The following is a 45172-nucleotide window of genomic DNA, read 5'->3' on the forward strand; positions in this document are numbered from 1 at the left end:
GACGAGCACGGCGGGGATCCCCGCGGCCTCGCAGTAGTTGCCGACCGCGGGCGTGGGGACGACGCCGAGGCGGTCGACGTCGCACCCGACCGCGGCGAGCCCGCTCGCGGCCGCGTTCGCGAACAGCTCGCCGGTGGTCCGCGTGTCGCGCGCGACGGCGACGCGGTCCGCGTCCCACACCGTCCCGGCCGCCTTCGCGATGTCGAGGACGAGCGCGGGCGTGAGGTACCGCAGCGCGACCCCGCGGATGCCGCTGGATCCGAACAGCTCCATGCGGGGCCATCCGCCGGCCGAGGGGAAAGCGGTTCCGAACCGGTCCGGCGCCGACGTGTCGACCGGGTGACTCCCGACTCGATCCGTCGCGACGCGTGCGGTTCATCCCGATGGCGCTCGTCGGTCCCGTATGGACCACACGCGACGCGACGCGCTCGTCGGAAGCGCGCTCGCTCTCTCGGTCGCGACGGCGGGCTGTCTCGACTTCGCCGCGGGCGAGGGGCCGCAGGGGCCCGACGGGACGCCGCCGACGCTGGACTGCGACGACGACGCGTTCGTCCGCCTCGATCGGCCGTTCGAGGGGTCGGTCACCGAGACGGTCGTCGAGACCGACGCGACCACGCTGGAGCTCTCCACCGAGGGGACGACCGAGACGTACGGGCAGTCCCTTCGGCTCATCCTCCGGAACACCGGCGACGACCCGGCGCCCACGCTCGGCGAGTTCGCGTACTCGATCCAGCGCGAGACGGGCGACGGGTGGCTCGACGTCCGCGGGTCGACGACCGGCGAAGCGGTCGAACTGCCCCGAACCGAGGTGTCCCTCGACGCCGGTTCGACGTACTCCTGGGACCTCACGCTGACGGAGGCGGGTATCGCCGACGCGGTCGACGGCCTCGATCTGACCGTCTGTCCGCCGCTGGGGCCGGGGATCTATCGGTTCGTCTACTGGGGGGTCGTCGGCGCGCCGCCGATCGGCGCGGAGTTCGAACTGGTCGGGTGAGGCCGGCTCGCCGTCGGTCGGTCCCGGACCGCACCGCGGCACCCGGTTCAGAACGGCTGCCAGTCGGAGGGTTTGCCGACCCGGCCGCGGACGCGAAACTCTCGCTCGTCGTCGTCGACGCGGGTCTCGACGACGACTTCGAACGGCTCGTGGAGGGTGTGGACGACCTGTTCGTCGTGGGCGGTCGAGCCGACGACGCCGACGAACGGCCACCCCTCCCCGGAGGTCTGGGAGGTCATCACCCGGGTGAACCGGTAGATTCGCTCGGGGTCCCAGTACATCAGCAGCTGGGACAGCGAGTAAACGCCGACGGCGCGGTCGCGGCCGGCCGAGGACTCGACGACGTCGGTGAACTTGATCCCGATATCCGTGAGGTTACCCGCGCTGGCGACGTACTTCGTCGTCGGCGTGTCGTCGCGCTTGTCGCCCTGCTCGTGGGTGACGCAGTCGATGACGACTACGTCGTCGCCGTCGTTTCCCGTGAGCTGCTCGTAGTCGCTGCGGACCTTCTCCGCGGTCCGCCCCGTCGAGATGACGACCGGTCCGTCCGACCACGCCGCGAGCAGCCGGTTGAACAGGTCGTACTTCCCGCTCATCGGGGGACCGCTGATGAGGACGCTGTCGGCACCGCGGACAGCGTCGGGAAGCGCGGTCATGGTGAAAACGTGAGTGAGTGTCGGGTAAAACCCTTCGGAGCGATCACTTTCGGAGCATGGAGGGGAGGTCGAGCGACGACGGCGGCCCCTCCCGCGGCCCCTCGGTGAGTGTCAGTTCGCGTATCGCACCGGGGAGCGCGGCCGGAACCGGCGACTCGCGCGGCGCCCCGGCGCCGTCGACGAGCGACCGCCAGACCGCCTCGTCGTCGGGGTCGTCCCGCTCGGCCTTCGCCTCCAGCGCCTTCGTCCGCCCCTCGTCGTACGCCAACTCGACGATGCTCCGGTCGTAGCTCCCCGGGAACGCCTCCAGCACCCGGTCCAGTTCCCCCGGGCGCGGGCTGTCGACCCCGGCCGCCACGCCCAGCGCGAAGGCGCGCTCGACGGCCTCCTCTCGGGAGAGATCGTCCCACTCCGTGTCGAACGTGCGGTCGTACATCACTGGGTCACCGTCGCCGCCGAACCGACTCGCAGTCCGCCGTCGGTGAACTCCACGTCCTGGATGTCGGTGTCGACGTCCGTCCCCCGCATCTTCAGCACCTGGACCCCGCGGCGCATCCCCCCGTCCTCGAGGTAGTTGTGCATGAAGACGACGCCGTGCGCCAGGTAGTGCTCCTCCGAGTAGGCGCTCGGATCGGTCATCTCGGAGATCAGGAGCGTCGTGGCGTCGGTCCGCTTCAGCGAGGAGAGCAGCTGGATCATCGTGTCCTCGTCGTCGTCCAAGAGGAACCGCAGCAGCATCGTCGAGTCGAAGACGACCCGGTCGATGTCGCGGGAGTTGATGAACCCCGTGAGGCGGTTGGTGACGCCGGAGCGGTCGCGGCGGTCGCCGGGGAGCCCGAAGAAGCGCCGGCCGTCCGACGAGAAGGAGTCGAGGAAGGTGACGCGGTCGGAGTCGAGCGCGCGGTCGAACCCGAAGTCGTAGCCGCTCATGTCCTCGCGGATACCCTCTTTGGTCTCGTGCATGCTGATGTAGAGGATATCCTCTCCGTTCCGGGCGCCCTGGGCCGCGAACTGTGAGCAGAAGGTCGTTTTGCCGCTCCCGGGCGGACCGCTGACAACGTACAGGCGGTCCGCGGGGAACCCGCCGTCGACGATGGCGTCGAACCCGGGGACGCCGCTTGAGACGCGCATACGTACGGAACCCATCGGGCGGCTGATAAGCGTTGGCGCCCGGTTCTCACGGGTGAGAACCGATCGCCCGCCGCGGGTCCGGCGTCCCCTCCGCTGCGCGACCGAACGCGGGTCGACCGCCGCGTCCCGCCTACGCCTCCGCGCCCTCGACGTCGTCGAGGTCGGCGGCGAGCGCGTCGTCGACGTCCGGCGAGACCCACACCACGAACCGGTCGTCGGACTTGACGATGCCGCGGACGCCCTCGTCCTCGACGGTGGTGCTCTGGTCGACGTCCTCGGGCGAGACGTCGCGGACCTGGAACACCTCGTCGACCATCCAGCCGACCGTGCCGCCCTCGTCGATCTCGGCGTCGTCGAAGACGACGATCCGCTCTCGGGGCCCCGCCTCGTCGATGTCGAACAGCGTCTTCGGGTCGACGATCGTCGTCGTCCGGCCGCGTAAGTCCATCACGCCCTCGACGTGGTCGGGCGAGTTGGGGATCCGCGTGAGCTCGCCCGCGTCGACGATCTCGTCGATGACGCCGATGTCCAGACAGTACGTCCCGTCGCCCAGACCGAACTCCAACACCTTCGTCGGTTCGGCCTCCGCCGCTGTTGCTGCCATGCCCGTAGGTGTGGCGAACCGACAGATAATCGTGTCCCCTGAATTATCAGGGGTGATTACTGGGTCCGTGGATTTATGCTGATTCTGGGCCCGCTCTGGAACATGAGCAGGACGACGGATCGGCGCGGCGGTCGGGACGGGTCGCCGCGGGTGGTGGTCGTCGACGACTCCCCGTTCATGCGGGGGCTGATAAGCGACCTCCTGAGCGACGCCGGGGTCGCGGTCGTCGGCGAGGCGGGGGACGGGGAGGAGGCGCTCTCGGTGGTCGCCGAGACGCGTCCCGACGTCGTGACGATGGACGTCGAGATGCCCGGGATGGGCGGGCTCGAGGCCGTCGAGCGGCTGATGGAGGAGACCCCGACGCCGGTGTTGATGCTGTCGGCACACACCGACGAGGGGGCGGAGGTCACCTTCGAGGCGCTCGACCGCGGCGCGGTCGACTTCTTCGCGAAGCCCGGCGGCGAGGTGTCGACCGGCGTCTCGCGGGAGTCGGAGCGGCTCGTCGAGGCGGTGCGCTCGGTCGCGGACGCGGACCTCGACGCCGCGACCCGCGAGCGCGACGACCCGCATTCGGCGGCGTCGCGCTCCGCGAGCGCCGGCTCCGAGGTCGACGCCGCCGAGATCGACGGGCCGCTGACGGTCGTGATCGCGGCCTCGACCGGCGGTCCGAACGCGGTCGAGCGCGTGCTGTCGGCGTTACCGATGGCCGACTGCCGCGTGGTGGTCGTCCAGCACATGCCGGAGGCGTTCACCTCGCGGTTCGCGGACCGGCTCGACGCCGCCTCCGCGTACGACGTGCGCGAGGCCAGCGACGGCGCGCGGATCGGCGCCGGCGAGGTGCTCGTCGCCCGCGGCGGGAGCCACACCCTCATCGACAGCTACCGGGCAGGCCGGCTCCGGGTCAGGCTCGACGAGGACGACGACTCCCACACGGTCACCCCCGCGGCCGACGTGACGATGCGGTCCGCGGCCGAGGTCATAGACGACCCGCTCGTCGGCGTCGTGTTGACCGGGATGGGATCCGACGCCGCGGAGGGCATCCGCGCGATGGCCGACGCCGGGGCGCGCACGCTGGCGCAGAGCGAGGACACCTGCGTCATCTACGGGATGCCGAAGCGCGCGGTCGAGACCGGCGGGGTCGACGCCGTGTACGACCTCGACGACGTCGCCGGCGCGATAGTGGGGGGTGAGGCCTGATGGACTCCCACCGCGCCGCGTTCGTCGCCGAGGCCGAAGACGGGATCACCGACCTCAACAACGCCCTGCTGGCCCTGGAGGCCGACCCCGAGGACGCCGAGGCGATGGACGACGTGTTCCGCGTCGCCCACACCCTGAAGGGGAACGCCGCGGCGATGGGGTACGAGGACGTCTCCGACTTCGGGCACGCCCTGGAGGACCTGCTGGACGCGGTCCGGCAGGGCGACCGCGAGGTGAACCCCGAACTGATGGACCTCCTCTTCGAGGGGGTCGACACCGTCGAGGCGATGGTCGACGAAATCGCCGAGACCGGCGAGGTGTCGACCGACCCCTCCGACCTGGAGTCGCGGCTGCGCGAGATGGAGGAGCACGGCACCGTCGGCGGCGGAGACGGAGGCGACTCGGCGGACGACGCCGTCGACACCGCCGAGGAGTCCGGCGACGACGCCGCAGACGCGGGCGACGACGCCGCAGACGCGGGCGACGACGCCGCAGACGCGGGCGAGGACGACGTCGACGTCTCGGTCCCCGAGCCGCCCGCGGCGGCGGCCGACCTCCCCGACCCGGTCGCGTACGCGGACGTGACGATCGGCGACGCCCAGATGGCGGGCGTCGACGCGGCGCTCGTCCTCCAGGCGCTCGACGAGCAGTTCGACGGGCACGCGACCGACCCCGACCCGGAGGCGCTGGAGGACGGCGAGTACGACGAGGGGTTCGACGCCTTCGTCGGCGGCGCCGATCCCGAAGTCGTCGGCGAGGGGCTCCGGGCGCTCACGCAGGTCGAGGCGGTGACGGCGGTCGCTGTCGGCGGCGCGGACGACGCGGCCGCGGCGGACGAAGCCGCGGCGGACGAAGCCGCGGACGCGGCGACGGAGGGGCCGGCCGACGATGCTGAAGCGGCAGGCGACGCGGACGCGGAGCCCGACGACGCGGACGCGGAACCCGACGACGCGGACGCGACGGACGGCGACGAGTTCGAGCCCGCCGAGCCGGAGACCGCCGACGCGGCGTCCGCCGACTCCGCGGACGACGGTACCGACCCGGAACCCGAGGCCGACGCCGAGACCGACGACGCCGGCTCGGAGTCCGGCGGCTCGAACGGGTCGTCCGGCGGTTCGGACTCCAAGTCCGGCGACGAGATCAAGTCGATCCGCGTCGACGTCGACCAGGTCGACGAGCTGTACGGGCTCGTCGAGCAGCTGGTGACAAGCCGGATCAAGCTCCGCCGGGAGATCGAGGGAACGGACGCGGAGTCGGACGCCTTAGACGAGCTCGACAAGCTCGCATCCAGCCTCCAGGACACGGCGATGGACATGCGGCTCATCCCGTTCTCGCAGGTGTCGGACTCGTTCCCGCGGCTCGTCCGCGACATCTCGCGGGACCTCGACAAGCGGATCGACTTCGAGATCGAGGGCGACGACGTCGAGCTCGACCGCACGATCCTCACGGAGATGCGCGACCCGCTCGTGCACGTCCTGCGGAACGCGGTCGACCACGGGATCGAGCCGCCCGCGGAGCGCGAGGCCGCCGGGAAGGACCCGACCGGCCACGTGGAGCTCACGGCCGAGCGCGAGCGCGACCACGTGATCATCGAGGTCTCGGACGACGGCGGCGGACTCGACCCCGACCAGCTCCGCGACAAGGCGGTCGACGAGGGGGTCAAGAGCCGCGAGGCGGTCGAGGCGATGGAGGACGACGAGGTCTACGACCTCGTCTTCCACCCCGGCTTCTCCACCGCGGAGGAGGTGACGGACGTCTCCGGCCGCGGCGTCGGGATGGACGTGGTCCGCACGACCGCGCGCGACCTCGACGGCTCCGTCTCGATCGAGAGCGAGCCGGGCGAGGGGAGCACGGTCCGCTTCCGGCTGCCGGTCACCGTCGCCATCGTGAAGGTGATGTTCGTCGACGTGGGCGGCACGGAGTACGGCATCCCGATCAAGTCGATCGCGGAGGTCGCGCGCGCCGACGATGTCGAGGAGGTCCACGGCGACGAGGTCGTCAGACACGAGGACGACCTCTATCCGGTCGTCCGGCTGAACGAGCGCCTCGGCGAGATCGACTCGACGGCGGCCGCGGACGCCGCGGCCGCGGCGTCCGCGAACGAGACCCCGGCGGCCGACGGCGGCGTCGCGGCCGACGAGCCGGGTGACGACGGGTTCGTCCCGGCGGATCCGACGACCGAGTCCGACGGCGAGCCGACGGACGACGGCATGCTCGTCCGGATCCGCGAGGAGACGCGGCAGGTCGCGCTCCACTGCGACGCGGTGTTGGACCAGGAGGAGGTGGTCGTCAAACCCCTCGACGGCCCGCTCTCGGGGACGCCGGGACTCAGCGGCACGGCGGTCCTCGGCGACGGGGACGTCGTGGCCGTGCTCGACGTGGTGAGCCTATGAGCGGATCGGTAGACGACGAGACGGCGTTCGAGGGCGTCCTCCGGCAGATCGACGACACCGTCCCGTTCGAGCCGGGGTACTACAACGAGTCGTACCTCGACCGCCGGATCACGGCGCGGATGCGCCGGCGCGACACCGAGTCGCACGCCGAGTACGAGCGCATCCTCCGCGAGGACGCCGACGAGCGGCAGGCGCTGATGGACGCGCTCACGATCAACGTCACGGAGTTCTTCCGCAACCCGGAGATGTGGGACGTGCTCCGAGACGTGTTGCGCGAGCGGACCGCCGATCAGCGGCGCGTCCGGGTGTGGTCGGCGCCGTCGGCGGACGGTCGCGAGCCGTACTCGGTCGCGATGTTGGCCTGCGACGACCCCGAAATCGACGAGTCGCGCGTCGAAGTGCTCGGCTCCGACATCAGCGAGGAGGCGCTCGACGACGCCCGCGAGGGCGTCTACCATACGACGCGGACGACCGACATCGCGGAGGAGCTGGAGCCCCTCTCCGATCCCGACCGCTACGTCGAACGCGACGAGGACGCGTTCCAGGTGCGCCCCGCGGTCAAGCGGCTCGTCGAGTTCGAGACGCACGACCTGATCCGCGACGGCGCCCGCGACCCCTTCGACGTGGTGTTGTGCCGGAACCTGCTGATCTACATCGACGTCGACCACAAGGCGGCCCTGTTCGACACGCTGGAGGCGTCGCTCGCGGACGACGGCGTCCTCGTCTTGGGGATGACCGAGAGCGTCCCTCCGGACCGAAGCGACCGCTACGAACCGATCGACAAGCGACGGCGGGTGTTCGGGAGGCGCTGATGTCGCTGTACCAGCACGCACGGGACGGGAACGCGGAGCGCCTCCGAGACGCCCTCGACAGCGACAGCGCGGCCGTCCGGCGGCGCGCGGCGGAGTTCCTCGGCGAGATCGGCGCGGAGAGCGACCAGCCGACGATCGACGGGCTGCTCCGGGCGGCGACGACGGACGACGACCCCGAGGTCCGCGGGGCGGCGGTCGACGCGCTCGACGAGGTCGGCGAGGCGGCGCTCGAACAGCTCCTCGAGGAGCTCACCGGGGGCGGCGGCGACGCCGAGGCCGAGTGGGTCACCGCGCGCAAGTTCGCGCGCGCGCTCGAGGCCGACCGCCCGGAACTTCGGATGGCCGCCGCGAACGCGCTCGGGCGGCTCGACGACGCGAGCGGCCTCCAGCCGCTGGTCGGCGCGCTCGACGACCCGGACGCCCGCGTCCGGCTGCGGGCGGCGCAGGCCTGCGGGACCTTCGCGGACGCCCGGGCGGTCCCCGGCCTGCGCGAGCGGCTCGAGGACGAGGACCCGCGCGTGCGGCGCGCCGCCGCGAACGCGCTGGGAACGATCGGGACGGACGAGGCGCTGTCGCCGCTCCTGAAGCTGCTCGACGACGGCGACGAGTCGATCCGCCGGATCGCGGCCGGCGCGCTCGGCAAGGCGGGCACCCCGGAGCCGGTCGAACCCCTCGCCCGCGCCCTCGGCGACGAGAGCGCGGTCGTCCGGAACGCGGCGGTGTACTCGGTGATCGAACTGCTCTCGAACGTGCCGACCGGGCAGAGCCACGCGGTCCGCGATCAGGTGGTCTCGGAGCTGAGGGCGGCCGACGACGCGACCGTCGTCGAGCCGCTCGTCGAGATCCTCACCGAGGGCCAGCAGTCCCGCCAGCGCCGGAACGCGGCGTGGATCCTCGGTCGGGTGGCCGACCCGGACACGGCGACCGCGGTGGAGGCGCTCGCGGACGCGCTCGCGGACGACGACCCGCAGACCGCGCAGTTCGCGGCGACGAGCCTCAAGAGCCTCGGGGGCCCGGTCGTCGAGGACCGCCTGCTCGACAAGCTGGGCCCCGAACACCCGGAAGAGGCCCGGGCGAAGGCGGTGTTCGTCCTCGGACAGATCGGCGGGCAGGAGACGCTCACCCGCCTCGAGGAGTACGCCGACGACGACAGTCAGGCCGTCAGAAAGCGCGTGTTCTCGGCCGTTTCGAAGCTGCGCGCCGGAGGTCCGTAAATGTCCCAGAAAGACAGCGAGTACAAGATCACCGACACGCAGGCGAAGTTCGCGGTCGCGGTCCGCGAGGGCCGGAAGGTGAGCGACGTGTCGTGGACCCCCGGGCGCGTCCTGCTCTCGAACCGGCGGCTGATACTCGCCGGCAACGACGGGAAACGGACCGTCCCGCTGTCGAAGCTGGAACGGCTCGGCGGCCGCCACGACGCGAACCAGACGGTCGCGCGCGTCTCGAACTACGTGAGCTTCGACCTGGGCGAGCAGGTGTTACTCGTGGCCGCGTCCGACCACGAGCCGTTCGAGCGCGACGTCTACCGCGCGCTGCTCGACCAGAAGACCGTGATGGTGAAACACCCCGCCATCGAGGGGGGCGTCGTCACGGACACCGAGTGGGAGCAGGCCCGCGTGAAGATCGACGAGAACGGGCTCAACGCGGCCCTGGAGCGCGGCGCGTTCGTGGAGTTCGACCTCGACGACATCAGCGGCCTCGACGCGGCGAAGCGCACCGTCAACGGCGAGAAGAAGCCCGTGATCGAGGTGTCACACACCGACGACGAGGGGACGAGCATCGAGACGCACGTCGCGGGCGACCCGAACCGGATGCGGTTCGTCGAGTCGTGGCTCCGCAAGGGCGAGGAGCGCAGTTCGACGAACGTCGACCTCTCCAGCCGCGACCGAGAGGTGTTGATGGCGCTGTACTCCGGCGTCTCGCCGTTCGAAATCCCCGCGTTCCTCGGGATGGACGTCGACGACGTCGAGGAGACGTTCGAGCGGCTGGTCGAGCTCGAGGTGGTCGAGGAGGTCCGGATCCGCCGGGAGGTCGCACTCAACTCCCGCGGTCGCAACATCGCCAGCGAGGCGATGAACGAGCAGTAGCGGAGCGATTTGCCCCTTCGAGCTGACGGCGGATCCCCGTCGGCGCGTCGAACCACGCTTAAGTCGGTGCCGCGCCGAGTCGCTCCATGAGCCACGAGGCGGTTCTCTTCGACCTCGACAACACGCTGTACCCGTACGCCCCGTGTAACGAGGCGGGTAAGCGGGCCGCGCTCGACGCCCTCCGCGAGCGGGGGTACGAGCTGGACCGCGCGGCGTTCGACGACCTGTACGCGACCGGCCGACGGGAGACGAAGCGCGAGACCGGCGGCACCGCGGCCTCTCACTCCAGGCACGTCTACTTCAAGCGCGGGCTGTACCGGCACGCCGGTGACCCCGACCCCGCGGGCGCGCTGGCGGCCGGCGACGCCTACTGGAACGGCTACCTCGCGGCGATGTCGCTCTGCGACGGCGCCGAGGACCTCCTCGACGCCCTCGACGCGGCGGGGACCGACGTCGCGGTCGTGACGAACCTCACGACGCGGGTCCAGCTGCGGAAGCTCGTGCGCCTCGGGATCGACGATCGGATCGACCTCCTCGTCACCTCCGAGGAGGTGGGCCGCGAGAAGCCGAGCGCGCTCCCGTTCACGGCCGCGCTCGCCGCGTTCGACTGCCCGCCGAGCGAGGCGCTGGCCGTCGGCGACAACGCCGAGACGGACGTCGCCGGCGCGAACGCCGTCGGGCTCGACTCGGCGCTGTTCGTCGCCGACGGCGAGGCGCCCCCCGAGGGGGAACTCGACGGCGACCGGCGCCCGGACCACCGGCTCGACGCGCTCGCCGACCTGACTGAGGTGGCGGCGTGACCCGCGACGGCTCGGGCGGCGGGTCCGGATCCGCGGGCGACTCCGACCCGGACGCGAACCCGGACCTCCTGCGCGAGGCGCGCGAGGCGGTCGTCGAGTACGCGCCCGCCCTCGCGGACCTGACGCCCGGCCGGACCGGGAACCTGAGCGTCCGCGACGGCGACGCCGTGGCGGTCACGCCCACGGGCGTCCCGTACGACTCCTTCGACGCCGCCGACGTGCCCGTGGTCTCCTCGGAGGGCGAGCGGCTGGCCGGGCGGATGGCGCCGTCGAGCGAGGTGCCGATGCACGCGGGGATCTACGAGCACGACCGGCCGGGCGCGATCGTCCACACCCACTCGCCGTGGGCGACGACGATGGCGACGCTCCACCGGAAGTTGCCGCCGATCCACTACATGATCGCCGCCGTGGGCCGCGAGGTCCCCCTGGCGGACTACGCGCCGTACGGCACGGAGGAGCTGGCCGCGAACGTCGTCGCCGCGATGGCCGAGGCCGACTCCGACGCCGCGATCCTCGCGAACCACGGGCTCGTCGTCACCGGCCCCGACGTCGAGACGGCGGTCGAGAACACCCGCCACGTCGAGGACATCTGCCGGCTCTACCTGCGCGCGTCCGCCGTCGGCGAGCCGCACGTCCTCACCGACGAGCAGATGGCGACGGTGGAGGAGCGGTTCGAGAGCTACGGGCAACAGCCGGACGCGGAGTAGTCGCCTGACGCGGAGTAGTCGCCTGACGCGGAGTAGTCGCCTGACGCGGAGTAGTCGCCTGACGCGGAGTAGTCACCTGACGCGGAGTCGGCCGGCCCGACGCCGAGCGGGGCCGACCGCTCCGGCAGTCGGCCGGTTTTATAAATACACGGGCGGCTACCGGATCGGTATGACAGACACGGAGCCGTCGCCGCCGGTCCGCGAGATCGCCGAGTCGATCGCGACGATGGAGATCCGCGGCGCGGCCACCATCGCCTCTGCGGCCGCCGAGGCGCTCGCGGCACAGGCGGAGGCGGCGGCCGAGGCGGACGCGACCGGGAGCGACCCCGCGGCGTTCCGCGCGTCGATGCGCGCCGCGGCCCGGACGCTCCGCGAGACGCGCCCGACCGCGGTGTCGCTGCCGAACGCCCTCCGGTACGTCCTCCAGCGGATGGAGGGCGATTCGGTCGACGCGCTCCGCCGGAGCGTCGTCGACGCGAGCGAGGCGTTCGTCGACCAGCTCGACCGCGCGCAGGAGGACCTCGGGCAGGTCGGCGCGAACCGCCTCGCCGACGGCGACACGGTGATGACCCACTGCCACTCCACCGACGCCCTGGCGTGTATCGAGGCGGCCGTCGAGCAGGGGAAGTCGATCTCGGCGGTGGTCAAGGAGACGCGCCCCCGTCAGCAGGGCCACATCACCGCCGAACAGCTTCGCGACGCCGGCGTCCCCGTCACGCTCATCGTCGACTCCGCGGCGCGGCGCTACCTCGACGAGGTCGACCACGTCGTCGTCGGCGCCGACTCGATCGCCGCCGACGGCGGCGTGATCAACAAGATCGGCACCTCGGGGCTCGCGGTCAACGCCCGCGAGCGCGGCGTCCCGATCATGACCGCGGCCCAGACGATCAAGCTCCACCCGGAGACGCTGACGGGCCACACCGTCGAGATCGAGATGCGCGACGAAAGCGAGGTGATCGACCCCGAGTCCCGAGAGGAGATCGGCGAGATCTCGGTGGCGAACCCGGCGTTCGACGTGACCCCGCCGCGGTACATGGACGCGATCGTCACCGAACATGGGCAGTTCCCCCCGGAGAGCATCGTGGCGCTGATGCGGGAGCTGTTCGGCGAGGGCGCCGCCGAGCCGTGGGCCGAGCGATGAGCGAGGAAGGCGAGGGCGTCGACGACTGGGACGAGACGGTCGCGGAGTGGGGCCGCGAGGTCGACGAGTGGGAAGGAGATGTCCGCGAGCGTACGGGTGACATCCGCGAGCGCGCGGGCGGCGTCCGCGGGGACGGCGGCGATAGGGCCGGCCCTTCCGCCCGTGACGCCGTTGACGGCGATACCGACGCCGACGACTCTAACCCCGCCGACGACTCCGACCCCGAAGTCGACGCCGACCCCGCCGTCGACCGCGACCCCGACCTGCCCCCCGACGACGCCGACCGCGTGCCGAAGGTCGTCGCGGCCGGCCACATCAACTGGGACGTGACGATCCACGTCGACAGCCTCCCGGAGCCGGACGGCGAGACCCGGATCGACCGGCTCGAACAGTCGGGCGGCGGCAGCGCCGCGAACGTCGCGGTCGGACTCGTCGACCTCGGCGGCCAGTCCGTGGTCTACGGCAGCGTCGGCGGCGACGAGTCGGGCGCGCTGGCGCTGCGCGAACTCGCCAGCGCCGGCGTCGACCCCGGGCAGGTGCTGGTCGACGCCGACGAGCCCACCTCGGTGAAGTACGTCATCGTCGACGGCGGCGGCGAGCTGCTCATGCTCGCGAACGACGGCGCCAACGAGTCGTTCTCGGCGGCGGGGCTCGACCGCGACACGCTCGCGGCCGCCGACCACCTCCACCTCACCGGCCAGCAGCCGGAGACCGCGGCGGCGCTCGCGACCGCGGCCGCGGAGGCGGGCGCGACCCGGAGCTTCGACCCCGGGCGCCGCGTCGCGGACCGCGAGTTCGACGCCGCGCTCCACGCGAGCGACGTGCTCTTCGTAAACGACCGCGAGGCCGACGCGCTCGCGGCGGCGACCGACGTGGACCCGTGGGAGCCCGACGACCGCGTCGTCGCGATCAAGCTCGGCGACGAGGGCGCGACGGTCCGCACCCCGCACGGCAGCGTCTCGCACCCGGGATTCGACGCCGACCCGGTCGACACGACCGGCGCGGGCGACGCCTTCGCGGCCGGGTTCCTCGCGGCCGCGCTGCGGGAGCCGGAGATCACCGGCGACGGGTTCTCGCACGACCCGCGCGACTACCAGGTGCCGATCTTAGTCGGCAACGCCTGCGGCGCGGTCGCGACCGAGTCGGTGACCGCACGCACCGACCTCTCCTGGGACCGCGTCCGCGAGACGATGGGCGAGTCGCCCGAGACGGACCTGCTCATCGAGGTCCGGACCTGACGCGACCGACGCGCCGGCGGTCGCGTCTCCTGCCGCTCGGCGCTACCCCCGGTCCGCCCGGAGCGCGAGCGGGCCGTCGCCGCTCCGGACCGTCCCCGTCTCGCCCCAGCCGTCGGTGACCGAGAGCCGGGCCGCGTCCGGGAGCGGATCGCTCGTGACGCGGAGCAGCGCGGCCGGATAGGTGATCGCCTGGCCGCAGGCCACCTGGTAGTCGCCGGCTCCTCGGACGGCCGCGTCCGCGACGAGGGTCCCGTCCTCGACGCCGATCTCCTCGAACGCGATTTCGTTGTGACAGGTGGTCGGGCCGACCGACTCGACGTAGATGAGCACCGAATCTCCGAAGTCGGTCTCTTCGACGAACGCGGCGGTCTCCGCCGGCGCGTCCCGGAGCAGCTTCGAGGCGTCGCCCTCTCCCGTGATCAGCGCGTAGAGACCGCGGCGCTCCTCGCGGCTCCACGCCGGCCCGGAGAGCGCGGCGCCGACCTGGTGGACCTCGGTCTCGGGGGCCGGGTCGCTCTCGCCGTCGCCGCCGTCGCCACCGTCATCGCCGGCGTCTCCGTTGTCGGCGCCGTTGTTGCCGGCGTCCCCGCTGTCGCCGCCGTTGTTGCCGGCGTCCCCGCTGTCGCCGCCGTTGTTGCCGGCGTCTCCGCTGTCGCCGCCGTCGCCACCGTCATCGCCGGCGCCGCCGTTTCCGCCCGAAACCGGGTCGCCGCCCCCGGTACATCCCGCGAGCACGGCCGCGCCGCCGGCCGCGATGCCGCGGAGGGCGGCCCGTCGGGTGAGATTGGTCACGTCTTCCGGTACGCGGTCGATTGATAAGGGTTTCGCGTACGCTCAAACAGGCTTCTGACCCATCGATTCGGGCGATTCGGCGTCACTTCGACGATCCGCGATCGGTCTACGCCGGAGACGCGAACAGCGCGTCGATCTCGTCTCGGTCGAGGTCCGCCGCGAGGCCGAGCGCGAGCGCGACGCGCGCCTTCGCGGCCGGGAGGTCGCCGGCGAACGTCACCCCGTGGTCCGCGAGCGTGACGGCGCCACCGGGGGTCCCGTACACCGGTTCCGTCGGCCCGGCCGGCGGGCGACCGGCGACGACGACCGGCACCGACTCGACCGCCTCCCCGATCGTGTCGCCGAGCGCCCCGGTGACGTTCCCGAGGCCGGTCCCCTCGACCACGATCCCGCCGACGCCCGCCTCGAGCGCGCGCTCGAGTGCGCCTGCGCCGACGCCGGTACCCGAGTGGATCACCGGGACCTCTGGCACGTCCGCGGCGCCCTCGATCGCGTCCGCGAGCGGGTCGACCGCGACGCCGCGCTCGGGGGGACGGACGAGCCGCGAGGCGGCGCGGGTGAACGTCGCGACCGGTCCCGCTCCCGGGGAGGTCATCGTCGACAGCGCGTTGCTGTGGCCCTTCACGATGTCGCGGGCGGCGTGGAGTTCGTCGTCGAACGCGACGTGAACCCCGGGCGCGAACCGGTCGTCCGCGGCCGCCCGGACCGCGAGCGCGAGGTTCGCGGGCACGTCGCTGGACGGTTCGTCGAGCCGGCGCTGCGCGCCCGTGACGACGACCGGCGCGTCGAGGTCGGTGAGGACGTCGAGCGCGAACGCGGTGTCCGCGAGGGTGTCCGTCCCGTGGGTGACGACGACGCCGTCGGCCGCCCCGTCCGCGTCGCCGTCGGCGGCGTCCCGGTCGACCGCGTCGCGCGCGGCGTCCGCGGTCGCGAGCACGTCTCTCCACCGAACGTCGAAACCGGGCCGTGAACACGCCTCCCTCGTCGTCACCCGCGCGTGGTCGCCCGCGGCCGGCACCGCCGCCACGAGGTCGTCGCCGGTCTTCTCCGGGGCCGCTCCGTCGTCGCTCGGCTCCGACGCGATGGTGCCGCCGCAGGCGACGACCGTCACGTGCGGGCGGCCGCCGTCGGCGTGCGCGTCGGGACGGTCTCGATCCCCCCTGTCGTCGCGTCTCGGGTCGTCCGGGTCGTCGTATCGGTCGCGGCGATCGGTTTCGGTCATATCCTCCCCTCGCTCCCGACGGACAAATCGGTTGGTGCCGCGGCAGTCGCTCGGCTTCCGGTGGGGCGACCCGTCGACGCGCCGGCACCGACCGATCGATCCCTCTCGGGCGCGTCCGGGGGCGCTCGGTGACGATCGCGAAACAAAGGATTAGAACGCGTTGTGAACAGTTAAAATGTCTCTGCGACGGTTTTAAAATGACCCGATCGGTCGAGAAACGCCGTGAAATTCGTCGAACCCTCGACGGGGTATATGTGGTCCCCCGTCGTACGGGGAAGCGTCCATGTCAATCCCCGCTCCCACCCGACTCGCCTCCGGCGAACGGCTCGCCGGGCTGATGACCGGAACCGTCGAGGCCGCCGCCTTCTGGGCGGCCATCGCCATCCCGGCGACGTACCCCGCCCTGCTGTACTCGGGGCTCGACGGCGGCACCGGGCAGCTGTTCGTCGCCCTCCTGTTCGCGAACGCGCTCGCGCTCGCGCTGGGTCACGACCACAAGCGCTGAGAGTCGACGCCGGACCGCTCGGAGAGAGCCGACCCGAATCGCCCGTCCGAACGCCGACCCGAACCGCTCGTCCGAACGCCGACGCGTCGCGTGGACACCGGCGCTGCCCTCCTCTCGCGGTCGCCCTCCGTCCCCCTGCGGTCGTTCCCTCCACCGCTCTCTCCCCGGCGTACCGCTCTCGAAGCGCTTACCCCCGCCCCGGACCGACTGCGCCCATGAGCGACGAGACCCGCGTCGAGTGGCGCGACTGGGGCCCCGAGGCGTTCGCCGAGGCCGACGAGCGCGACCGCCCGGTGCTGCTCTCGCTGTCGGCCACCTGGTGCGAGGGCTGTCACGAGATGGACGCGATCACCTACGCGGAGCCGCGGATCGCGGCCAACGTCAACGAGGGGTTCGTCCCCGTCCGCGTCGACGTCGACCGCCACCCGCGGGTGCGCGAGCGGTACAACATGGGCGGGTTCCCGACGACCGCCTTCCTGACGCCCGAGGGGACGCTGCTGACGGGCGCGGGCTATCTCGACGTCGACGGGATGCGACAGGTCCTCGAATCGGTCCGGCAGATGTGGGCCGACAAGGGGCGCGAGGCCGGGCGTATCCCGCGTGCGCTCGACGCCGACCTGCCGCCCCGCGGCGAACTGACCGACGAGATAGAGAGCCACTTGGCGGGCCAACTGGAGGCCAAGTACGACGACGACCACGCCGGCTGGGGGACCGACGCGAAGTTCCCGCTCCCTCGCACCGTCGAGTTCGCGCTGAAGCGCGACCGGAACCGCGCGCTCCGGACGCTCGACGCGGTCCGCGACCACCTCGCCGACGACGTCGACGGCGGCTTCTTCCGGTACGCGGGCACGCGCGACTGGGGCGACGTCGCCTACGAGAAGCCGCTCGACACGAACGCCGCGGTGACCCGCGCGTTCGCGAACGCCTTCCTCTACACCGGCGACGAGGCGTACCTCGACCCCGCGCTCGACGCCGTCGGCTTCCTCACCGACGAGCTCTGGACCGGCTACGGCGTCGGCGGCAGCCTCGGGCCCGGACTCGGCCGGGCCTACTACGCCGCGCCCGCCGAGGACCGCGCGGACCTGGACGAACCCCGCCGCGACCTCACCGTGTTCGCCGGCGGCAACGCGCTCGCCGCGGACGCGCTGCTCGCGGTGGCCGCCTACACCGACGACGAGCGCGCCCGCGAGTACGCCGGCCGGATCCTCGACGGCCTCGAACGCGACCTGATCGACGCCGAGAGCGGCGCGGTGACCCACTACCGCGGCAGCGACGAGGCGGGCGAGACCGACCTGCTGGAGGACGCCGCCCGCGTCGTCGGGGCGTACGTCCGCGCGGCCGGCGTGCGCGGCGAGGGGGCCGACGTGGCCCGCGCGGTCGCGGACCGCGCGATCGAACGGCTCCGCGTCGACGGGTCGTTCGTCGACGGGCCGCGCTCCGGGCCGGGGCTGCTCGACCGGTCGTTCCGGCCGCTCGACGCCAACGTGGAGATGGCGACGTCCCTGCTGGACCTGGCGGCGCTCACCGGCGAGGACCGCTACCGCGAGGTCGCGCGGGAGACGGCCGCGGCGTTCGCCGGCGCTACCGAGCGCCTGAGCGTTCAGGTCGCCGGCTACGGGAGCCTCGCCGGTCGCCTCCGGCGCGACACGACCATCATCGCGGTCGGGACCGAACCCGGGAGCGACCTCCACCGCGCCGCGTGGCGGGTCGCCGACCACGAGAAGGTGATCGCGCCGAATGCCCACGAGACCGACGCGCCCGCGCCGCGGACGGTTCCGGCCGGGACCGCGGTCGTCCTCGCCGGCGACGGCGCCTCCGACCCGGCGGAAACGCCGAACGAGTTGATGGACCGGGTCGCCGACGTGCTGGCCTGACGCGACGGACGCGCGTCGGACCGGGAAACGGCCGGACAGTCGGCGGCAATACTCGGTCCGCCGGATCCGGCCGCCCGTATCGTAAACCGGCGACGCGTTTATACGGGTGCCGGGGCATCCCCGGGTATGGCATCTCTCCGCGATCTGGGGCTCTCCGAGTACGAGGCCCGGGCGTACCGCGCGCTTCTCCGGACCGGACCGACCACGGCGAAGGACCTCTCCCGGGCCAGCGAGGTCCCGATGGGTCGGATCTACGACGTGCTCAACAGCCTAGAGCAGCACAGCCTCGTCCGCAGTCAGGCCGCGAGCCGGCCGAAGAAGTACCTCGCGGTCGAGCCGGACGCCGCGCTCGACCGCCTGCTCGACGAGAAGAAGCGGGAGCTCCGGACGCAGGCCGAGCAGTACGAGTCCGTGGTCGACGACCTGTCGACCGAGCTCGACGCGGGCGAGCCCGTCGACGGGCAGTTCTGGACCGCCGCGGTCGGTGCCGAGGAGGCGACCGATCTCCTCTTAGAGCGGATCGCCGCCGCGGAGCGTCGGGTGGTCGTGGTCGCGGGCGCGCCTGCGACCGGGTTCGACCTCGGGACGATCGGCGAGCGCGTGACCGCCGAACTGGAGTCCGCGCTCGAACGCGGCGTGGAGATCCGAGTGCTGCTGTCGCCGGCGACGGTCGACGGGCTCCCGCGGAGCGTGGGACGCCGGTACACCGCGGAGCTGGCCGACATGGACGGGTTCGAGGTCCGGACGTCGCCGGGCGTCGACGGGACGTTCAACGTGTTCGACGAGATCGAGGTGTGTATCGAGGTGCCGCACCCGCTGTCGGCCGACGAGCCGTTCGCGATGATCGACGTGAAAGACATCGAGTTCGCGACGAGCGTGAAAGACCAGTTCGAGCCGCGCTGGGCGGAGTCGGAGCCGCTGACGTTCGGGTGAAGGATGGCCGGGCGAGAGCGCGACGCGAGCCGCGGCGCCTACCGGCCGAGCTCGTCGCGGAGGTCGCCCAGTTTGACCTCGCGCTCGGCGTGGGCGTTGTGCTGGTGGATCGACTCGTCGTTCGACTGCTTCACGCGGATCACGGCGTCGTCAGAGAGGTGCGGGAACTCCTCGACGGTCCCTTCGGCGAGCGCGCGGACGCAGTCCTCGACGAACTTCGCGTCGGCGTGGGCCTCGTAGGTCATGTGGTCCTCGTCGGGCCGCTTCGCCATGTTGTAGATCCGCGCGCTCATCGAGTCGCGGGCGACGTCGATCACGTCCCGGAGGTCGACGTCGGGGTGGCCGTCGGTCGTGATCGTCAGGGTCGCGTGGCCGCGCTGGGAGTGACCCGGCTGCGGGACGGCGTCGAGGAACTCCTCGGTCGTCTCCTCGTCGACGCCGAGCTGGGCGAGCTTGTCGCGGGCTCGCGACTCGCTCATCCCCTGCGAGCAGGGGCAGACGGTCATGCCGGTGACCTCGGCGCCGATCTCCTCGCGCGTCCCGTCCTCGGTGGCGGTCGCGCTGGCGACGATCGTCGCCGTGCTCTGGGTCTCGATACCGGACGCCGGCGTGTCCTCGCGGGTGACCAGCTCCGCCGACATCGACACCTCGGCGGTGGTGGTGTAGTCGTGTTTCTCCAGGAGCCGCTCGGCCGCGTCGCCGCAGACGTCCTCGACGCGGTACGCCTCCTCGCGGGTGATGTCCTCGAGGATCTCGTCGACGGTCGCGAGGTTCCGCGACATGTCGATCCCCTTCCGGCCGCTGGGGAGGTCGACGAACACTTCGAACTCCGCCATGAGAACGATGGGACGCTTGTCGCCACGCGCGATCTTGACGAGCTTCTCCACCCCGGTGACGCCGACCTGCGAAAGCCCGACGGTGACGTCGGGCGCGGACGCCTGTACGTCCGGCAGCTGGTGACTCATTACGAACACGTTAGGGAACTCCCGGGATTAGCCCTTTCGGAAGGGGGAGACGCGTCTGGTAGTCGTGCGCGCGACTCGAGCAGGGGCCCGCTCGCGGTGGCGGCGGCCCCGCTTCGCGTTGGCAGCGGGCCCCTCCTCGCGCCCGTCACGACCCGTCGCGTGTGAGTCGCCCACGTCCTTCGGGCCGTAACGCACGATTTATAACGGCGGCAGCGGAACGTAATCCAAGACCATGCCGAGTTCCAATGGGCCGCAGAAGGCGACTCGCGACAAGCTCTCGAACAAACCCCGCAACCGCGGCACCTCCCCGCCGCAGCGAGCGATCCAGGAGTTCGACGAGGGGTCCCAGGTCCACCTCAAGATAGACCCGAGCGTCCCGAAGGGGCGTTTCCACCCGCGCTTCGACGGCCGAACCGGAACCGTCGTCGGCAAGCAGGGGTCGGCGTTCAAAGTCGAGATTCCGGACGGCGGCAAGACGAAGACCCTCATCGTCACCGCCGCCCACATGCGGGCCCAGCAGAACTGAGATGACGATATTCAAGGAAAAACTGGACGAGGAGTACGTCACCACCTCCGAGGCGAAGGAGATCCTCGTGGAGATCGAAGACGAGCGCGCGGCCGACGAGGACCGCGACCTGCGCTACGAGCTGGCCCGCGCGATCGAGCACGTCAATCGGTTCGCGGACCTCGACCCCGACGAGTCCCGCGAGCTCGTCGAGGAGCTCACCGAGCTCGATCAGGTCGACCTGCCGACCGCCGTGAAGATCACCGACCTGCTCCCCGAGGACCGCACGGAGCTCCGCTCGGTGTTCGCACAGGAGCGGTACTCGCTCGACGGCGAGGAGCTCGACGAGATCCTCGACGTCGTCGCGAAGTACGCCTGAGCACGCCCCCCCCGGCCCGGCGGGGCGATTCTCCGACACGTTTTTTCAGATTTCCGCACGTACGTCGACCCGCATGTACCAGACCACCCTCGTTCCGACCGGAGCGGGCGACGCCGCCCTCGACGCCGTCGACGACGCGACCGAGATCACGGCGGCGGACGGAACGGTACACGTCCTCGGCGTCGTCGAGGAGATCCCGATGTACGACCGCTCCGGCAAGCCGGAGAAGTTCGACGACGACGACCCCGAGCGCCGCGAGCGGCTGGAGGCGGCGGTCGACCGGGTCGCGACGGCCGTCGCGGACGCGGGTATCGACAGTGAGACGGCGGTCGAGTCCGGGGTTCCGGCCCACGAGATCGCCGCGTACGCCGACGCCGTCGACGCGGACGCGGTCGTGATGGGCAAGCGCGGCCTCGACGCCGCCGCCGACGACCTGCTCGGCAGCACGACCGAACGCGTCATCCGGACCGCCGACGCGACCGTCGTCTCCGTCCCCGTTTCCGGGTGACCCCGGACGACCGACCGCTCCCGGGCGTCACCGGTCGCGACCCGCCTCGACGACGATCGTCCCGAGGAGGCGGCGCCGTCGCTCCCGGACGCCGGTGTGGTCGTCGAGCGCGCGCCGTGCGGCGGCGGTCCGGTCCGCGAGCCTCCCGAGCGGATCGTCGGTCCGCGCGTCGAAGAGCCGCCCGTTCAGCGCCACGAACGCCCGGAGCGCCGCGTTCGCGAGGCGGTTTCCCTCCGGAACGAACGCCGCGAGGACGACGGTGTCCGCCAGGTCGCACCACCGGCGCACGACCGCGTACGGGTCGGGGAAAAGCGAGGTGACGAACGTCGCGAGGACGCCGTCCGCGGCCGCCACCGGGGGGCGCTCGGCGTCGGCCTCGACGAGCGAGACGTTCTCCCAGCCGCGCCGCTCGACGAGCCCCGCCGCCCGGTCGAGCATCCGCGGCGAGATGTCGACGCCGACGACGCGACCGCTCGGACCGACGGCGTCGCGGAGCGCGGGGAGGTTCACTCCCGGGCCGCAGCCGAACTCGATGACCGTGTCGCCGGGGTCGAGGGCCAGCGCGTCGACGCAGGCGGCGCGGACGCCGCCGACGGACGCGGTGGCCCGCGCGAACCAGTCGTAGACGCGGGCCCACGCGTCGTAGCCGCGTCGGATCCGGCGCAGCCGACGCGGGTCGGTCGCTCCGAACTCGCCGTCCGCCGCGGGATCGTCGCTCGCCGCGGGATCGTCGCTCGCCGCGGGATCGTCGCTCGCCGCGGACCCGCTCTCGCCGTCGCCGTCGCGGGTCACGGGTCGGCGTCGACGGCGGCCGGGGGCGTCCTCGGCCACCAGCGCGCGGGTCCGTCGCGCGCGACCGTCGAGTGACACCGCTCGGAGTCCGTACACCCTCGCGGCCGCCGGTAGGCGATCCCCCGCTCCGCGAGGTACGAGACGTAGCCGTCGTCGACGCGGTCCAGCTTCTCGTGGCACACCCACCGCTCGCCGCATCGCCCGGCCGCGAGGTTCCGGTACGGACACGTGAACGTCGTGCGCTCGGCGCCCCCCTCGGAGGCGGTCTCGTCGATCCGCACGCCGACCGTCCGGTACGCCAAGCGGAGCCGGCGGACGACCGCACGCGGCGACGACGCGCCGAGGAAGAGGACGTGCGCGAGCGCGTACCCGAGGTCGTGGAGCAGCCGCTCGCCCCGCGTCAGCGACGCGCGGTCGCCCTCCAGCCGCGACCGGAGGGTGCCGTACCACTCCGCGATCTCGCGGACGTCGTCGCGCAGCGCCGCCGCCTCCGCGAGGCGCTCGCGGCGCTCTTCCAGGGCCGTCGGTCCGTCGGAGAGGCGGAACGACGGCACCGCCTCGACGTGTTCGAGCACCCGCTCGCGGAGGCAGTCGCCGTCGGCGTGCGCCGCGACGCGCCGCCGGAGTTCCGGGTACCAGTTCCGCGTCAGAGCGCCGTACGCGCCGTCGAGCAGGTCGTCGACCCGCGCGACGTCGCCCGCGTCGGTCGGCTCGCCCCGTTCCGGATCGCCCGCTGCGTCGGCCGTCGACCCTCTCTCCGCGTTCGCCTCGGGCGAGGCGCCCGGGAACGCCTCGACGAGTCGAACCAGTTCCGCCGGCTCCGGTTTCGCCATGGTATCACGTCGCACTCGACGCTCTTGAATCCGACCGTCGGCGGTCGCAGCGCGTCCCGCCTCGCCAGCGGTTTTTTCATCGCTCGGAGCGATGAACGATGTATGAACGACGTCGACGACCTCGCCGGCGAAAGCGGAGCCGACGGCGGCGGCCCCACCGCCGTCCTGCTCGACGTGCTGTTGAACGGGCGTCCCGACGACGACCGCCCGCAGTCCCGCAAGTCGCCGGTGGCGTACGGGCTCGGCGCCGACTCGTTCGCGCTGTACGAACTGACGCTCGACGGCGAGCCGGACGTCTCGGTCGGCGACCGTATCGCGCTGGACGGGCCGGCCGTCGGCCGCTACCGCGAGGTGTCGTTCGACGACCTCACTCGAAACGCGGCCGCGGAGGTCGAGTACGCCGCGGAGGCGATCGTCGACGCCGACGAGGAGCGGTTCGTCGACTTCTACAACGAGGCGGGGCCGATCACCCTCCGACTCCACCAGCTGAACCTGCTGCCGGGGATCGGCAAGAAGCTGCGGAACGACCTCCTCGACGAGCGGAAGCGCGGCCCGTTCGAGAGCTTCGACGACGTCGAGGAGCGCATCTCCGGGCTCCACCGCCCGCGGGAGGTGATCCTCGAACGGATCGTCGAGGAGATCCGCGAGCCGGATCTGAAGTACCGGACGTTCGTCGGTCGCGAGGAGTGAACACCGGCTCCTCGGCGCGCGGACCGACGACCGTCGGTTCGCCGCCGCGCCGCCCCCGAAACGAGACTTTTACCCGAACACCGCGTGTACCCCGGCTATGACCGACTCATCGACGGGTGAGAACGCCGCGTACGGGGGTCGCGACCCCGACGCGCTCGCGAGGCGGGCGGGCTCGCGCGCCGACCCCGACCGCGACCAGCACTTCCTCGTCGACGACCGGGTCCTCGACCGCATTCCCGGCTACCTCCCTGAGGACGCCGACACCAGTCACCTCCTCGAGATCGGCGGCGGCGCGGGCGCGCTCACGGACCGCCTGCTGGCGACGACGACCGCGGACGCGGCCGCCGACGCGAGCGGAGCGCCCGGTCGCCTGAGCGTGATCGAACGCGACGGCGCCTTCGCCGAGTTCCTCCGCGAAGAGTTCGCGGCCGCGGTCGCCGACGGGCTCCTCGACGTGGTGGAGGGCGACGCGCTCGACGTCGAGATCCCGGATTTCACCGCCTGCGTCGCCAACCTCCCGTACGGGGTCTCCTCGGAGATCGCCTTCCGGCTGCTCCCGGAGCGGAAGCCGCTCGTGTTGATGTTTCAGGCGGAGTTCGCCGACCGGATGGTCGCGTCGGCCGGGGAGTCCGCGTACGGCCGGCTCTCGGTGTCGGCGCAACACTACGCCGACGTCGAGATCGTCGAGCGCGTTCCGAAGGAGGCGTTCGACCCGCAGCCGGCCGTCGAGAGCGCCGTCGTGCGCTGCACGCCTCGCGACCCCGACTACGTCGTCGGCGACGAGGCGTTCTTCCTCCGGTTCGTGAAGGCGCTTTTCACCCAGCGGCGCAAGACGGTGCGGAACGCGGTGCGGAACACGGCGCACATCTCCGGGCTCGACGACCCGGAGGCGGTCGTCGACGCGGCGGACGAGGAGCTGCTGCGTAGTCGCCCCGGCACGCTCGAGCCGGCGGCGTTCGCGGCGCTGGCCGAGCTGGCCCGCGAACGCGGGTCGCCGACGGAGGCGTGACGATGACGGGCTGGGTCGGCCTCGTGACGGATCTTCAACGCGCGCTCGCGGGCAACTTCGAGCGGTTCGCCGCCTCGGTGGGCATCGTCGCCGCGGTGCTGGGGGTGCGGCTCCTCACGCGGCGGCTGCGGCGCGGCGACAGGGAGCTCACCTCGACGCAGCGGCTCCTGCTGTCGGCGGGCGTCGGCGGCGCCACCGCGCTGGGCGCGATCACGCTGATCGCGGTGTGGGACCAGAGCGGCGCCCTCTTCGAGACGGCCCAGTCGGCGCTGAGCGCGAACCAGCTGTCGAACGTCGTCCTCGCCGTGCTCCTCCTGGCGATCGCGTACGCGCTCACCGACTTCCTCGGGGGCGTCATCCGCGAGATCGGCGCCGAGAGCGCGTCGATCTCGCAACACCAGCAGGAGGTCATCCTGCGGATCACGCAGCTGAGCGTCTACACGTCCGCGATACTCGCCGTCGTCGGGCTGTTCACCGACAACGTCGGTAGCCTCCTCGTCGGCGCGGGGTTCCTCGGGATCGTGGTCGGGATGGCGGCGCGGCAGACGCTCGGGGCGATACTGGCCGGCTTCGTGCTGATGTTCTCCCGGCCGTTCGAGGTGGGTGACTGGGTCGAAGTCGGAGACCACGAGGGAACGGTGACCGAGATCTCGATCATGAGCACGCGGCTGCGGTCGTTCGACGGCGAGGTGATCACGATGCCGAACGACACCGTTCGCTCGGGCTCGATCGTCGACCGGTCGCGCCGGAACCGGCTGCGGATCGAGGTCGAGGTCGGCGTCGACTACGACACCGACGTCGAGCGCGCGGCCGCGGTCGTCGAGGAGGCCGTCGCCGGGGTCGACGACGTCGCCGAGATGCCCGAGCCGAACGCCGTGACGAAGCGCTTCGACGACTCGGCGGTCGTGTTGGGGCTCCGCTACTGGATCCGCAACCCCAGCATGCGGAAGCGCTGGCGCACCCAGACCGCCGCGATGAACGCGATGAAGGGGGCGCTCGAGGACGACGGGATCGTCATCCCGTTCCCGCAGCAGACGCTCTCCGCCCGGTCGGAGGGGGCCTCCGGACCGCAGTTGGACGCGTCGGTCGAGGAGCGCGCGGCGACGCGCGGCGGGTCGGAAGGCGCGGACGACGGAGACGCCGGCGCGACCGACGGCGGCCCGGAGGACGACGGCCGATGACCCGCGGCGGTGACGAGCGCGACGCCGGTGACGAGCGCGGCGGCGACCTCGCGGCGCTGCGCGGCGCCGACGACGCGGTCGTCTACCAGCCCGCGGAGGACTCCGGGCTGCTCGCGGAGGCGGCGGTGGCGGAGGCCCACGGCCGCGTGCTGGAGGTCGGCACGGGCTCCGGGTGGGTCGCGGAGCGGATCACCGAGGAGCGCGGCCTCGACGTGGTCGGCAGCGACCGCAACCCGCACGCGGCGCGACAGGCCCGCGAGCGCGGCGTCGAGGCCGTCGTCGCCGACCTCCTCGCGCCGTTCCGCGCGGACGCGTTCGACGCGGTGTGCTTCAACCCGCCGTACCTCCCGACCGACCCCGACAACGAGTGGGGCGACTGGATGGAACACGCGCTCTCGGGCGGCGAGTCGGGCCGCGAACTCATCGAGCCGTTCCTCGACGACGTGGGTCGCGTCCTCGCGCCCGACGGCGTCGTCCTCCTGCTCGTCTCCTCGCTCACCGGCTACGACGAGGTGCTCGACCTGGTCGACGAGGCGGGATTCGCGGCCGAGCCGGTCGTCGAGGAGTCGTTCCCCTTCGAGACGCTCACGGTGCTGGCGCTGCGTCGAGCGTAGCCCCGCCACCGGTGAATTACTCCAGAGAATAATATACATTAGCAAATATTATACGACGGCATATCTAACGGAGGGTAATGACCGAACGTGTCGCGGCGACGCCGGGGCTGTACCCGCTCCCGGACCGGGCGAAAGAGACCCTCTCGGACCTGAAGGGCCACCAGAAGGGCGACCTCCTGGGCGGCGACGAGGGCGAAGCGATCGTCGCGGAGTACGACGAGGTACGCGCCGAGTACGTCGACCACCAGCTGGACGCCGGCCTCGACCTGATCTCCGAGGGGCAGGGCCGCTGGGACGACATGATCGCGCACCCGCTGACCGTCAGCGACGCCGTCGAGACCGGCGGGATCGTCCGGTACTACGACAACAACAACTTCTACCGCGACCCGCGCGTCGTCGACGACCTCGCCTTCTCCGGCGACGTGGCCGACGAACTGGAGAAGGCGACCGATCTGCTCGCGGACGCCGACGGCGCCGCCGACGCCTCGCTCGCGGCGACGCTTCCCGGGCCGTACTCCCTCGCGGAGCTGGCGACCGACGAACACTACCGCGACGAGGCCGAGTTCCAGGCCGCCGTCGCGGAGTTCCTCGCGGGCGAGGTCGCGGCGTTCCCCGACCACGAGACGCTGTTCCTCCTCGAGCCGTCGCTCGTCACGACCCCGCCCGTCGAGGGCGCGGAGGAGCGCGCGACGGACGCGATCGCGACCGTCGCGGCCGAGACGGACGCCGACGTGGTCGTCCAGACGTTCTACGGCGCGCTCGGCGAGAAGCTGTACGCCCACCTCGTCGACGAGGCGGGTGCGGACGCGCTCGGGTTCGATCTGGTCGCCGGCGACCGCGACGACACCGTCTACAACGTCCAGGAGTTCGGCGCGACCGACTCGCTGTCGCTCGGGCTCGTCGACGGGCAGAACACGCTCGTCGAGGAGCCGGAGACGGTCGCGGAGCGCGTCGAGTGGTTCGAGTCGCAGATCCCGCTGGAGGGGTTCGACCGGACCTACCTCACGCCCAACACCGAGCTGTTCTACCTGCCGACGAACAAGTATCGCGCGAAGCTGAACGCGCTGGCCGCCGCCGCGGAGGTGCTCGACTGATGGTCCGAAACCCGTCCGCCAACCGCGACCAGTTCCGCCCGGCCGACCACCCGAACGAGACGTTCCTGCTCTCGACGGTCGTCGGCTCGTACCCGAAGCCGAAGTGGCTCAACCGCGCCGACGAGCTCGTCGACGACCCCGATTCGAAGTTCGACGCGTCGGACCTCGAGGAGGCGCACGACGACGCCTGCCGGCTCATCACCCACGAGCACGAGCGCGCCGGGCTCGACACCGTCGTCGACGGCGAGATGCGCCGCAACGAGATGGTGGAGTTCTTCGCCGACCGCATCGACGGCTACGAGTTCAACGGGCCGGTGAAGGTGTGGGGCCACAACTACTTCGACAAGCCGAGCGTGGTCGAGGAGGTCGCGTACGACGAGCCGTGGCTCGTCGACGAGTTCGAGTTCACCGCCGGGGTCGCCGAGCGCCCGGTCAAGGTGCCGATCACGGGGCCGTACACCCTCGGCTTCTGGGCGTTCAACGAGGCGTACCCCTCCACCGAGGAGCTCGTCTACGACCTCGCGGACCTCGTCAACGAGGAGGTCGAGAAGCTGGTCGAGGCGGGCGCGCGCTACATCCAGATCGACGAGCCCGCGCTGGCGACGACGCCCGAGGACCACGCCATCGTCGGGGAGGCGCTCGAACGGATCGCGGCGGGCATCCCCGAGGAGGTCCGGATCGGCCTCCACGTCTGCTACGGCGACTACTCGCGGGTGTATCCCGAGATCAACGACTACCCGATCGACGAGTTCGACCTGGAGCTCTCCAACGGCGACTACGAGCAGATCCCCGTCTTCGAGGAGCCCGAGATCGAACCGGACCTCGCGCTCGGCGTCGTCGACGCCCACACCGCCGAGGTGGAGTCGGTCGAGGAGATCAAACGGAACATCCGCCAGGGCCTCCGCGTCGTCCCGCCGGAGAAGCTCACGATCTCGCCCGACTGCGGGCTGAAGCTGCTCCCGCGCGACGTCGCGTACGGCAAGACCGAGAACATGGTGACCGCGGTCCGCGAGGTCGAGGCCGAGATCGACGCCGGCGAGATCGACCTCGACAATCCGCTCGCGGACGACTGAGTCTCGGGCGACCGACGCCCCGACGCCATTTATTAGAGGTCCCCGCTCCACGGGCCGCCATGGAGATCGGTGTGACGGTCGGCGACGACCTCGACCGGCTCGCGGCGTCGTCGAGGCGGTTCGACTTCTGCGAGCTCGGCGTCGGCGAGCCGACGCTCGTCCCGGGCGATATCGACCTGGAGCGACTCGGTGACGCGCTCGGCGACCGCGACCTGCTCGTCCACCTACCGTACGGCCAGCGGCTGGCGACGTACGTCCCGGAGGTGAACGACGCCATCGTCGACTACCAGCGCCGCCTCCTCCACGCGGCCGGCGACCTCGGCGCCGAGAAGGCGGTCCTCCACGCCACCTCCGCTGACCGCGACGACGTCGAGTTCCGGGAGACCGCGGCCGAGCAGCTCCGGCGGGTCGCGGACGCCGGCCGCGAGGCGGGCGTCGAGGTCGTCGTCGAGAACGTCGGCCACCAGCACGCGGGGCTCCAGCTCTCCGTCCTCGGCGACCTCGCCCGCGAGACCGACACGTCGGTCTGCTTCGACGTGGGCCACGCGTACATGGAGGGCGGCAACGAGGCGATCAAGCGGTTCCTCCGGAGCCACGGCGACCGGGTCTCGCACCTCCACTGTCACGACGTCCGCCGCCGCGGCGACACGCACCTCCCCGTGGGCGCCGGCGAGGTCGACTACGACCTCGTCGAGTCGGAGCTCGCCGGCTTCGACGGGACGGTCGCCCTGGAGGTTTTCACCGACGACGAGACGCTGCTCCGCGACTCCGCGGAGCGCGTCGCCGACCGGCTCGGCGCCTCGTTCTGAAGGCGCTCAGTCCGTCCGGCCGCCGTCGGCGTCCGCGTCGTCGTCGCCCGCGCCGTCGGCGTCGGCCTCCGCGTCGGTCTCGTCTCCCGCCTCGTCGCCGTCGATCTGGCGCTTTATCGACTCCAACTCGGACTCGACGTCGACCTCCGGCGGGTCGTCGACGTCGCCGGCCGCTTCGTTCTCGTCGGCCCCGCCCTCGCCGGGTTCGGTCACGTCGATCTGAACCGGACTCGCGTCGGCGCCGCGGTCTGACGGCGTCTCGTCCCGATCTCGGTTCCCGCCGTCTCGCTGTCGTCCCCCGTCGTCTCGCCGACCGTCGCGGTCCCGCCCGAGCCGTCGGTCTCGCGCGGCGTCCGCCTCCCGGCGCCCCTCGTCGATCCGGGACTCGATCTCGGCGGTGAGGTCGCGCGCGTCGGCGATGATCGACCGCGAGGCGGCGTCCTCGGGGAGGTCCGCCTCCGAGAGCGCGGTCCGGAGCTCCGAGAGTGACCGCGAGAGCCCGGCGGTCGCGCCGTCGCGGACGTCCGCGAGGCGGTCGCCGGCGCCCTCCGCGCCCTCGGCGACGCTCCGGCCGGGGTCCGCGAGCCTGAGGGTTCCCTGAAGCAGTTCGAGGGACTTGATCGTCGTCTCCAGCAGCGCGATGAGCGTCGGAATCGTGTACTGTTCGGTGAACCGCACCAGCTCCGAGAGCCGGGGCGGCCGCGGGGGCCCGCGGCGGTCGCGCTCGGTCTCTCGGAGGTCGGCGCGGAGCTCGCTCAGCACGTCCTCGAGCTCGTCGAGCCGCTCCTCGAGGTCGTCGTCACGTCGGTCGCGGGAACTCATACCGCTCGCTACGGCGCCCGCGAATAAAAAGCCCGGCAGCGCCGTGGGGCGCTCTGCTCGGTCGCCTCGCTCCGCTCAGAACCCCTCGCGCAGGAAGGTCCGCCGCGGCGGGAACAGGGCGGCGAGGTCGGTCGCGAGGTCGTCGGGGGCGTCGTCGTCGACGTCGAAGGGAGCGTGCGCGCGGAGGTCGTCGACGCCGCGGTAGCCGGCGTACAGCTGCGAGAGCGCGCCGATACCGGCGGTCACGTCGGGGGCGGCAGCGGAACTACCCTCTCCGGCGCCGACCCGCTCGGCGTCGACCGCGCCGTCCGAGACCGTCACCCGGACCGGCCGGCCGTGCCAGTCGACGAGGGGGTCGTCGACCGCGAGCGTGAACGCGGCGTCGAGGTCGGGGTCGGGCGCCAGCGCGGTCAGCGCGTCGGCCACGTCCACGAGCCGGAACATGGGGCCGGCGCGGACCTCCTCGGTCACCGCGCGCGGGTCGTCGACGCGGTCGAGGACGCTCACGTCGACCGGGAGCCGGAGGCGAACCCGCTCGACCTGCGAGTCGTGGTCCCGGCAGAACCGGAAGACGCGGTCCCAGTCGGCGGGGTCGGCGACCGCGGCGTCGGAGACGACCATCGCGCGCCCGTCGCCGTCGTCGCGCTCCTCGAAGGTGTACGACAGCAGCGCGCGGAGGTCGCCGTCGCGCTCGAAGCCGTAGACGTACGGGTCCGTCTGCCACCCGCGGAGGGTGCGCTCGCGCCACCACGCCTCGGTCCGCGCCATCGTGAAGTCGTAGCGCTCCGCGGTCGCGGCGAGGAGGTCGGCGGCCGCGTCGTGGTCGTCCTCACCGAGCCGGCGGAACTCGCCCGCCTCGTCGGTGCCGTCGTCTCCTGCCGGGTCGGCGCCCTCCTCGGCCGCGAACGCCAGCTGCTTCGGGGGAGCTTTCACCCAGCGGTACCGGTTCACCGTCTCCCAGCCGTACCGACGGTAGAAGGGGTGTTCGAAGGGCCAGAGCACGGAGAAGCGCACTCCGTCGTCGCGGTACTCCGTCAGCGACTCGCGGAGGAGCCGCTCGATGTGGCCCTGCCGCCGGTGTTCGGGCGGGGAGGCGACCGCGGAGAGGCCCGCCGCGTCCCGGTCGCGCCCCCGGATCCGGAGCGAGAAGTCGTGGTGGCCGCACACCGCGACGGGATCGTCGCCGTCGAACAGCCCCCGGTAGTCGCCGAGGTGCTCCCGGTCGTCGTCGTCTTCCTCCGGGTCGTAGGGGCCCTCCTCGGGCGAGAAGGCGTAGCGCATGAACGCGCGGAACTCGTCGTCGCGCTCCTCGGGGAAGGGCCGGTAGTCGAGGTCGCCCATACGCCGAGGGCGGCCGGAAGCCGGATAAGCCTTCCCGGCGCCTGCGGGTGGTTCTCACCCCTCGCTGCGAGGGGGACCGGTGAGTCCGCTCAGTCGAACCTCCCGCGCCGGTACTGGACCGGCCAGTCGGCCTCCGCGCCCAGCTCGTGGGCCGCCTCCAGCGGCCAGTAGGGGTGCCGGAGCATCTCGCGGCCGAGCGCCACGAGGTCGGTCCGCCCGTTCCGCACGAGGGCGTCGGCGTGGGTCGGCTCCGTGATCCCGCCGACCGCGGCGACGGGCACGTCGGTCCCCTCGCGGATCGCCTCGGCGTACGGGACCTGGTAGCCCGGGCCCGCGCTCGGGACCTCCTGGTCCGGGTGGATCCCGCCGCCCGAGACGTCGATCAGGTCGGCGCCGGCCTCGGCCAGCACGGGGGCCAGCCGCACCGAGTCGTCCACGTCCCACGAGTCGCGGTCCGGGAGCCAGTCCGTCGCGGAGATGCGGACGAAGACCGGCTTGCCGTCGGGCCAGACCTCGCGGACGGCCTCGACGACCTCGCGCAGGAGACGGCTGCGGTTCTCGAAGCTCCCGCCGTACTCGTCACCGCGGTCGTTGGTCACCGGCGAGAGGAACTGGTGGAGCAGGTAGCCGTGGGCGGCGTGGACCTCCGCGATCTCGAAGCCGATCCCCCGTGCGCGTTCCGCGGCGGCCGCGAAGGAGTCGATCACCTCGCCGATCCCGTCCCCGTCGAGCCGTCGGGTGTCGGCGAGGTCCCCCTCGTCGACCTCCGGGTGCGGGTACGGCTCGTCGGCCGCGGAGACGGTCTCCCAGCCCGCGGGCTCGTCGGCGGGGATCGGCCCGCTCCCCTCGGCCGGCGGCCGGTGGGAGGCCTTCCGCCCGGCGTGGGCCAGCTGGATCCCGGGGGTCGCGCCCTGCGACCGGACGAACTCGACGATCGGTTCGATCGCCTCGGCGTGGTCGTCGGACCAGATCCCGAGGCAGTTCGGCGTGATCCGGCCGCGGGCCTCGACGGCGGTCGCCTCGGTCATCACGACGCCGGCGCCGCCGGCGGCGCGGGCGCCGAGGTGGACGCGGTGCCAGTCGTTCGCCAGCCCGTCCTCGGCGGAGTACTGACACATCGGCGAGAGCATCACGCGGTTTCGGAACTCGGTGTCGCGGAGCGCGAGCGGCGTGAACAGCGTGTCGGTCACGGGTCGGCGGACGGCCGCCCCGAGGTAAGGCCCTCCGATCCCCCGCGCGGATCGCCGCCTGTGGTTTAGGCCGACCGAAATCTATAACACCGCCGGTCCCTGAGCGGGTTGTAATGACAACGGGAGACCGGATCGAGCGGGACGCCGAGTCGGCGACCGACGAGCGACCGACGGTCGCTGCGACCCGCTGCTCTCAGGACCGGACCGTCTTCGCCGAACAGGGCAACACCGACGCGTGGATCGCGACCGACCTCACGGTCGACCTCGAACGGTAACGAAGCCCCTCTCGACGCTTGCGACGCCGCTGCGCCCCTTCTTCGGGTGCCGTCCGGCGCCCCCGACTTCACTCCTCGGAGCGCAGCGTCTCGCCCGGCGAGCCGAACGCCCGCGGCGTCGACGCGGCCGCCCGCTCCGCGCCCTTCCCGCGCTCCCGGCCCTCGTCGACGAGCGCGCGGATCCGATTTAGGATCGCGTCGAACCGGCCGCGGTCGGCCCCCTTCTCGAAGTAGGCGTCCGCGCCGGCGCCGAACGCCGCCGCCTCGCGCTCCTCTCTCGGACACGTGGTGTGGAAGACGACCGGGAGCCCGCGGTCCGCCCCGCGGAGCCGCTCCGCGAGGTCGACGCCGCCGCCGTCGGGGAGGCGCTGTTCGGTCACGACGCGGTCGACCCCGACCCGTTCGCCGTCGACCTCGACGCCCCCCTCGACCGCGTCGACCGCCTCGGCGACGCGCCCCACGGAGCGGACCCGGATCCGATCGGTGAGCCGCGCCGCGAACGCCTCCAGCAGCTCGGCGGAGCGCGCGTCGGGCTCCACCTGAAGGACGGTGATCGGCCCGTCGGCTCCCGCCGCGGACTCGTTCGCTGTCGGTTCCGCTCGATCGGCGTCCGCGTCCGCGGACGCGTCGGAGGGCGAAGACGTGTGGTCGGTCATGTGGTGTGTGGCGGGCGACGACTCGGCGAAGAGCGACTTACTACGCGAGTTGTGATCTTTCTTCAGTCAACAGTTGCCGAGGGGACGTGATAATAATTGCGGGATCGTCGCTTTCACGGCTTCAAAAGCCATTATTCAGTAGTATTAGGGGAGAATGGCTCGACGTGCGCGTGGTCGCCTCGAACCGACGGCGGTAGCCGACGAGCCGACCGCGAGGCGGGGTCGGCCCGCGACCCGGATCGAACGCGCCGAACGGATCTCAGGCGAACAGGTCGCGCGCCTCGCGGACGGCGTCGACCAGGGCGTCGACCTCCTCGACGGTGTTGTAGAAGTAGAAGGAGGCTCGCGCGGAGGCGGCGACGCCCATCTCGTCGTGGAGCGGCTGGGTGCAGTGGTCGCCGGCGCGGATCGCGACGCCGTAGTCGTTGAGGATGCTGGAGAGGTCGTGGGCGTGGACGCCCTCGACGTTGAACGCGACGAGCCCACCGCGGTCGTCGCCGGGCGGGCCGTAGATCTCGACGCCGCCGAGCGCCTCGAGTTCGTCGTAGGCGTACTCGGCCAGCAGGTCCTCGTGGGCCTCGACCCGGTCCATCCCGACCTCTTCGAGGTACTCGATCGCGGCCGCGAGGCCGACCCCCTGCGCGATGGAGGGCGTGCCGGCCTCGAACTTCCACGGGAGGTCCTCCCAGGTGGAGTCCTCGAAGGAGACGCGGCGGATCATGTCGCCGCCGTAGAGGTACGGCTGCATCCCGGCTAAGATCTCCTCGCGGCCGTAGAGGACGCCGATCCCGGTCGGCCCGCACATCTTGTGGCCGGAGAAGGCGAGGAAGTCGACGTCCAGCTCTGCGACGTCGACGGGGCGCGTCGGCACCGACTGCGCGGCGTCGGCGAAGATGAAGGCGTCGTGATCGTGCGCCATGTCCGCCAGCTCGCGGATCGGGTTTATCGTCCCGAGCGTGTTCGAGACGTGGACGACGGAGACCATCTCGGTGTCGTCGTCGATCAGCTCGGCGGCGTGGTTCATATCGAGCCGCCCCTCGTCGGTGATGTCGACGAAGCGCACGTCGGCGCCCGTCCGCCTGCCGATCTGCTGCCAGGTGACGAGCGAGGCGTGGTGCTCCATCTCCGAGAGGACGACGTTGTCGCCCGGACCGAGCTCCTCGAGCCCCCACGCGTACGCGACGAGGTTCATCGCCTCGGTCGTGTTCTTGGTGAAGACGATCTCCTCGCGGCCCGCGGCGCCGACGAACTCCGCGACCGCGTCGTGGGCCTCCTCGTAGGCGACGGAGGCCTCCTGGCTCAGCTGGTGGATCCCGCGGTGGACGTTCGCGTTGTAGCTCCGGTAGTAGTCGGAGATGGCGTCGACGACCGGGTCGGGCGTGTGCGAGGTCGCCGCGTTGTCGAGGTAGACGAGGGGGGTGTCGCCGCCCTCACCCTCGCCCGCTGTCTCCGGATCTCCGCCGACCTTCCGATCGAGGATCGGGAAGTCGGCGCGGAGCGCCTCCACGTCGAACGGGTACTGTTCCTGAACTCCCATTACCCCCAATCGGGGCCCGAGGGCTAACACACCTTCGGTCCGGTACGTCTTGCCCGTATCGCTGACGCGCGGGATCGCGCGATCCGCGGCGGTTCGCCGCCGAAATCCGACCGCCCGGTCGGCGACCTTCGGTCTACTCCCCCCAGTCCGGGTTCGCCCGCGGCGGCGAGAAGATGTCGTAGCCGACGGCCGGTTCGTCGGTCCGGTTCTCGGCGGCGTGCGGCTCGCCGCCGGGGATCGCGTAGGTGTCGTCCGGGCCGACCACGCGCTCCTCGCCGTCGACGAGGAAGGTGAGCCGCCCGGCCGTGATCACGCCGATCTGTTCGTGCGGGTGGTCGTGTTCGGGCACCGTCTCGCCCGGCTCGATCTCGAACCGCTGGATGCTCATCCCCTCGCCGACGGCGCCTTGAGTGAGGAACACGCCGTCGACCGCCTCGACCGCCTCCACGTCCGCGTCTGGTACGACCTCCATACGGCCTCCCGCGACCCGGAGGCACCTAAATCCGCGGGCGCGGGCAGTCGGCGCCGGAGGCGTCGGGCCCGACCGGCGCGGCGCGTCCCGAACCGCGCCCTCACGGGAACGGGTGGTACGGGCGGTCGAGCGCGGGCTCGAACCCCATCGACCGCGGCACGTCGCGGGCGCGGTCTCCGAAGAACGGCTCGCCGGTGAACAGGGGTTGCGCGCCGGGGACGAGCACCCGGACGGCCTCGAAGCCCAGGGTCGCGAGGTCGCGCGTCGTCACGCGCGCGACGCACGGGTCGAGCCCGACGCTCTCGACGCGCTCGACGACGGCCGACAGCTCCTCACTCCCCGACAGTTCCGGCTCCCCCACGCCGTCGGCCGAGACGGTCGCGTCCGGGTCGAAGAACGCGGCCGTCTCCGCGGGCAGGTCGGCGTGGTGGCCGATCGCGGCGCCCTGCTCGTCGGCCGCCTCCCGGCCCATCGAGCGCAGTTCGGTCCAGTTCTGTAGCGCCTCGGCCAGCGCGCTCCGGGCTGCGGCCGCCGGGTCGAGGTCGGCGCCCGATCCCGCGGCGAACCGCGGCCAGTCGCCCTCGCGGCTGACCCCGACCGCGACGACGGGCACGTCCACGTCGGTCGTGACGAGGAGGGGCGTCACCGACAGCGACTCCGCGCGGGCCCGCTTCTCCAACCCGGCGAACCCGGCGTCGTCGAGGTCGAGGCCGAGCGGCTCCGTCGCGGAGTACCAGCTGGTCATCGTCGCGTCGCGCTCGACCGTCTCGTACAGCCCGGAGAGCGCGGCGTCCGGCCCGGAGCTGCCCAGTCCCAGCCCGGTCGTGATCGGCGGTCGGTACCGGCGCTCCGGCGGCGGAAAGCCGACGAACTCCGCGGGGAGGCTCGCCGTCTCGCCCGTCCCGAGGCGCTCGCCGCGCACCCACGGGAGCCGGTCGTCGCGGTCGTACGGCTCGGCGCCGTCGGGGCGGACGAACGCGTCGGGGGTGACGGGGTTCGGGACGTTCGCGGCCGGCGCGCGCGTGAACTCGGCCTCGCGGTAGACGCCGGCCGCGTACCGCTCTAACCCCTCGCCGAGCGCCTTCATGAACGCGGCGTCCCAGTCGGCCGCCGCGCCGCCGCCGAAGTCGGCCGCGTCGGCGTCGGAGAAGGGCGTCGTGTCCGCGATCCGCGCGACGTAGTACGGGACCGGGAACGACTCCTGCTCGCCAACCTCCCCGAGCGCGCCGATCCGGGGGTCGACGGCCCGCTCCGCGCGGTCGATCGCGTCGTCGAGGCCGCGCTCGACGCCCTCGCGCGGGAGCGCGTCGCCGGGGTCCGTTCCGCAGTCGCATCCGGGCACGGGCAACAGCGTCCGCTCGCCGCCGGGGACCTCGACGACGGTGTCCGGCACCGGCTCGCCGGCGAGGAGGCGGATCATCCGCCGTCCGGCAAGCGCGCCGGCGTAGCGCACCGCGGACCGGCGACCCGACGGTGCGTCGCCCCGGTCGGGGCCGCCGCTCTCGACGCGGGCGCGCAGGCAGTCGTAGCAGGCGTCGTCGAAGACGGTCACCGCGGCGTCGAGGTCTCCGAGGGGGACGCCGCCGAGCCCGCCGACCTCGACCGCGATCCACCGGTCGAGCAGCTCGTTCGCGGCCGCGAACGCGGCCGATCCGGCGGTGTCGACGACGACCGCGGCGTCGAACCCGTCGAGCAACTCCGCCTCGACGGGCATCGCGTTCACGTCGACGTCGCCGAGCGCGGCCGCTGCGGCCTCGACCGCGGGGCCGTCACCGACAAGTCCGATATCCATATCCGGTCGACGCGAGGCGGCGAAAAAAAGCCGCGGGTCCGCGGCGGCGCACCCGGCCGGCCGGCGGCGAGCGAGTCGAGGGGGAGTTCGCGGGCGCGGTCAGGCGGGCGTCGCGGCCATCATCTCGGCGGCCTCGGCGGCCAGCTCCGCGGCGTCGATGTCTCGGAGTCGGTCGTCGCCGAGCTTCAGGCGGAGCCGCGGTCGACCGACGTCGATCGGGACCTTCTCGGTGTCGATGATGCCCAGGTCTTCGAGGCGCGTCTTCGTCCGGGAGAACGTCGCCTTCGAGGCGATGCCGACGTCTTCGCCCCACTTCGAGATGTCGTAGAGGAGGACGTCGTTCTTCGCCGCGACGAGCAGCGAGGCGGTCACCTCGTCGATGTCGACCCCGCGTTCGCGGTCCGCTTCGACCGCGTCGAGGACGGCGTCGAAGTCGGCGCGGGCCTCCTCGCCGATCTCCGCCTCCATCGTCTCGCGGACCCGGCTGATCGCCGGCGTGCGGAGCGCGTACGGCTCCGCCTCGTCGAACGCGCCGCGGTGGGTCTCGTACACCTCCCCGACGAACTCGGGGTCGTCGGTCGACAGCGCCGCGACGCCCGCTCCGGCGGTGACCAAGGCGACGACCCGGGACGGGGAGACGAACAGCGCGTTGTCGACCTCGCCGTCCAGTACCCGGAGGTCCAAGGCGCCGTCGGCGACGAGGTCGGCGGTCCGGGACGCGACGACGAAGTCGTCCAGCACGTCCTTGAGGGTGCGCTCGTCGGCGAGCATCGATAGTTCCGGCAGGTCGTCCCGCCCCACGGCGGTCTCGACCAGCGATACGATCGTCTCCGCGGAGGGATCGACGACGAGCAGTTCGTCGTCGCCCCCGGCGAAGGCCGCTTCGAGCGCCGCCTCGACGTCGGCCGCCAGTAAATTCGAGACCATTTATCTCTCCGTATGAAAGCCGGTTGCGTATTTAATATTAACGGGATTTGCGGATCGAACAACTCCGGTAGAGGGTCTCAAAATAGCGAAAACGGCCGATTCGTCCGATCGGATATCGGGTCGGTCGATCGAGCCCGACCCTTCGAGGCGGCGGGCGCAGGACCGCGTCTTTCGGTGAGACGAGCGTCTCGCCCGCCCGCGACGGGGCTACTCCTCGCCCGCGACGAGGCTACTCCTCGCCCGCGACAGAAGGATTAATGCGCGGTCGCGCCCCCGTTCGCACATGGACCACGAGCACGTCCGGGACGTCGACCCGGCGGTCGCCGACGCGCTGGCCGGCGAGCGCGACAGACAGGAGCAGACGCTCGCGATGATCGCGAGCGAGAACCACGCGAGCGAGGCGGTCCTGGAGGCGCAGGGGAGCGTCCTCACCAACAAGTACGCCGAGGGCTACCCCGGCTCGCGCTACTACGCCGGCTGCGAGTACGCCGACGAGGTCGAGGAGCTGGCGATCGAGCGCGCGAAGGAGCTGTGGGGCGCTGACCACGTCAACGTCCAGCCACACTCCGGCACGCAGGCGAACCAGGCGGTGTACTACGCGGCCCTCGAACCGGGCGACAAGATCCTCTCTCTGGACCTCAATCACGGCGGCCACCTCTCGCACGGCCACCCCGCGAACTTCACGGGGCAGCTGTACGACGTCGAGCAGTACGAGGTCGACCCGGAGACGGGGTACATCGACTACGAGGGGCTCCGCGCCGCCGCCGAGTCGTTCGAGCCGGACATCATCGTCTCGGGATACTCCGCGTACCCGCGCACCGTCGAGTGGGAGGAGATCCAGGCGGCCGCCGACGCGGTCGACGCCTACCACCTCGCGGACATCGCGCACATCACCGGGCTCGTCGCCGCCGGCGTCCACCCCTCGCCGGTCGGCGTCGCGGACTTCGTCACCGGCTCGACCCACAAGACGATCCGGGCCGGCCGCGGCGGGATCGTGATGTGCGACGCGGCGTTCGCTGACGACATCGACAGCGCGGTGTTCCCCGGCGGGCAGGGCGGTCCGCTCATGCACAACGTCGCCGGCAAGGCGGTCGGCTTCAAGGAGGCCCTCCAGCCCGAGTTCGAGGAGTACGCCCGGAACGTGGTCGACAACGCCGAGGTGCTCGCGGAGACGCTTCAGGAGCACGGCCTCTCTCTGGTCTCCGGCGGGACCGACAACCACCTCGTCCTGGCCGACCTGCGCGACTCGCACCCGGACCTCTCTGGCGGGGACGCCGAGGACGCGCTCGCGGCCGCGAACATCGTCCTCAACGGGAACACGGTCCCCGGCGAGACGCGCTCGCCGTTCGACCCCTCCGGGATCCGCGCGGGCACCGCCGGACTCACGACTCGCGGCTTCGACCAGGAGGCCGTCGAGGAGGTCGGGGACCTGATCTACCGCGTCGTCGACGGCGTCGACAGCGACGACGTCATCTACGAGGTCGGCGAACGCGTCGTCGAGCTCTGCGAGGCGCACCCGCTGTACGAGTAGCGACGCCCGCCCCCTCGGTCGGCGGAGGGACGGCCCGCGTCGACGAATCCGTGCGTAAAAGTGGGGGCGGCCCGCACGGGTCGGTATGGACGCTCCGTCGTTTCTCGCCGCCCGCCTCGACCGCGGCGCCGCCCCGCTCGCGGTCGGGGACGTGATCGCGCTGATCCTGCTCCTGACCGCCGGGACGCTCAACCACCAATCGATCGAGTTCCTCACCGCCAACCCGCTCTACCTCCCCGGCGTCTACGCGCCCTTCCTGATCGGCTGGGCGGCGGTGGCGCCGCTCGTCGGCGCCTACTCCGCGGGCGCGGTCGAGACGGCGAAGTCGTCGGTGCCGCTCGTGATCCGGTCGTGGATCCCGGCCGCGGTCCTCGGGCTCGCGCTCCGCGCGTTCGTCTTCCGCGGCGGCGCCGAACTCACCTTCGCGGCCGTCATGCTCGTGACGGGATCGGTCGCGCTCGGCGGCTGGCGGGCCCTCTACTTCCGGCTGCGTTAACCCCGCGCGCTCCCGCCGATTACGGCGACCGGCCGCGATCGACTCTTTTCTCGCCGTCCGATCGCACGGATAAACGAGCTCTCCTGCGGGACTCATAAGTTATGGATAACATTGGTGTGTTCATAAAAGAACCATTTCCGAACCGCGGGAAAAATTTAATACGGATTCTCGATATAGTATCCAACGACAGCATGACAGGATACTACGACTACGTCCTCGGGCTCATCCCGGCAGCGCTGATCGGTGTGACCGCCTTCCTCAACCTGGTCGGGCTGTCGTTGATGTCGGCGATGCCCGCGGGCGCGGTGGCCGCCGGCGGCGTGATGGCCCACGCGATGTTCGTCAGGGCTCCGGTCACCGACGGCGACGCGTCCGCCGACGCGTCGCGTCCCGGTCGGGGCGGGGCCGGACCGGGCGGCCGGTCGTCCGCGTGACGCTCGACCGATCGCCGCGGCCTGTACCGTTTAGTCCCCCCGCCGCGAGTGAGCGGGTATGACGGAGACCCTGTTCCTGTCGAGCGGCGACGTCGACGACCTCGCGGAGCCGGCCGACTACGTCGCGGCCGTCCGCGACGCGTACCGCCAGGTGGGCGAGGGCGCGCCCGCGGAACCGCGGACGAAGCTGTTCAACCGCGAGCCGCCGGGAATGCTCACCACCTACGCCGCGGTGCTGCCGGAGACGGGCGCGATGGGCGGGTACACCTACTCGGCGGGGTTCGGCGCGGGCGACGCGTGGTTCATGACGCCGCTGTTCGACGCCGACTCCGGCGCGCCGCTCGCGCTGCTGGACGGCGCGTCGATGAACCCGTTCAAGACCGGCGCCGCGGGCGCGGTCGCGGTCGACGCGCTCGCCCGCGGCGACGCGACCGAACTCGCGGTGATCGGCAGCGGCGCGCAGGCGCGCGGGCAGGTCGCGACGACGGCGACCGTCCGCGAGCTCGAGGCGGTCCGCGTCTTCTCGCCCACCCCGGAGCACCGCGAGGCGTTCGCCGAAGACTTCGACGAGCGCCTCGACGCCGACGTGTCGGCGGTCGCGAGCGCGAGCGACGCGCTGGACGGCGCCGACGTGGCGATCACGGCGACGACCGCGAGCGACCCCGTGATCGACGACGCCGACGTGGAGCCGGGGACGCACGTCACGGCGATGGGGCAGTACCACCCGGAGAAGAACGAGCTCCCGCCCGAGCTCGTCGCGCGGGCGACGTACGTCCCCGACCTCCGAGCGCGCGCGACGCAGGACGCCGGCTCGTACCTCGCCGCGGTCGCCGCCGGCCTGATCGAGGAGGGGAAAGGCATCGCGGCCGACCTGGGGGAGGTCGTCGCGGGCGACCACCCCGGCCGGACGAGCGACGACGAGGTGACCGTCTTCGACTCGGGCGGGACCGGGGTCGAGACCGTGGCCGCCGCGCACATGCTGTACGAGCGCGCGAGCGATGCCGGACGGGGCGAGCCCATCGACTTCGCGCCTGCGAGCGAGGCGCTGACCGGCGAGTAGCGCGGTCGACGAGGTCGAGGGTCGGGCGGTGGCCGGAGCTTCAAGTGCCGCGCCCGCTTCCTCACGCACATGCTGATCGGCATCGTCTCCGACACGCACGACGACTTGGCCGCCGTCGAGACGGCCGTCTCGCTGTTCGAGCGCGAGGGGGTCGACGCGGTCGTCCACTGCGGCGACTTCGTCGCGCCCTTCTCCGCGACGCCGTTCGACGCGGACTTCGACTTTCACGCGGTCCGCGGGAACAACGACGGCGAGTGGGCGGTCGAGTCGACCGTCGACTCGTTCGGGACCTACCACGGCGAGGCCGCCGCGCTCTCGTTCGACGGCGCAGATGTGGCAGTCACCCACGGGACGAGCGATCTCGTCGTCGACGCGCTCGTCGGCTGCGGCGACTACGACTACGTGTTCCACGGCCACACCCACGCGCACGGCGTCGAGGCGCGCGGCGAGACGGTCCGGGTGAATCCGGGCGGGCTTCCGATTCCGGTCGAGGGTGCGGACGACACGTTCCGGGTCGCGACGCTGGAGACGGCGGAGTCCGGAGCGGACGCGGTGACGCACCACGTCCTCGACGAATAAGGGAAACACGTGGCGCAGAGCGCCTGTTTCTAAATCGAATCGGGATACGGTGACGAGTGTTTATAAACAGCTGTCGGCTCTGCGATGACTACCGCCAAAGCCCCGGCCGCTCGCTCATAAATGGTTACTGGCAGATCGGCGGCGAACACCGCCAAAGCCCCAGCCGCGAGGCGACCGTACGCTCGCTGTCGTTCGAGACGCCGAAGGCGTCTCGTGATGACGAGAGGGCTTCGCTCTCTCGAACCACGCTCCTCGCTCAGTCACTCCGTTCCTTCGCTGCGGTGCTTGCGTCGTCATCAGAACGCTTTGCGTTCTGATTGGCTCACGAGAGCTTCGCTCTCGTGAACGCCTACGGTCGCCTCGCGGCAGCGTGGCGCGTAGCGCCACGGGCAACCGGCGGCTTCGCCGCCGGTGACTGCCCCTTCGAGTCCCACCCCGAACCGCACGGCACCGCACCTCACGCCTCCCCAGCCTCGTCGCCGGACTACGTCCGGCTGTAAGCGAGAGCTTCGCTCTCGCCCTGTCAGCCGCCCTTCGCTTCGCTCCGGGCGGCTGACTCCCTCGCGCGGTGCTGTCTCGCGGCCGCCGAGGGCGGCCGCTCGCAGGCACGCGCCGACCGCACCGTTCTCTATAAGCGATCACACCGCCGCTAGCTGGCATTTGAACCGCGTTCCCACCCCGAGTTTTATCGCCGCTCGCTCGCTCCGTACGCCCATGAGACACGCGCAGGGACCGCTCCTCACGATCGACCTGACCGAGCGGACCGCGTCGACGACGCCGATCGACGACCGGCTCGCGTCGTTCGTCGGCGGCCGCGGGCTCAACACGTCGCTCGCGTACGACCGGATCCCGTTCGACGCCGACCCGCTCGGCCCGGAGAACCGGCTCTTCCTTTCGACGGGGCCGATGCAGTACTCGACGACCTCCTACACCGGTCGGATGGCCGCCACGGGTCTCTCGCCGCTCACGGACGGCCTGCTGTCGTCGAACGCGGGCGGGTTCCTCTCGCGGAACTTCACGGGCGCGGGGTACGCCGCCGTCGAGCTCGTCGGCGCGAGCGACGACCTGCTCGCGGTTCACGTTCGCGAGATCGGCCCGGACGGCGAGCCGAACGTGACGTTCGAGGCGGTCCCGGACCTGGAAGCGGCCGAGGTGTCGGCCGTCTCCGATCGGTTCGCGGAGACGCGCGACCTGGGGCCCGGACACGTGGCCTGTATCGGCCCCGCGGGCGAGAACGCGGTCCGGTTCGCGTCGATCATGACCTCGGACACGCGGGCGTTCGGCCGCGGCGGGCTGGGCGCGGTCCTCGGCTCGAAGGGCGTGAAGGCGCTCACGTTCGACGGCGACTCCGAGGCCGATATCGAGGTCGACTGGCCCGACGAGGCGGGCGAGGTCCACCGCGAGGCGGCCACCTCCGACTCGATCATGAAGCGGCAGGGGACGACGAGCGTGACGGAGCTGGCGAACGAGGTGGACGCGCTCCCGTCGTACTACTTCGCGGAGACCTCCTTCGAGGGCGTCGAGGGTATCTCCGGCGACCGCGTCGAGGAGAAGAAGTACGAGAAGGGGACCTGCTCGCAGTGCGCGTTCGCCTGTAAGCTCCCCACGCGCGACGAGGCGACGGGCGTCGAGACGGAGGGGCCGGAGTTCGAGACGGTGATGGCGTTCGGCTCCAACGCCGGCGTCGACGACGTGGTCGACGTGATGCGCGCCAACGAGCTGTGCGACGAGCTGGGGATGGACACCATCTCCTGTGGCGACGTCGTCTCGATGTTCTTGGAGAGCGAAGACGAGTTCGGCAACGCGGAGCTCGTCCGCTCGCTCGTCGAGCAGATCGCCTACCGCGAGGGCGTCGGCGACAAGCTCGCGGAGGGCGTCCACCGCGCCAGCGAGGAGTTCGGCGCCGAGGACTGGACGGTGAAGGGGATGGAGTTCGCCGGCCACGACGGCCGCGCGCTCAACGGGCAGGGGCTCGCGTTCGCGACCGCGAACCGCGGCGCCGACCACATGTACGGTGAGTTCTACCCCTACGAGTACCCGCTCGTCGACCCCGGCGACGCGCTCGACCCCGAGGGGCTCGACGGGAAGCCCCCGAAGCTCGTCGCGAAGGAGAACCGCAACGCGGTCCTCGACTCGGCGGTCGTCTGTAAGTTCTCGCGGGGCACCGTCACCGACGACCGGCTCGCGGCGCTGCTCGACGCCGACTACGACGCCCTCCAGTCGCTGGGCGCGCGAATCGTCGAGCTGGAGCGCGCGTTCAACAACGCCCGCGGCTTCGACCGGAGCGACGACACGCTCCCGTACGCCGACGCCATCGACGGGTTCGACGCCGCGCTCTCGGAGTACTACGCGGTCCGCGGCTGGAACGACGACGGCACCGTCCCCGACCACGGCGACGGCCTCGACGCGGGCAGTCGGGCGGCCGCCGACGACTGACCGGATCGCCCTCACTGACGACTGACCGGATCGCCCTCACTGACGACTGACCGGATCGCCCTCACTGACGACTGACCGGATCGCCC

The 45172-nt window shown here is 71.9% G+C and carries 48 protein-coding genes (1 of these 48 running past the window's edge); 30 read left to right on the plus strand and 18 right to left on the minus strand.

The features are described from left to right. On the minus strand, positions 1 to 273 hold the beginning of the coding sequence (gene glmM / locus BM286_RS02550; protein WP_092920022.1) for a phosphoglucosamine mutase. It extends 1092 nt beyond the left edge of the window; 273 of the gene's 1365 nt are visible here — the first part of the coding sequence; it begins with the start codon at positions 271 to 273; its stop codon lies off the left edge, out of view. Between the two features lie 130 nt (positions 274 to 403). Between glmM and BM286_RS02555 the strand changes: the two genes are divergently transcribed. After that, positions 404 to 994, plus strand: coding sequence for a hypothetical protein (locus BM286_RS02555; RefSeq protein ID WP_092920023.1), 591 nt, complete (start codon positions 404 to 406; stop codon positions 992 to 994). A 47-nt stretch (positions 995 to 1041) separates the two neighbouring features. Here the strand turns inward: BM286_RS02555 and BM286_RS02560 are convergent, their stop codons facing one another. From BM286_RS02560 to BM286_RS02575, 4 genes are all read right to left on the minus strand, one after another. Continuing rightward, positions 1042 to 1650: a DUF7504 family protein gene (locus tag BM286_RS02560; protein ID WP_092920024.1), complete on the minus strand. Its 609-nt coding sequence runs from the start codon at positions 1648 to 1650 to the stop codon at positions 1042 to 1044. Between the two features lie 43 nt (positions 1651 to 1693). Beyond that, a complete protein-coding gene (locus tag BM286_RS02565) occupies positions 1694 to 2086 on the minus strand; it encodes a hypothetical protein (RefSeq protein ID WP_092920025.1) in 393 nt (130 codons plus the stop codon). Beyond that, positions 2086 to 2781 (minus strand): RAD55 family ATPase, encoded by a 696-nt coding sequence (locus tag BM286_RS02570; protein ID WP_092920026.1) that lies wholly within the window; start codon positions 2779 to 2781, stop codon positions 2086 to 2088. Before BM286_RS02570 ends, BM286_RS02565 begins: the two co-directional genes overlap by 1 nt. A 130-nt stretch (positions 2782 to 2911) precedes the next feature. Then, complete coding sequence (locus BM286_RS02575; protein ID WP_092920027.1) at positions 2912 to 3385, minus strand: chemotaxis protein CheW; 474 nt, start codon at positions 3383 to 3385, stop codon at positions 2912 to 2914. 102 nt (positions 3386 to 3487) lie between these two features. Here BM286_RS02575 and cheB point away from each other — a divergent pair, with 102 nt between their 5' ends. The 9 genes from cheB to BM286_RS02620 all read left to right on the plus strand — a co-directional run bounded on the left by cheB (position 3488) and on the right by BM286_RS02620 (position 13760). Next, positions 3488 to 4582 carry a chemotaxis-specific protein-glutamate methyltransferase CheB gene (cheB, locus tag BM286_RS02580; protein WP_174548979.1) on the plus strand — a complete coding sequence of 365 codons (1095 nt, stop codon included), beginning with the start codon at positions 3488 to 3490 and terminating at the stop codon, positions 4580 to 4582. After that, positions 4582 to 6975: a chemotaxis protein CheA gene (locus BM286_RS02585; RefSeq protein WP_092920029.1), complete on the plus strand. Its 2394-nt coding sequence runs from the start codon at positions 4582 to 4584 to the stop codon at positions 6973 to 6975. The genes cheB and BM286_RS02585 overlap by 1 nt, the downstream gene beginning before the upstream one ends. Next, positions 6972 to 7787 carry a CheR family methyltransferase gene (locus tag BM286_RS02590; RefSeq protein WP_092920030.1) on the plus strand — a complete coding sequence of 272 codons (816 nt, stop codon included), beginning with the start codon at positions 6972 to 6974 and terminating at the stop codon, positions 7785 to 7787. Before BM286_RS02585 ends, BM286_RS02590 begins: the two co-directional genes overlap by 4 nt. After that, positions 7787 to 9001: a HEAT repeat domain-containing protein gene (locus BM286_RS02595; RefSeq protein WP_092920031.1), complete on the plus strand. Its 1215-nt coding sequence runs from the start codon at positions 7787 to 7789 to the stop codon at positions 8999 to 9001. Before BM286_RS02590 ends, BM286_RS02595 begins: the two co-directional genes overlap by 1 nt. Continuing rightward, complete coding sequence (locus tag BM286_RS02600; protein ID WP_092920032.1) at positions 9002 to 9874, plus strand: CheF family chemotaxis protein; 873 nt, start codon at positions 9002 to 9004, stop codon at positions 9872 to 9874. It abuts the gene before it with no gap. Positions 9875 to 9960: 86 nt separating this feature from the next. Beyond that, a complete protein-coding gene (locus BM286_RS02605; RefSeq protein WP_092920033.1) occupies positions 9961 to 10674 on the plus strand; it encodes an HAD family hydrolase in 714 nt (237 codons plus the stop codon). Continuing rightward, positions 10671 to 11381 carry a class II aldolase/adducin family protein gene (locus BM286_RS02610; RefSeq protein ID WP_092920034.1) on the plus strand — a complete coding sequence of 237 codons (711 nt, stop codon included), beginning with the start codon at positions 10671 to 10673 and terminating at the stop codon, positions 11379 to 11381. Before BM286_RS02605 ends, BM286_RS02610 begins: the two co-directional genes overlap by 4 nt. Positions 11382 to 11550: 169 nt before the next feature. Next, positions 11551 to 12522: a ribose 1,5-bisphosphate isomerase gene (locus tag BM286_RS02615; protein ID WP_092920035.1), complete on the plus strand. Its 972-nt coding sequence runs from the start codon at positions 11551 to 11553 to the stop codon at positions 12520 to 12522. Next, positions 12519 to 13760, plus strand: a complete 1242-nt coding sequence (locus BM286_RS02620) for a carbohydrate kinase family protein (protein ID WP_092920477.1) — start codon at positions 12519 to 12521, stop codon at positions 13758 to 13760. Before BM286_RS02615 ends, BM286_RS02620 begins: the two co-directional genes overlap by 4 nt. Before the next feature lie 42 nt (positions 13761 to 13802). On the opposite strand, the gene BM286_RS02625 is transcribed toward BM286_RS02620, so the two are convergent. Then, complete coding sequence (locus BM286_RS02625) at positions 13803 to 14552, minus strand: hypothetical protein (protein WP_092920036.1); 750 nt, start codon at positions 14550 to 14552, stop codon at positions 13803 to 13805. A 106-nt stretch (positions 14553 to 14658) separates the two neighbouring features. Then, positions 14659 to 15774, minus strand: a complete 1116-nt coding sequence (locus BM286_RS02630) for an asparaginase (RefSeq protein ID WP_092920037.1) — start codon at positions 15772 to 15774, stop codon at positions 14659 to 14661. A 283-nt stretch (positions 15775 to 16057) separates the two neighbouring features. Here BM286_RS02630 and BM286_RS02635 point away from each other — a divergent pair, with 283 nt between their 5' ends. The 3 genes from BM286_RS02635 to BM286_RS02645 all read left to right on the plus strand — a co-directional run bounded on the left by BM286_RS02635 (position 16058) and on the right by BM286_RS02645 (position 19086). Continuing rightward, positions 16058 to 16279, plus strand: a complete 222-nt coding sequence (locus tag BM286_RS02635) for a hypothetical protein (protein WP_092920038.1) — start codon at positions 16058 to 16060, stop codon at positions 16277 to 16279. 215 nt (positions 16280 to 16494) lie between these two features. After that, complete coding sequence (locus BM286_RS02640) at positions 16495 to 18153, plus strand: DUF255 domain-containing protein (protein WP_092920039.1); 1659 nt, start codon at positions 16495 to 16497, stop codon at positions 18151 to 18153. A 126-nt stretch (positions 18154 to 18279) separates the two neighbouring features. Next, positions 18280 to 19086 (plus strand): TrmB family transcriptional regulator, encoded by an 807-nt coding sequence (locus tag BM286_RS02645; protein WP_092920040.1) that lies wholly within the window; start codon positions 18280 to 18282, stop codon positions 19084 to 19086. A gap of 38 nt (positions 19087 to 19124) precedes the next feature. On the opposite strand, the gene mptA is transcribed toward BM286_RS02645, so the two are convergent. After that, positions 19125 to 20051 carry a GTP cyclohydrolase MptA gene (mptA, locus tag BM286_RS02650; protein ID WP_092920041.1) on the minus strand — a complete coding sequence of 309 codons (927 nt, stop codon included), beginning with the start codon at positions 20049 to 20051 and terminating at the stop codon, positions 19125 to 19127. Positions 20052 to 20283: 232 nt separating this feature from the next. On the opposite strand from mptA, the gene BM286_RS02655 reads away from it, so the two are divergent. The 3 genes from BM286_RS02655 to BM286_RS02665 all read left to right on the plus strand — a co-directional run bounded on the left by BM286_RS02655 (position 20284) and on the right by BM286_RS02665 (position 21443). Then, on the plus strand, positions 20284 to 20577 hold the full coding sequence (locus BM286_RS02655; RefSeq protein WP_006112901.1) for a 50S ribosomal protein L21e: 294 nt from the start codon (positions 20284 to 20286) through the stop codon (positions 20575 to 20577). Between the two features lies 1 nt (position 20578). Beyond that, positions 20579 to 20935: an RNA polymerase Rpb4 family protein gene (locus BM286_RS02660; protein ID WP_092920042.1), complete on the plus strand. Its 357-nt coding sequence runs from the start codon at positions 20579 to 20581 to the stop codon at positions 20933 to 20935. 73 nt (positions 20936 to 21008) lie between these two features. Beyond that, positions 21009 to 21443, plus strand: coding sequence for a universal stress protein (locus BM286_RS02665; protein WP_092920043.1), 435 nt, complete (start codon positions 21009 to 21011; stop codon positions 21441 to 21443). A 27-nt stretch (positions 21444 to 21470) separates the two neighbouring features. Here the strand turns inward: BM286_RS02665 and BM286_RS02670 are convergent, their stop codons facing one another. Both BM286_RS02670 and BM286_RS02675 read right to left on the minus strand, forming a co-directional pair. Beyond that, positions 21471 to 22274, minus strand: coding sequence for a class I SAM-dependent methyltransferase (locus BM286_RS02670; RefSeq protein WP_092920044.1), 804 nt, complete (start codon positions 22272 to 22274; stop codon positions 21471 to 21473). Beyond that, entirely contained in the window at positions 22232 to 23068 is an 837-nt protein-coding gene (locus BM286_RS02675; RefSeq protein WP_092920045.1) for a hypothetical protein, read from the minus strand. The genes BM286_RS02670 and BM286_RS02675 overlap by 43 nt, the downstream gene beginning before the upstream one ends. A gap of 102 nt (positions 23069 to 23170) precedes the next feature. Between BM286_RS02675 and BM286_RS02680 the strand changes: the two genes are divergently transcribed. From BM286_RS02680 to BM286_RS02710, 7 genes are all read left to right on the plus strand, one after another. Continuing rightward, complete coding sequence (locus BM286_RS02680) at positions 23171 to 23758, plus strand: DUF655 domain-containing protein (protein ID WP_092920046.1); 588 nt, start codon at positions 23171 to 23173, stop codon at positions 23756 to 23758. 97 nt (positions 23759 to 23855) lie between these two features. After that, entirely contained in the window at positions 23856 to 24767 is a 912-nt protein-coding gene (locus BM286_RS02685) for a 16S ribosomal RNA methyltransferase A (protein WP_092920047.1), read from the plus strand. Continuing rightward, a complete protein-coding gene (locus BM286_RS02690) occupies positions 24764 to 25948 on the plus strand; it encodes a mechanosensitive ion channel family protein (RefSeq protein WP_394327270.1) in 1185 nt (394 codons plus the stop codon). The genes BM286_RS02685 and BM286_RS02690 overlap by 4 nt, the downstream gene beginning before the upstream one ends. Then, positions 25945 to 26562 (plus strand): HemK2/MTQ2 family protein methyltransferase, encoded by a 618-nt coding sequence (locus BM286_RS02695; protein WP_092920049.1) that lies wholly within the window; start codon positions 25945 to 25947, stop codon positions 26560 to 26562. The genes BM286_RS02690 and BM286_RS02695 overlap by 4 nt, the downstream gene beginning before the upstream one ends. Positions 26563 to 26639: 77 nt before the next feature. Then, complete coding sequence (locus BM286_RS02700) at positions 26640 to 27656, plus strand: 5-methyltetrahydropteroyltriglutamate--homocysteine methyltransferase (protein ID WP_092920050.1); 1017 nt, start codon at positions 26640 to 26642, stop codon at positions 27654 to 27656. Next, the gene (locus BM286_RS02705; protein ID WP_092920051.1) at positions 27656 to 28729 is read left to right on the plus strand and encodes a methionine synthase; all 1074 of its coding nucleotides are present in this window, start codon (positions 27656 to 27658) and stop codon (positions 28727 to 28729) included. The genes BM286_RS02700 and BM286_RS02705 overlap by 1 nt, the downstream gene beginning before the upstream one ends. 59 nt (positions 28730 to 28788) lie before the next feature. Further along, positions 28789 to 29538 (plus strand): sugar phosphate isomerase/epimerase family protein, encoded by a 750-nt coding sequence (locus BM286_RS02710; RefSeq protein ID WP_092920052.1) that lies wholly within the window; start codon positions 28789 to 28791, stop codon positions 29536 to 29538. Positions 29539 to 29544: 6 nt separating this feature from the next. Here the strand turns inward: BM286_RS02710 and BM286_RS02715 are convergent, their stop codons facing one another. From BM286_RS02715 to BM286_RS02725, 3 genes are all read right to left on the minus strand, one after another. Further along, on the minus strand, positions 29545 to 30360 hold the full coding sequence (locus tag BM286_RS02715) for a DUF7547 family protein (protein WP_092920053.1): 816 nt from the start codon (positions 30358 to 30360) through the stop codon (positions 29545 to 29547). A 75-nt stretch (positions 30361 to 30435) separates the two neighbouring features. Beyond that, the gene (locus BM286_RS02720) at positions 30436 to 31701 is read right to left on the minus strand and encodes a GNAT family N-acetyltransferase (protein WP_092920054.1); all 1266 of its coding nucleotides are present in this window, start codon (positions 31699 to 31701) and stop codon (positions 30436 to 30438) included. A gap of 89 nt (positions 31702 to 31790) precedes the next feature. After that, positions 31791 to 32891, minus strand: coding sequence for an NADH:flavin oxidoreductase/NADH oxidase (locus BM286_RS02725; RefSeq protein ID WP_092920055.1), 1101 nt, complete (start codon positions 32889 to 32891; stop codon positions 31791 to 31793). A gap of 113 nt (positions 32892 to 33004) precedes the next feature. Here BM286_RS02725 and BM286_RS15410 point away from each other — a divergent pair, with 113 nt between their 5' ends. After that, complete coding sequence (locus BM286_RS15410; RefSeq protein WP_167603293.1) at positions 33005 to 33166, plus strand: DUF7331 family protein; 162 nt, start codon at positions 33005 to 33007, stop codon at positions 33164 to 33166. A 68-nt stretch (positions 33167 to 33234) separates the two neighbouring features. On the opposite strand, the gene BM286_RS02730 is transcribed toward BM286_RS15410, so the two are convergent. The 5 genes from BM286_RS02730 to tbsP all read right to left on the minus strand — a co-directional run bounded on the left by BM286_RS02730 (position 33235) and on the right by tbsP (position 38550). After that, a complete protein-coding gene (locus tag BM286_RS02730) occupies positions 33235 to 33822 on the minus strand; it encodes a response regulator (RefSeq protein ID WP_092920056.1) in 588 nt (195 codons plus the stop codon). 259 nt (positions 33823 to 34081) lie between these two features. Next, positions 34082 to 35359: an aminotransferase class V-fold PLP-dependent enzyme gene (locus BM286_RS02735; RefSeq protein WP_092920057.1), complete on the minus strand. Its 1278-nt coding sequence runs from the start codon at positions 35357 to 35359 to the stop codon at positions 34082 to 34084. 133 nt (positions 35360 to 35492) lie between these two features. Then, a complete protein-coding gene (locus tag BM286_RS02740; RefSeq protein WP_092920058.1) occupies positions 35493 to 35831 on the minus strand; it encodes a cupin domain-containing protein in 339 nt (112 codons plus the stop codon). A 100-nt stretch (positions 35832 to 35931) separates the two neighbouring features. Next, positions 35932 to 37623, minus strand: coding sequence for a YcaO-like family protein (locus BM286_RS02745; RefSeq protein WP_092920059.1), 1692 nt, complete (start codon positions 37621 to 37623; stop codon positions 35932 to 35934). Between the two features lie 99 nt (positions 37624 to 37722). Next, positions 37723 to 38550 carry a transcriptional regulator TbsP gene (gene tbsP / locus BM286_RS02750; protein WP_092920060.1) on the minus strand — a complete coding sequence of 276 codons (828 nt, stop codon included), beginning with the start codon at positions 38548 to 38550 and terminating at the stop codon, positions 37723 to 37725. 283 nt (positions 38551 to 38833) lie between these two features. Between tbsP and glyA the strand changes: the two genes are divergently transcribed. From glyA to BM286_RS02780, 6 genes are all read left to right on the plus strand, one after another. Further along, positions 38834 to 40081, plus strand: a complete 1248-nt coding sequence (glyA, locus tag BM286_RS02755) for a serine hydroxymethyltransferase (protein ID WP_092920061.1) — start codon at positions 38834 to 38836, stop codon at positions 40079 to 40081. An 85-nt stretch (positions 40082 to 40166) separates the two neighbouring features. Then, positions 40167 to 40577: a DUF3054 domain-containing protein gene (locus tag BM286_RS02760; RefSeq protein ID WP_092920062.1), complete on the plus strand. Its 411-nt coding sequence runs from the start codon at positions 40167 to 40169 to the stop codon at positions 40575 to 40577. A 191-nt stretch (positions 40578 to 40768) separates the two neighbouring features. Then, the gene (locus BM286_RS02765) at positions 40769 to 41011 is read left to right on the plus strand and encodes a hypothetical protein (protein WP_092920063.1); all 243 of its coding nucleotides are present in this window, start codon (positions 40769 to 40771) and stop codon (positions 41009 to 41011) included. Positions 41012 to 41069: 58 nt separating this feature from the next. Continuing rightward, positions 41070 to 42071, plus strand: a complete 1002-nt coding sequence (locus BM286_RS02770) for an ornithine cyclodeaminase family protein (protein WP_092920064.1) — start codon at positions 41070 to 41072, stop codon at positions 42069 to 42071. Between the two features lie 69 nt (positions 42072 to 42140). Continuing rightward, the gene (locus BM286_RS02775; RefSeq protein WP_092920065.1) at positions 42141 to 42650 is read left to right on the plus strand and encodes a metallophosphoesterase; all 510 of its coding nucleotides are present in this window, start codon (positions 42141 to 42143) and stop codon (positions 42648 to 42650) included. A 714-nt stretch (positions 42651 to 43364) separates the two neighbouring features. Then, positions 43365 to 45086, plus strand: a complete 1722-nt coding sequence (locus BM286_RS02780; protein ID WP_092920066.1) for an aldehyde ferredoxin oxidoreductase family protein — start codon at positions 43365 to 43367, stop codon at positions 45084 to 45086. The last annotated feature ends 86 nt before the right edge of the window (positions 45087 to 45172 follow it).

Source organism: Halorubrum sodomense, from assembly GCF_900111935.1.
Lineage (GTDB): Archaea > Halobacteriota > Halobacteria > Halobacteriales > Haloferacaceae > Halorubrum > Halorubrum sodomense.

Excerpts from the sequence above, each read along its gene's own strand:
- BM286_RS02640 (WP_092920039.1), top strand. The coding sequence starts at position 16,495 with ATGAGCGACGAGACCCGCGTCGAGTGGCGCGACTGGGGCCCCGAGGCG.
- BM286_RS02740 (WP_092920058.1), bottom strand. The coding sequence starts at position 35,831 with ATGGAGGTCGTACCAGACGCGGACGTGGAGGCGGTCGAGGCGGTCGAC.
- BM286_RS02710 (WP_092920052.1), top strand. The coding sequence starts at position 28,789 with ATGGAGATCGGTGTGACGGTCGGCGACGACCTCGACCGGCTCGCGGCG.
- BM286_RS02555 (WP_092920023.1), top strand. The coding sequence starts at position 404 with ATGGACCACACGCGACGCGACGCGCTCGTCGGAAGCGCGCTCGCTCTC.
- BM286_RS02590 (WP_092920030.1), top strand. The coding sequence starts at position 6,972 with ATGAGCGGATCGGTAGACGACGAGACGGCGTTCGAGGGCGTCCTCCGG.
- BM286_RS02780 (WP_092920066.1), top strand. The coding sequence starts at position 43,365 with ATGAGACACGCGCAGGGACCGCTCCTCACGATCGACCTGACCGAGCGG.
- BM286_RS02775 (WP_092920065.1), top strand. The coding sequence starts at position 42,141 with ATGCTGATCGGCATCGTCTCCGACACGCACGACGACTTGGCCGCCGTC.
- BM286_RS02660 (WP_092920042.1), top strand. The coding sequence starts at position 20,579 with ATGACGATATTCAAGGAAAAACTGGACGAGGAGTACGTCACCACCTCC.
- cheB (WP_174548979.1), top strand. The coding sequence starts at position 3,488 with ATGAGCAGGACGACGGATCGGCGCGGCGGTCGGGACGGGTCGCCGCGG.
- BM286_RS02770 (WP_092920064.1), top strand. The coding sequence starts at position 41,070 with ATGACGGAGACCCTGTTCCTGTCGAGCGGCGACGTCGACGACCTCGCG.
- tbsP (WP_092920060.1), bottom strand. The coding sequence starts at position 38,550 with ATGGTCTCGAATTTACTGGCGGCCGACGTCGAGGCGGCGCTCGAAGCG.
- BM286_RS02760 (WP_092920062.1), top strand. The coding sequence starts at position 40,167 with ATGGACGCTCCGTCGTTTCTCGCCGCCCGCCTCGACCGCGGCGCCGCC.
- BM286_RS02560 (WP_092920024.1), bottom strand. The coding sequence starts at position 1,650 with ATGACCGCGCTTCCCGACGCTGTCCGCGGTGCCGACAGCGTCCTCATC.
- BM286_RS02565 (WP_092920025.1), bottom strand. The coding sequence starts at position 2,086 with ATGTACGACCGCACGTTCGACACGGAGTGGGACGATCTCTCCCGAGAG.
- BM286_RS02605 (WP_092920033.1), top strand. The coding sequence starts at position 9,961 with ATGAGCCACGAGGCGGTTCTCTTCGACCTCGACAACACGCTGTACCCG.
- BM286_RS02735 (WP_092920057.1), bottom strand. The coding sequence starts at position 35,359 with ATGGGAGTTCAGGAACAGTACCCGTTCGACGTGGAGGCGCTCCGCGCC.
- BM286_RS02615 (WP_092920035.1), top strand. The coding sequence starts at position 11,551 with ATGACAGACACGGAGCCGTCGCCGCCGGTCCGCGAGATCGCCGAGTCG.
- BM286_RS02665 (WP_092920043.1), top strand. The coding sequence starts at position 21,009 with ATGTACCAGACCACCCTCGTTCCGACCGGAGCGGGCGACGCCGCCCTC.
- BM286_RS02630 (WP_092920037.1), bottom strand. The coding sequence starts at position 15,774 with ATGACCGAAACCGATCGCCGCGACCGATACGACGACCCGGACGACCCG.
- BM286_RS02620 (WP_092920477.1), top strand. The coding sequence starts at position 12,519 with ATGAGCGAGGAAGGCGAGGGCGTCGACGACTGGGACGAGACGGTCGCG.
- BM286_RS02655 (WP_006112901.1), top strand. The coding sequence starts at position 20,284 with ATGCCGAGTTCCAATGGGCCGCAGAAGGCGACTCGCGACAAGCTCTCG.
- BM286_RS02635 (WP_092920038.1), top strand. The coding sequence starts at position 16,058 with ATGTCAATCCCCGCTCCCACCCGACTCGCCTCCGGCGAACGGCTCGCC.
- BM286_RS02765 (WP_092920063.1), top strand. The coding sequence starts at position 40,769 with ATGACAGGATACTACGACTACGTCCTCGGGCTCATCCCGGCAGCGCTG.
- BM286_RS02730 (WP_092920056.1), bottom strand. The coding sequence starts at position 33,822 with ATGACCGACCACACGTCTTCGCCCTCCGACGCGTCCGCGGACGCGGAC.
- BM286_RS15410 (WP_167603293.1), top strand. The coding sequence starts at position 33,005 with ATGACAACGGGAGACCGGATCGAGCGGGACGCCGAGTCGGCGACCGAC.
- BM286_RS02585 (WP_092920029.1), top strand. The coding sequence starts at position 4,582 with ATGGACTCCCACCGCGCCGCGTTCGTCGCCGAGGCCGAAGACGGGATC.
- BM286_RS02715 (WP_092920053.1), bottom strand. The coding sequence starts at position 30,360 with ATGAGTTCCCGCGACCGACGTGACGACGACCTCGAGGAGCGGCTCGAC.
- BM286_RS02575 (WP_092920027.1), bottom strand. The coding sequence starts at position 3,385 with ATGGCAGCAACAGCGGCGGAGGCCGAACCGACGAAGGTGTTGGAGTTC.
- BM286_RS02745 (WP_092920059.1), bottom strand. The coding sequence starts at position 37,623 with ATGGATATCGGACTTGTCGGTGACGGCCCCGCGGTCGAGGCCGCAGCG.
- BM286_RS02685 (WP_092920047.1), top strand. The coding sequence starts at position 23,856 with ATGACCGACTCATCGACGGGTGAGAACGCCGCGTACGGGGGTCGCGAC.
- BM286_RS02695 (WP_092920049.1), top strand. The coding sequence starts at position 25,945 with ATGACCCGCGGCGGTGACGAGCGCGACGCCGGTGACGAGCGCGGCGGC.
- BM286_RS02600 (WP_092920032.1), top strand. The coding sequence starts at position 9,002 with ATGTCCCAGAAAGACAGCGAGTACAAGATCACCGACACGCAGGCGAAG.
- BM286_RS02595 (WP_092920031.1), top strand. The coding sequence starts at position 7,787 with ATGTCGCTGTACCAGCACGCACGGGACGGGAACGCGGAGCGCCTCCGA.
- BM286_RS02680 (WP_092920046.1), top strand. The coding sequence starts at position 23,171 with ATGAACGACGTCGACGACCTCGCCGGCGAAAGCGGAGCCGACGGCGGC.
- glyA (WP_092920061.1), top strand. The coding sequence starts at position 38,834 with ATGGACCACGAGCACGTCCGGGACGTCGACCCGGCGGTCGCCGACGCG.
- mptA (WP_092920041.1), bottom strand. The coding sequence starts at position 20,051 with ATGAGTCACCAGCTGCCGGACGTACAGGCGTCCGCGCCCGACGTCACC.
- BM286_RS02570 (WP_092920026.1), bottom strand. The coding sequence starts at position 2,781 with ATGCGCGTCTCAAGCGGCGTCCCCGGGTTCGACGCCATCGTCGACGGC.
- BM286_RS02645 (WP_092920040.1), top strand. The coding sequence starts at position 18,280 with ATGGCATCTCTCCGCGATCTGGGGCTCTCCGAGTACGAGGCCCGGGCG.
- BM286_RS02720 (WP_092920054.1), bottom strand. The coding sequence starts at position 31,701 with ATGGGCGACCTCGACTACCGGCCCTTCCCCGAGGAGCGCGACGACGAG.
- BM286_RS02675 (WP_092920045.1), bottom strand. The coding sequence starts at position 23,068 with ATGGCGAAACCGGAGCCGGCGGAACTGGTTCGACTCGTCGAGGCGTTC.
- BM286_RS02700 (WP_092920050.1), top strand. The coding sequence starts at position 26,640 with ATGACCGAACGTGTCGCGGCGACGCCGGGGCTGTACCCGCTCCCGGAC.
- BM286_RS02705 (WP_092920051.1), top strand. The coding sequence starts at position 27,656 with ATGGTCCGAAACCCGTCCGCCAACCGCGACCAGTTCCGCCCGGCCGAC.